Source organism: Actinomadura syzygii (assembly GCF_008085905.1).
GTDB classification, from domain to species: Bacteria; Actinomycetota; Actinomycetes; order Streptosporangiales; family Streptosporangiaceae; genus Spirillospora; species Spirillospora syzygii.
On the sequence record NZ_VSFF01000003.1, the window covers coordinates 280159 to 334744 of the forward strand.

At 75.4% G+C, this 54586-nt stretch carries 63 protein-coding genes (2 of these 63 running past the window's edge); 23 read left to right on the forward strand and 40 right to left on the reverse strand.

Going from position 1 to position 54586, the window contains the following annotated elements:
• The 7 genes in view from FXF65_RS08405 to FXF65_RS08435 are tightly spaced (at most 26 nt apart) and all read right to left on the reverse strand, a layout consistent with a single transcriptional unit that may run on beyond the window.
• On the reverse strand, positions 1–1160 hold the 5' portion of the coding sequence (locus FXF65_RS08405; protein WP_222868437.1) for a complex I subunit 5 family protein. Its footprint begins 658 nt before the window's first position; only the first 1160 of its 1818 coding nucleotides appear in the window; its start codon is at positions 1158–1160; the stop codon falls past the left edge of the window.
• The gene (locus FXF65_RS08410; RefSeq protein WP_246198420.1) at positions 1157–1519 is read right to left on the reverse strand and encodes a sodium:proton antiporter; all 363 of its coding nucleotides are present in this window, start codon (positions 1517–1519) and stop codon (positions 1157–1159) included. Before FXF65_RS08410 ends, FXF65_RS08405 begins: the two co-directional genes overlap by 4 nt.
• A gap of 26 nt (positions 1520–1545) precedes the next feature.
• Positions 1546–2253 carry a Na(+)/H(+) antiporter subunit B gene (locus FXF65_RS08415; protein ID WP_148349151.1) on the reverse strand — a complete coding sequence of 236 codons (708 nt, stop codon included), beginning with the start codon at positions 2251–2253 and terminating at the stop codon, positions 1546–1548.
• Positions 2250–2669, reverse strand: coding sequence for a hydrogenase subunit MbhD domain-containing protein (locus tag FXF65_RS08420; protein ID WP_246198421.1), 420 nt, complete (start codon positions 2667–2669; stop codon positions 2250–2252). The genes FXF65_RS08415 and FXF65_RS08420 overlap by 4 nt, the downstream gene beginning before the upstream one ends.
• Positions 2666–2974: a monovalent cation/H(+) antiporter subunit G gene (locus FXF65_RS08425; RefSeq protein WP_148349152.1), complete on the reverse strand. Its 309-nt coding sequence runs from the start codon at positions 2972–2974 to the stop codon at positions 2666–2668. The genes FXF65_RS08420 and FXF65_RS08425 overlap by 4 nt, the downstream gene beginning before the upstream one ends.
• Positions 2975–2991: 17 nt before the next feature.
• Positions 2992–3252, reverse strand: a complete 261-nt coding sequence (locus FXF65_RS08430) for a monovalent cation/H+ antiporter complex subunit F (RefSeq protein WP_222868438.1) — start codon at positions 3250–3252, stop codon at positions 2992–2994.
• Positions 3249–3875 carry a hypothetical protein gene (locus tag FXF65_RS08435; RefSeq protein WP_148349153.1) on the reverse strand — a complete coding sequence of 209 codons (627 nt, stop codon included), beginning with the start codon at positions 3873–3875 and terminating at the stop codon, positions 3249–3251. The genes FXF65_RS08430 and FXF65_RS08435 overlap by 4 nt, the downstream gene beginning before the upstream one ends.
• Positions 3876–4061: 186 nt before the next feature.
• Between FXF65_RS08435 and gvpJ the strand changes: the two genes are divergently transcribed.
• Genes gvpJ through FXF65_RS08475 form a run of 8 tightly spaced genes read left to right on the forward strand, consistent with a single transcriptional unit; the run spans position 4062 to position 7873 of the window.
• Positions 4062–4517 (forward strand): gas vesicle protein GvpJ, encoded by a 456-nt coding sequence (gene gvpJ / locus FXF65_RS08440; RefSeq protein WP_148349154.1) that lies wholly within the window; start codon positions 4062–4064, stop codon positions 4515–4517.
• Entirely contained in the window at positions 4514–5296 is a 783-nt protein-coding gene (locus FXF65_RS08445; protein WP_148349155.1) for a GvpL/GvpF family gas vesicle protein, read from the forward strand. The genes gvpJ and FXF65_RS08445 overlap by 4 nt, the downstream gene beginning before the upstream one ends.
• A gap of 5 nt (positions 5297–5301) precedes the next feature.
• On the forward strand, positions 5302–5553 hold the full coding sequence (locus tag FXF65_RS08450; RefSeq protein WP_148349468.1) for a gas vesicle protein GvpG: 252 nt from the start codon (positions 5302–5304) through the stop codon (positions 5551–5553).
• A gap of 9 nt (positions 5554–5562) precedes the next feature.
• On the forward strand, positions 5563–5823 hold the full coding sequence (gvpO, locus tag FXF65_RS08455; RefSeq protein ID WP_148349156.1) for a gas vesicle protein GvpO: 261 nt from the start codon (positions 5563–5565) through the stop codon (positions 5821–5823).
• Positions 5824–5830: 7 nt separating this feature from the next.
• Positions 5831–6400, forward strand: coding sequence for a gas vesicle protein (locus FXF65_RS45160; RefSeq protein WP_246198422.1), 570 nt, complete (start codon positions 5831–5833; stop codon positions 6398–6400).
• The gene (locus FXF65_RS08465) at positions 6397–7329 is read left to right on the forward strand and encodes a GvpL/GvpF family gas vesicle protein (RefSeq protein ID WP_148349157.1); all 933 of its coding nucleotides are present in this window, start codon (positions 6397–6399) and stop codon (positions 7327–7329) included. The genes FXF65_RS45160 and FXF65_RS08465 overlap by 4 nt, the downstream gene beginning before the upstream one ends.
• Complete coding sequence (locus FXF65_RS08470; RefSeq protein WP_246198423.1) at positions 7326–7538, forward strand: gas vesicle protein; 213 nt, start codon at positions 7326–7328, stop codon at positions 7536–7538. The genes FXF65_RS08465 and FXF65_RS08470 overlap by 4 nt, the downstream gene beginning before the upstream one ends.
• Positions 7535–7873 carry a gas vesicle protein K gene (locus FXF65_RS08475; RefSeq protein ID WP_246198424.1) on the forward strand — a complete coding sequence of 113 codons (339 nt, stop codon included), beginning with the start codon at positions 7535–7537 and terminating at the stop codon, positions 7871–7873. The genes FXF65_RS08470 and FXF65_RS08475 overlap by 4 nt, the downstream gene beginning before the upstream one ends.
• A gap of 241 nt (positions 7874–8114) precedes the next feature.
• Here the strand turns inward: FXF65_RS08475 and cydC are convergent, their stop codons facing one another.
• From cydC to FXF65_RS08510, 7 genes are all read right to left on the reverse strand, one after another.
• Complete coding sequence (gene cydC, locus FXF65_RS08480) at positions 8115–9818, reverse strand: thiol reductant ABC exporter subunit CydC (protein ID WP_246198425.1); 1704 nt, start codon at positions 9816–9818, stop codon at positions 8115–8117.
• Between the two features lie 127 nt (positions 9819–9945).
• Positions 9946–11607, reverse strand: coding sequence for a thiol reductant ABC exporter subunit CydD (gene cydD, locus FXF65_RS08485; protein WP_222868440.1), 1662 nt, complete (start codon positions 11605–11607; stop codon positions 9946–9948).
• Positions 11608–11615: 8 nt separating this feature from the next.
• Positions 11616–12368, reverse strand: coding sequence for a cytochrome d ubiquinol oxidase subunit II (locus tag FXF65_RS08490; protein ID WP_148349159.1), 753 nt, complete (start codon positions 12366–12368; stop codon positions 11616–11618).
• A gap of 39 nt (positions 12369–12407) precedes the next feature.
• A complete protein-coding gene (locus tag FXF65_RS08495) occupies positions 12408–13670 on the reverse strand; it encodes a cytochrome ubiquinol oxidase subunit I (RefSeq protein ID WP_148349160.1) in 1263 nt (420 codons plus the stop codon).
• 314 nt (positions 13671–13984) lie between these two features.
• Positions 13985–14524, reverse strand: coding sequence for a TIGR03086 family metal-binding protein (locus FXF65_RS08500; protein ID WP_187412177.1), 540 nt, complete (start codon positions 14522–14524; stop codon positions 13985–13987).
• 204 nt (positions 14525–14728) lie between these two features.
• Positions 14729–15235, reverse strand: coding sequence for a GNAT family N-acetyltransferase (locus FXF65_RS08505; RefSeq protein ID WP_148349162.1), 507 nt, complete (start codon positions 15233–15235; stop codon positions 14729–14731).
• A gap of 152 nt (positions 15236–15387) precedes the next feature.
• The gene (locus FXF65_RS08510; protein ID WP_246198426.1) at positions 15388–16104 is read right to left on the reverse strand and encodes a DUF72 domain-containing protein; all 717 of its coding nucleotides are present in this window, start codon (positions 16102–16104) and stop codon (positions 15388–15390) included.
• Between the two features lie 129 nt (positions 16105–16233).
• Here FXF65_RS08510 and FXF65_RS45815 point away from each other — a divergent pair, with 129 nt between their 5' ends.
• On the forward strand, positions 16234–17265 hold the full coding sequence (locus tag FXF65_RS45815; RefSeq protein ID WP_281288891.1) for a tyrosine-type recombinase/integrase: 1032 nt from the start codon (positions 16234–16236) through the stop codon (positions 17263–17265).
• 109 nt (positions 17266–17374) lie between these two features.
• Here FXF65_RS45815 and FXF65_RS08520 read toward each other — a convergent pair whose 3' ends face one another.
• Positions 17375–18013 (reverse strand): HAD family hydrolase, encoded by a 639-nt coding sequence (locus tag FXF65_RS08520; RefSeq protein WP_148349165.1) that lies wholly within the window; start codon positions 18011–18013, stop codon positions 17375–17377.
• 87 nt (positions 18014–18100) lie between these two features.
• Positions 18101–18610: a DUF1707 SHOCT-like domain-containing protein gene (locus FXF65_RS08525; protein WP_148349166.1), complete on the reverse strand. Its 510-nt coding sequence runs from the start codon at positions 18608–18610 to the stop codon at positions 18101–18103.
• A gap of 198 nt (positions 18611–18808) precedes the next feature.
• On the opposite strand from FXF65_RS08525, the gene FXF65_RS08530 reads away from it, so the two are divergent.
• Positions 18809–19465: a DedA family protein gene (locus FXF65_RS08530; RefSeq protein ID WP_246198427.1), complete on the forward strand. Its 657-nt coding sequence runs from the start codon at positions 18809–18811 to the stop codon at positions 19463–19465.
• Between the two features lie 298 nt (positions 19466–19763).
• Positions 19764–20573, forward strand: a complete 810-nt coding sequence (locus FXF65_RS08535) for a phosphatase PAP2 family protein (protein WP_246198428.1) — start codon at positions 19764–19766, stop codon at positions 20571–20573.
• 130 nt (positions 20574–20703) lie between these two features.
• Here the strand turns inward: FXF65_RS08535 and FXF65_RS08540 are convergent, their stop codons facing one another.
• Both FXF65_RS08540 and FXF65_RS08545 read right to left on the reverse strand, forming a co-directional pair.
• Complete coding sequence (locus tag FXF65_RS08540) at positions 20704–21384, reverse strand: response regulator (protein ID WP_148349167.1); 681 nt, start codon at positions 21382–21384, stop codon at positions 20704–20706.
• Positions 21381–23180 carry a sensor histidine kinase gene (locus FXF65_RS08545; protein WP_148349168.1) on the reverse strand — a complete coding sequence of 600 codons (1800 nt, stop codon included), beginning with the start codon at positions 23178–23180 and terminating at the stop codon, positions 21381–21383. The genes FXF65_RS08540 and FXF65_RS08545 overlap by 4 nt, the downstream gene beginning before the upstream one ends.
• A 226-nt stretch (positions 23181–23406) precedes the next feature.
• Between FXF65_RS08545 and FXF65_RS08550 the strand changes: the two genes are divergently transcribed.
• The 5 genes from FXF65_RS08550 (at position 23407) to FXF65_RS08570 (ending at position 27322) form a co-directional block, all read left to right on the forward strand.
• Entirely contained in the window at positions 23407–24072 is a 666-nt protein-coding gene (locus tag FXF65_RS08550; protein ID WP_148349169.1) for a response regulator, read from the forward strand.
• Positions 24073–24157: 85 nt separating this feature from the next.
• Positions 24158–24910: an RNA polymerase sigma factor gene (locus tag FXF65_RS08555; RefSeq protein ID WP_246198429.1), complete on the forward strand. Its 753-nt coding sequence runs from the start codon at positions 24158–24160 to the stop codon at positions 24908–24910.
• Positions 24907–25719, forward strand: a complete 813-nt coding sequence (locus FXF65_RS08560) for a methylated-DNA--[protein]-cysteine S-methyltransferase (protein WP_148349170.1) — start codon at positions 24907–24909, stop codon at positions 25717–25719. The genes FXF65_RS08555 and FXF65_RS08560 overlap by 4 nt, the downstream gene beginning before the upstream one ends.
• A gap of 176 nt (positions 25720–25895) precedes the next feature.
• Positions 25896–26978: an NAD-dependent epimerase/dehydratase family protein gene (locus FXF65_RS08565; protein WP_148349171.1), complete on the forward strand. Its 1083-nt coding sequence runs from the start codon at positions 25896–25898 to the stop codon at positions 26976–26978.
• 92 nt (positions 26979–27070) lie between these two features.
• The gene (locus tag FXF65_RS08570; protein ID WP_148349172.1) at positions 27071–27322 is read left to right on the forward strand and encodes a hypothetical protein; all 252 of its coding nucleotides are present in this window, start codon (positions 27071–27073) and stop codon (positions 27320–27322) included.
• 30 nt (positions 27323–27352) lie between these two features.
• Here the strand turns inward: FXF65_RS08570 and FXF65_RS08575 are convergent, their stop codons facing one another.
• Positions 27353–27931 (reverse strand): TetR/AcrR family transcriptional regulator, encoded by a 579-nt coding sequence (locus FXF65_RS08575; protein ID WP_148349173.1) that lies wholly within the window; start codon positions 27929–27931, stop codon positions 27353–27355.
• 201 nt (positions 27932–28132) lie between these two features.
• On the opposite strand from FXF65_RS08575, the gene FXF65_RS08580 reads away from it, so the two are divergent.
• On the forward strand, positions 28133–28360 hold the full coding sequence (locus FXF65_RS08580; protein WP_148349174.1) for an alpha/beta fold hydrolase: 228 nt from the start codon (positions 28133–28135) through the stop codon (positions 28358–28360).
• 23 nt (positions 28361–28383) lie between these two features.
• Here FXF65_RS08580 and FXF65_RS08585 read toward each other — a convergent pair whose 3' ends face one another.
• From FXF65_RS08585 to FXF65_RS08605, 5 genes are all read right to left on the reverse strand, one after another.
• Positions 28384–29007, reverse strand: a complete 624-nt coding sequence (locus FXF65_RS08585) for an IMPACT family protein (protein ID WP_148349475.1) — start codon at positions 29005–29007, stop codon at positions 28384–28386.
• Between the two features lie 27 nt (positions 29008–29034).
• Entirely contained in the window at positions 29035–29814 is a 780-nt protein-coding gene (locus FXF65_RS08590) for an HAD-IIA family hydrolase (protein WP_148349175.1), read from the reverse strand.
• Between the two features lie 191 nt (positions 29815–30005).
• Positions 30006–30581: a TerD family protein gene (locus FXF65_RS08595; RefSeq protein ID WP_148349176.1), complete on the reverse strand. Its 576-nt coding sequence runs from the start codon at positions 30579–30581 to the stop codon at positions 30006–30008.
• 205 nt (positions 30582–30786) lie between these two features.
• Positions 30787–32604 carry an acyl-CoA dehydrogenase gene (locus FXF65_RS45820; RefSeq protein ID WP_148349177.1) on the reverse strand — a complete coding sequence of 606 codons (1818 nt, stop codon included), beginning with the start codon at positions 32602–32604 and terminating at the stop codon, positions 30787–30789.
• The gene (locus FXF65_RS08605; RefSeq protein WP_148349178.1) at positions 32601–33710 is read right to left on the reverse strand and encodes an acyltransferase domain-containing protein; all 1110 of its coding nucleotides are present in this window, start codon (positions 33708–33710) and stop codon (positions 32601–32603) included. The genes FXF65_RS45820 and FXF65_RS08605 overlap by 4 nt, the downstream gene beginning before the upstream one ends.
• A 153-nt stretch (positions 33711–33863) precedes the next feature.
• Between FXF65_RS08605 and FXF65_RS08610 the strand changes: the two genes are divergently transcribed.
• Complete coding sequence (locus FXF65_RS08610; RefSeq protein ID WP_246198432.1) at positions 33864–34964, forward strand: 3-oxoacyl-ACP synthase III family protein; 1101 nt, start codon at positions 33864–33866, stop codon at positions 34962–34964.
• 58 nt (positions 34965–35022) lie between these two features.
• Positions 35023–36000: an SgcJ/EcaC family oxidoreductase gene (locus FXF65_RS08615; RefSeq protein WP_187412178.1), complete on the forward strand. Its 978-nt coding sequence runs from the start codon at positions 35023–35025 to the stop codon at positions 35998–36000.
• A gap of 78 nt (positions 36001–36078) precedes the next feature.
• On the opposite strand, the gene FXF65_RS08620 is transcribed toward FXF65_RS08615, so the two are convergent.
• From FXF65_RS08620 to FXF65_RS08660, 9 genes are all read right to left on the reverse strand, one after another.
• On the reverse strand, positions 36079–36528 hold the full coding sequence (locus FXF65_RS08620) for a DoxX family protein (protein ID WP_148349180.1): 450 nt from the start codon (positions 36526–36528) through the stop codon (positions 36079–36081).
• A 125-nt stretch (positions 36529–36653) separates the two neighbouring features.
• Positions 36654–38015 carry a hypothetical protein gene (locus FXF65_RS08625; protein ID WP_148349181.1) on the reverse strand — a complete coding sequence of 454 codons (1362 nt, stop codon included), beginning with the start codon at positions 38013–38015 and terminating at the stop codon, positions 36654–36656.
• Positions 38012–38440: a hypothetical protein gene (locus tag FXF65_RS08630; protein ID WP_222868441.1), complete on the reverse strand. Its 429-nt coding sequence runs from the start codon at positions 38438–38440 to the stop codon at positions 38012–38014. Before FXF65_RS08630 ends, FXF65_RS08625 begins: the two co-directional genes overlap by 4 nt.
• The gene (locus tag FXF65_RS08635) at positions 38437–39597 is read right to left on the reverse strand and encodes a molybdopterin-dependent oxidoreductase (protein ID WP_246198433.1); all 1161 of its coding nucleotides are present in this window, start codon (positions 39595–39597) and stop codon (positions 38437–38439) included. Before FXF65_RS08635 ends, FXF65_RS08630 begins: the two co-directional genes overlap by 4 nt.
• Entirely contained in the window at positions 39573–40190 is a 618-nt protein-coding gene (locus tag FXF65_RS08640) for a class I SAM-dependent methyltransferase (RefSeq protein WP_148349184.1), read from the reverse strand. The genes FXF65_RS08635 and FXF65_RS08640 overlap by 25 nt, the downstream gene beginning before the upstream one ends.
• The gene (locus FXF65_RS08645) at positions 40187–40885 is read right to left on the reverse strand and encodes a TIGR04282 family arsenosugar biosynthesis glycosyltransferase (RefSeq protein WP_222868442.1); all 699 of its coding nucleotides are present in this window, start codon (positions 40883–40885) and stop codon (positions 40187–40189) included. Before FXF65_RS08645 ends, FXF65_RS08640 begins: the two co-directional genes overlap by 4 nt.
• Positions 40882–41562 carry a glycosyltransferase family 2 protein gene (locus tag FXF65_RS08650; RefSeq protein WP_222868443.1) on the reverse strand — a complete coding sequence of 227 codons (681 nt, stop codon included), beginning with the start codon at positions 41560–41562 and terminating at the stop codon, positions 40882–40884. The genes FXF65_RS08645 and FXF65_RS08650 overlap by 4 nt, the downstream gene beginning before the upstream one ends.
• Positions 41559–42665 carry an NAD-dependent epimerase/dehydratase family protein gene (locus FXF65_RS08655; RefSeq protein ID WP_148349185.1) on the reverse strand — a complete coding sequence of 369 codons (1107 nt, stop codon included), beginning with the start codon at positions 42663–42665 and terminating at the stop codon, positions 41559–41561. Before FXF65_RS08655 ends, FXF65_RS08650 begins: the two co-directional genes overlap by 4 nt.
• A 101-nt stretch (positions 42666–42766) precedes the next feature.
• Positions 42767–43825, reverse strand: coding sequence for an aminotransferase class V-fold PLP-dependent enzyme (locus FXF65_RS08660; RefSeq protein WP_222868444.1), 1059 nt, complete (start codon positions 43823–43825; stop codon positions 42767–42769).
• Between the two features lie 85 nt (positions 43826–43910).
• Between FXF65_RS08660 and FXF65_RS08665 the strand changes: the two genes are divergently transcribed.
• Positions 43911–44828 carry a LysR family transcriptional regulator gene (locus tag FXF65_RS08665; protein WP_148349187.1) on the forward strand — a complete coding sequence of 306 codons (918 nt, stop codon included), beginning with the start codon at positions 43911–43913 and terminating at the stop codon, positions 44826–44828.
• Between the two features lie 41 nt (positions 44829–44869).
• On the opposite strand, the gene FXF65_RS08670 is transcribed toward FXF65_RS08665, so the two are convergent.
• The gene (locus FXF65_RS08670; RefSeq protein WP_187412179.1) at positions 44870–45712 is read right to left on the reverse strand and encodes an IclR family transcriptional regulator; all 843 of its coding nucleotides are present in this window, start codon (positions 45710–45712) and stop codon (positions 44870–44872) included.
• Positions 45709–46746 (reverse strand): helix-turn-helix transcriptional regulator, encoded by a 1038-nt coding sequence (locus FXF65_RS08675; protein WP_148349189.1) that lies wholly within the window; start codon positions 46744–46746, stop codon positions 45709–45711. Before FXF65_RS08675 ends, FXF65_RS08670 begins: the two co-directional genes overlap by 4 nt.
• 147 nt (positions 46747–46893) lie before the next feature.
• Between FXF65_RS08675 and FXF65_RS08680 the strand changes: the two genes are divergently transcribed.
• From FXF65_RS08680 to FXF65_RS08690, 3 genes are all read left to right on the forward strand, one after another.
• The gene (locus FXF65_RS08680; protein ID WP_148349190.1) at positions 46894–47418 is read left to right on the forward strand and encodes a pyridoxamine 5'-phosphate oxidase family protein; all 525 of its coding nucleotides are present in this window, start codon (positions 46894–46896) and stop codon (positions 47416–47418) included.
• A gap of 94 nt (positions 47419–47512) precedes the next feature.
• Positions 47513–48292: a hypothetical protein gene (locus FXF65_RS08685; RefSeq protein WP_148349191.1), complete on the forward strand. Its 780-nt coding sequence runs from the start codon at positions 47513–47515 to the stop codon at positions 48290–48292.
• 11 nt (positions 48293–48303) lie between these two features.
• On the forward strand, positions 48304–49095 hold the full coding sequence (locus FXF65_RS08690) for an SDR family NAD(P)-dependent oxidoreductase (RefSeq protein ID WP_148349192.1): 792 nt from the start codon (positions 48304–48306) through the stop codon (positions 49093–49095).
• Positions 49096–49116: 21 nt separating this feature from the next.
• Here the strand turns inward: FXF65_RS08690 and FXF65_RS08695 are convergent, their stop codons facing one another.
• The 5 genes from FXF65_RS08695 to FXF65_RS08715 all read right to left on the reverse strand — a co-directional run.
• Entirely contained in the window at positions 49117–49608 is a 492-nt protein-coding gene (locus FXF65_RS08695; protein ID WP_148349193.1) for a TIGR00725 family protein, read from the reverse strand.
• A 7-nt stretch (positions 49609–49615) separates the two neighbouring features.
• Entirely contained in the window at positions 49616–49915 is a 300-nt protein-coding gene (locus FXF65_RS08700) for a 4a-hydroxytetrahydrobiopterin dehydratase (RefSeq protein ID WP_148349194.1), read from the reverse strand.
• Positions 49916–49984: 69 nt separating this feature from the next.
• Positions 49985–52114 (reverse strand): glycosyltransferase family 39 protein, encoded by a 2130-nt coding sequence (locus FXF65_RS08705; RefSeq protein WP_148349195.1) that lies wholly within the window; start codon positions 52112–52114, stop codon positions 49985–49987.
• Positions 52111–53442 (reverse strand): glycosyltransferase, encoded by a 1332-nt coding sequence (locus FXF65_RS08710; RefSeq protein WP_148349196.1) that lies wholly within the window; start codon positions 53440–53442, stop codon positions 52111–52113. Before FXF65_RS08710 ends, FXF65_RS08705 begins: the two co-directional genes overlap by 4 nt.
• Before the next feature lie 78 nt (positions 53443–53520).
• Positions 53521–54586: the 3' portion of a sensor histidine kinase gene (locus FXF65_RS08715; RefSeq protein WP_246198434.1), read on the reverse strand. The gene runs 410 nt beyond the window's last position; only the last 1066 of its 1476 coding nucleotides appear in the window; its start codon lies beyond the right edge, outside the window; its stop codon occupies positions 53521–53523.

The following is a 54586-nucleotide window of genomic DNA, read 5'->3' on the forward strand; positions in this document are numbered from 1 at the left end:
GTCCCCGACGGGGGCAGCCCGGCCAGGAACAGGCCGCCGAGGAGGAAGACGGCGCCGGTGACGGGCATGCCGCGTCCTCGTCCGCGCAGGTCGCGGACGTCGACGGTGCGGTGCCGGTTGAGCAGGGCCCCGGCGCCCAGGAACAGCGCGCCCTTCACCCCGGCGTGCCCGGCGAGGGAGTAGGCGGTCCCGGCGAGCGCGCCGGGGGTGGCGGCGGCGACGCCGACGAGCAGCAGCCCGACGTGGGCGATGGTGGAGTAGGCCAGCAGCCGTTTGACGTGGTGCTGCAGGACGCTCATCACGGCGCCGAGCAGCGCGGCGGCGGCGCCGAGGACGGCGACCGCGCGGAGCGGGACGAGCCCGTCGAACACCGCCCAGTACGTCCGCGCCACCCCGTACACGCCGAGCTCGACCATGATTCCGGAGAACAGGACGCAGACGGGGGTGGGCGCGACGGCGTGCGCGTCGGCAAGCCAGAAGTGGAAGGGGACGGCGGCGGCTTTCACCAGGTAGCCGGTGCAGATGAGCACGAACGCGCCGGTGACCAGCCCGCCCCCGGGCCCGGCGGCGGCGAGGTGGCGCCCGGCGGTGGCGAGGCCGAGTTCGCCGGTGCGGGCGTAGACCAGCGCGATCCCGGCGAGGGTGAGGTAGGCGCCGATGGACTGGACGATCCCGAAGTTCAGCGCGCCGTGGACGGTGCTCGGCTCCTCCGACCGGTATCCGGTCAGCGCGAACGCCACGACGCTCATCAGCTCGAAGAACACGAACGCGTTGAACAGGTCGCCGGTGTAGGCGAACCCGCACATCGACGCCAGGAACAGCAGGACCATGGCGTGGAAGGCGGCCTGGATCTCGGTGAAGTACCGCCAGGAGAACGCGAGCGCGGCGAGGGTGAGGACGGCGGCGGTGCACGCGGTCCCGGCGGCGAACGGGTCGGCGGCCAGGGGGATCCCGACGCCGGTGCCGGGGCCCCACCCGCCGAGCCAGGCGACCTGCGGGCGGTGCGGGGAGCGGGCGAGGGCGACCGCGGTCAGGGCGGTGACGGCGGCGGCGGTGCCGAGCGCGGCGGCGTCCACGGCGAGGCGGGGCAGCCACCGTCCGGCGGCGGCGAGCAGCGCGGCGGCGAGGACGGGCAGCGCGACGGTCAGCTGCAGGATCACGATTCGAGGGACCGCAGGTCGGCCGGGTCCAGGGTGCCGCGCCGCTTGGCGACCTGGACGGCCAGCGCGAGCAGCAGCGCGGTGACGGTGGCGCCGACGACGACGTCGGTGAGGGCCATCGCCTGCACGACCGGGTCGGTGACGGGCCCTCCGGCGGGCGGCGGCGGGCGGTCGGAGAACACCGGCGCGGTCGCGCCCGACCGGTACCCGATCGCCAGGAGCAGCACGTAGGTGCCGGACTGGGTGACCTGAAGGCACACCACGGCGTGGACGAGGTCGCGGCTGGTGACGATGCCGTACAGCCCGACGAGCATGATCCACCCGGCGGCCAGGTAGGGCAGCAGGTGCGGCAGGTTCACATCGCCCCCCTCACTTCGTGTCCCCTTTACTTCGTCGGTCGGGCGGGGTCGCGGACGAGGAGCGCCTGCTCGAAGAACTTGGAGAGCAGCAGGACCAGGGCGCAGCCGACCTCGGCGCCGACGGCGCCGTTGAGGGCTGGCACCCGCCCGGTGGCGGCCCATCCGGCGGCGTACAGCACGATCGCGGTGAACAGGGCGGCGGCGAGGGCCTCGGCGGTCTCGAACGCCGGGAGCGGCCGCAGCCGCTGCAGCGCGGGGTAGTCCCCGGCGAGGTAGAGCAGGTGGACGGCGGTGCCGAGGACGACGCCGCCCTGGAACCCGCCGCCGGGGGACTGCTGCCCGTGCGCGACGATGTACACCCCGGCGACCAGGGTGACGGGCAGCAGGAGCATCCCGGCGATGCGCAGCGCGTCCGACACCTCGGCCGGGCCGTGCCGGTGGGCGGCGCCGTCGTCCTCCTCCTCGCGCCGCACGACGTGCAGGACCACCACGGCGGCGATCGCGGCGGCGAGCAGGATCAGCTCCTCGCCGAGGGTGTCGAAGCCGCGCTGGTCGAAGGTGACCGACGCGACGACGTTGGGGGTGCCCTCCCGGACGGCCTGGTGGACGGCGCGTGCGGCGTAGGGGTGCACGGGCCCGCCGAACTCGGGCAGGCCGCGGACGGCGGCGGCGAACAGCGCCGCGAAGCCCGCCGTACCGACGGCGAACAGCAGGAGGCGGACCCGCGCCGTCACCGCCGCGCCTCCCGCCCGCCGTCCCTTCCATCGTCCTGTCTGTCGCCGTCCTGTCCGCTGGCGTCGTCGTCGTGGGCGGCGTCGTGGGCGTCGTCGCGGTGGCGGCGGGCGGCGTGCAGGGCCAGGACGACGATGAGCGGCACCAGGACCGTCCCGACGGCGAGCTGGGACATGGCCACGTCGGGCGCCTGGAGGATGAGGAACAGCAGCCCGAGGACCAGCCCGTACCCCGACAGGACGATCGCCTGCCGGGCGGGGTCGCGGGTCAGGACCACGGCGGTCGCCATCGCGGCGACCAGGGCGAGCGCGACGCCGATCAGCACCCCTGCCAGGGGCCCGGACAGCGCGTCCAGCGCCCGCGCGGGCGGCGCGGCCGAGGCGACGGCCGAGAGGAGGCCGGTCATGGGGGCGGTCACGGCTGGGCTCGTTCCGGTTCGGACGCGGCGGCGCGTTCGGCGGCCTGCGCGGCGGTGACGACGGTGGGCGGTCCGGTCGCGGCGAGCAGGACCGCGATGAGGGCGAGTTTGGCGACGTCGTGCCAGGACGACCAGGTCCGCAGCGCCAGTCCCGTGAGGACGAGCGGCGCGGCGAGGACGGTGACGGGCGCGGCGGCGTGCAGCCGTCCGGCAGCGTCGCGGGCGGCGGCCAGGCGCACCGATGCGGCGACGGCCACGGCGGTCCCGGCCCAGGTCAGCAGGTCGGCGATCAGGCCGAGGCTCATGGGCGTCTCCGCAGGGGTCAGAGGGTCCGGCTGAGGAACCGGGCGAACACCAGGGACCCGGCGAACGACAGCAGCGCCAGCACCAGCGCGACGTCGAGGTAGGCGGGACGGCCGTAGGCGGCGGCGAGCAGCGTCAGCGCGACGGCGACCAGCGGCCCGGCGACGATGAGCCCGGCGAGCCGTCCGGCGGGACGGCCGCGCAGCATGGCGGTGAGCGCGGGGACCAGCGCCCCGATCATGATGACCAGGGCGGGCAGCGCGGTTCCGGCGGCGCTCATTCCGCGTTCCCGCCCCGCGCCCGTCCCGGGTCGGAGGCTCCCCGGCCGGTGGTTCCGCGGTCTGTGGCCTCGGGGGCGGCGATCAGGCCCGTGCGGCGCAGGCGCCGTTCGAAGGCGGACACGCCGGGGGTGAGGCGGTGCACGCGCAGCAGTCCGCGTCCCGGGTCGACGGCCGCGACGAACGTCGCGGGCGACGCCGACATCAGCAGCGTCGCGGCGCCGCGGGCGGCGGGCCCGGGCGCGACGGACAGGCGCGTCCAGTCCCCGCCGGACGCGCCGCGCGCGACGATGCGCGCGGTGTCGGCGACGATCCGCCACGGCAGCAGCGCTCCCGACACCGCCCCGGCCGCGACCATCCGGGCGCTGTGGACGTCGCCGTCCGGGCGGGCGGAGGAGTCGAACAGGGCGCGGCGCCCGGCGACGGCGGCCGCCGCCCCGGCCGCGGCGGCGCCCGCTCCGACGGAGATCTCCAGCGGGGTCACCGCCGAGACCATCGCGAGGTACCCGGCCAGCAGGACGGTCCACCATCCCGCCGGCTCAGCCACCCGCCGCGCCGTCCGGCGCACCGTCCGCCAGTCGACCGACCGGCGCGGCGGCGGGCGGGTGTGCTCGTTCACAGGCATGACCAACGCCATACCCGGCGGGACGGTTCCAACCGTCCAGGCCCCTGACCTGCGCCTTTCCCCTCCCGTCGGGCTTGACCGTGCCATGACCGGATCGAGGTCTCCCGTTTAGGGAGATCGGTAGGGGTACATCGGGGGGCGTGCCGGACGGCACACCGAACGAAACCAACCTGAGGAGATGATGACATGACTGGGCCGATCGCCCAGCAGACCCAGGGCGGAGCACAAGTCCAGCGCGGCGGCGGCTCGGGCAGCAGCCTCGCCGACGTCGTCGACCTGATCCTTGAAAAGGGACTGGTCATCGACATCTACGCGCGGGTCTCGCTGGTAGGCATCGAGATCTTGACGGTGGACGTGCGGATCGTGGTCGCGGGTGTCGACACCTACCTGCGGTTCGCCGAGGCGGTGAACCGGCTCGACATCGCCCACGACGGCACCTCGCAGGGGCTGCCGGAGTTCGTGGGCGGAATGCAGGAGTCGGGCGCCAAGAAGAAGACCCGCGGCGCGCTGGAAGGGGCGGGAGAGCGCCTCAAGGAGACCTTCTCCGGCGACGACGACTCGGAATCCGAATCCGACTCAGACTCGGGCGGGCGCAGGCCCGCGCGGCGCCGGTCGTCCCGCAAGAAGGAGGACGACGAATGAGCACCCCGACTTCGCCCGCCCCCGCCGACGGGGGCCCGGCTCCGCAGTACGTGTACGGGGTGACGCGGTCGGGCGTGGCGCTGCCGGACGGCGTGCCCGGCGTCGACGACCGGCCGGTGACGGCGGTCGAGGGCGGCGGCTGCGCCGCGCTGGTCAGCGACCTGCCGACCGGCCGCCCGCTCGGCGAGCGCGCCGACCTGGTCGCCCACCAGCGGATCCTGAACGCCCTCGTCGAGGCCGGGACCGCGGTCCTGCCGTTCCGGTTCGGGGCGGCGCTCGCCGACCGCGACGCCGTGGAGAAGGAACTGCTGGGCGCCAACGCCGGCCGCTTCACCGAGATCCTGAACGGCCTGGAAGGACGGGTGGAGCTGCGCATCAAGGCCTCCTACGTCCAGGAGACGGTGCTGCGGGAGATCATGGAGTCCGAGCCGGAGATCGCCGAGCTGTCGCGGCGGCTGCGGGAGGTCCCGCCCGACGCCGCCGACGCCGTCTACTACGACCGGATCCGCCTCGGCGAGCTGATCGCCCAGGCCATGCAGCGGCGCCGCGAGGTCGACGGCCAGGTCCTGCTGGAGAGCGCCGCGCCCGCCGCCGAGGCCGTCGTGCCGAAGACCCCGGTGCGGGAGGAGGACGTCCTGGACGCCTCGTTCCTGGTCCGCGCCGACCGCCGCGCCGAGTTCGACAAGGCCGTCGAGGAACTCGACCGCGCGCACTCCTCCCGGATCCGGATCCGGTCGATCGGGCCGCTGCCGCCCTACGACTTCGTCCCGGAGGCGTGACCGCGATGGGACTGTTCACCGGCCTGGTGACACTGCCGCTCGTGCCCGTCCGCGGCGTGATGTGGCTCGCCGAGACGCTCACCGAGCAGGCCGAGGCGCGGCTGTACGACCCGGGCCGGATCGCCGCGGAGATGGAGCAGGTCGCCGACGACGTCGCCGCCGGGCGGATCGACGACGAGGAGGCCGCCGCCCGCGAGGAGGACCTGATCCGCAGGCTGAACGAGGGCCGTGCCCGCCGCGCCTACCCGGGCGTATAGGGAGGTCCGATGCTTTCCGCGACCGAGGCCGCGTCCCGCGCGGTCGAGCACGTCACCGGGATGACCGGCCGCGCCGCCGAGTGCGTGGTCGGGATCGAGCGGCGCGGGGAGGGTGGCTGGCGGGTCGCGGTGGAGGTCGTGGAGATCCGCCGGATCCCCGACTCGGCCGACATCCTCGCGATCTACGACACAGAGGTGGACGCGGACGGGGAGCTGGTCGGCTACCGCCGCGCCCGCCGCTACCCCCGCGGACGAGTGGAGAGGAGCTGAGCACCGGATGAGCGACATCCCCTGGACCGGCACGCCGTCCACGGCCCGCTCCACGGCACTGGACGCGCGGGCGGGCGGCCAGCCCGCGAACCTGGCCGACCTGCTGGAGCGCATCCTCGACAAGGGCATCGTCATCGTCGGGGACATCAGGATCAACCTGCTGGACATCGAGCTGCTGACGATCAAACTGCGGCTGCTGGTGGCGTCGGTGGACAAGGCCAAGGAGATGGGCATCGACTGGTGGGAGCACGACCCGTCGCTGTCGTCCAAGGCCCGCCGCGACGACGACGGCGCGGGCGGGACGGGGGCGGCGGAGCTGGCGGAGGAGAACCGGCGGCTGCGCGAGCGCCTCGCCGCCCTGGAGTCCGGCGACGCCCGCCCGCCCGACGACCGGCCCCGCCTGGAACCGGCGCACGCCGAGCCGCGGCAGGACCGGCAGTCGGCCAAGCCCCAGGCACGGGACGGGCAGGCCCCGGACGAGCGGGATCCGGACGAGCAGGCGCGAGACGAGTCGCCACGAGAGGAGCGGGCGCCGCGGTCGGAACCGCGGGCGCGGGACAAGGAGCAGCGATCATGAGTGGAGCACCGTCCAGCGGAGCACCCCCGGTAGCGGACGCCGTGAACCAGGCCGACCAGGCCGACCAGGCGGACACCGCCGTCTACCTGTACGGGGTGGCGCGGGGACTGGACCCGTCCGAGCTGCGCGGCGCGTCCGGCGTCGCGGGCGCGCCCGTGCGGGGCGTGGTCGCCGGGGGGCTGACGGCGCTGGTCAGCACCGTCCGCCTGGCCGAGTACGGGGAGGCGGCGCTGCGCGCCAACCTGGAGGACCTGGCGTGGTTGGAGGCGACCGCCCGCGCCCACCACGACATCGTGGACCGCGCCGCGCACGCCGCGCCGACCGCCCCGGTCCGGATCGCGACGATCTACCAGGACGACGCCCGCGTCGCCGAGGTCCTGGGGGCGCAGGCCGAACGGTTCCGCTCGGTGCTGGACCGCCTCACCGGCCGCACGGAATGGGGCGTCAAGGCATGGGCGGACCCGTCCGCCCTGGACGCCCCGGACACGCACTCCGGTGGAGGGCTCGCGCCCAGCGCCGAGCCCCCCACCGGCCCACCCGCCTCCGCCCGCTCCGGCTCCGGCTCCGGCTCTGAAGCGTCCCGGCTGGGCGCGGAGCCGTCGGCAGGGGCCGGGACGGCGTACCTGCTGCGGCGGCAGCGGGAGCGGCGGCGCCGCGAGGACGCCGGACGCCGCGCCGCCGAACACGCCGGAACCGTCCACGAAGACCTCGCGGGCCTCGCGGTCGCGGCACGGCGGCACGCGCCGCAGGACCCGCGCCTGTCCGGACGGTCCGGCACCCAGGTCCTCAACGCCGCCTACCTGCTCGACGACGAGCGGGTCGACGACTTCCTCGCGGCGGCGCGGTCGGCGGGGGAGCGGCTGGCGGGCGTCGAGGTGGAGGTGACCGGCCCCTGGCCGCCGTACTCCTTCATCGGGGAGGACACGTGACCACCGTCCTGGACCACGCCACCGACGCGCCGATGGAGCGGATCGCGCTGGTCGACCTGCTCGACCGGCTGCTCGCCGGCGGCGTGGTCATCGCCGGTGACCTGGTCATCTCCATCGCGGGCGTGGACCTGGTGCAGGTGTCGCTGCGCGCGCTGATCACCACCGTCCGCGACGAACTCCTGCCCGACATGGGGGAGGAGCGCCCGTGACGGCACCCCCCGGCCGGAGACCCTCCCTGGAGGCGGAACTGAGGGAACGCTCGGCGCGGACGATGCAGCGGCTGCGGTCCGACCCCGAGAACGTCGAACGCGACCTGGTGAAACTCGTCCTCACCCTGGTCGAACTGATCCGGCAGCTGATGGAACGGCAGGCGCTGCGCCGCGCCGAGGGCGGCGACCTGACCGACGACCAGATCGAGGCGCTGGGCCTGGCGCTGATGCGGCTGGAAGAGGCCATGACCCGCCTCAAGGACCACTTCGACCTGGACGACCACGACCTCAACCTCGACCTCGGCCCCCTGGGCACCCTCCTCCCCGACGCCTAACCCACCCCCACGACACCGCCCCGCCCGGCACCCGCCGGGGCGGGGCTCCCGTGCCTCAGGCAGGGGAGAAGCACCGCTCGACGCCCTTCACTGCCTCGTCCAGGATCCGCCGAGCGGCGTGCACGCGATCTACAGGCCCGCTGTGGTCGTCCGCCCGGTCGGCGGACCGTCGACCGGCAGTCTGTCTGGTCGAGCGTCCGGCTGACCGTGGTCTGCGCTGATCAGCGGGTCGGCGGGACGTCTAAACGGTGGTGGTGAGTTGTTCGGCGTCCCACAGGTCCCGGTAGGCGCCCGGGACGGTGAGGAGATCCTCGTGCCGCCCGCGCTGGACGACGCGGCCGCGGTCCAGCAGCACGACCTCGTCGGCGGCGTCCAGCGCGGCGAGCCGGTGCGTGACCAGCAGAACCGTCCCACCGCGCGGCTCGGACAGCAGGTCGCGGGTCAGCGCGTCCGCCACCGCCGGATCCAGCGCCTCCGTCGGCTCGTCCAGCACGAGGACCGGCGGGTCGGCCAGCAGCGCCCGCGCCAGCAGCAACCTCTGCCGCTGCCCGCCCGACAGGCCCCGCCCGCCCGCGCCGACGACCGTGTCCCACCCGTCCGGCAACGCCTCCACCACCTCCAGGAACCGGGCCCGCTGCGCCGCCGCCCGCAGCCGCGCCATGTCAGCGCCGGGACGGGCCAGCAGCAGGTTCGCCCGCACCGTCCCCGCGAACACGTGCGCGTCCTGCGCCAAGCCCCGCACCGCCGCCCGCACATCGTCCGGCGCGCACCGCGACAGCGGACGCCCGCCCAGCTCCACCGTCCCCGCCACCACCGGCACGTCCCCGGACACCGCCGCCAGAAGCGTGCTCTTCCCCGCGCCGCTCGCCCCGACCACCGCGACGCGGCGGCCCGCCTCCACCCGCAGGTCCAGGCCGTCCAACGCGACCGCACCGCCGAAGGCGACCCGCACCCCGCGCAGCTCCACGCCCAGCGGACCCGCCGGAACCCGCACCGGCCCCGCCGGGACGACCTCCGGGGGAGCGGCCAGCACCGCCCCCACCCGCCGCACCGCAGGAACCACCTCCCGCAACCGCCGCGCCGCCTCCGCCATCGGCAACACCGACTCCACCGCCACCAGCGACGTCAACGCCAACACCGCCGCGCCCACCTCGTCCACCCCGGCACGCAGCCCCGCCCACGTCACCGCCGCCACCGTCACACCCTGCACCGCGAACCCGGACGCGGCCGCCCACGCCGACACCCGCGCCGCCGACCGCTCCGCGGCCTCCAGCCGCGCCGCCGCGTCCCCGGCCCGCGCCGCGAACCGGTCCGCCGCACCGAACACCGCCAGATCAGCGGCCCCCTCCAGGACGTCCAACGACCGCACCGCCAGCGCCTCCCGCCCCGCCGCGGCCCGCACAGCCGCCCGCCCCCCGGCCACCGCCGCCGCCCACGGCACGACAACGCCCGCGACCACGAGCCCCACCGCCAGCACCCCCGCGCCCGACGCCGCGACCAGACCGCACACCACCACGCCCGCGGCCCCGCACACCACCGCCGCCACCCCCGGCAGCACACACCGCAGCAGCAGATCCTGAACGGCGTCGACATCCGACACCATCCGCGTCAGCGCATCACCGTCCCGCACCCTCCGCCGCCCCGCAGGACCCGCCGCCAGCGCATCGAACACCCGCCCCCGCAACTCCGCCATCACCCGCAACGCCGCGTCATGCCCCGCCAGCCGCTCCGCATACCGCAGCGTCCCCTTCGCCAGCGCGAACCCCCGCACCGCCACGATCGCCAACGACAACGCCGCCAACTCCGGCCGCTGCGCCGCCCGCGCGATCAGCCACGCCGCAGCCGCGACCAGCCCCAGCCCGCACAACTCCGCCGCCGCCCCCGCGACCCCCGCCGCAACCAGCCGCACCGCCTGCGGCCGCACCACACCCCACACCCCCGTCACGCCACCCCACCCCACAGACGCCCGCCTCCCAGACCCCCAAGAGCACGACACCGCGATCCCCGCCCCACCACGATCGGCCTGCTCCGCACCTGAGAGAGGTGGTGGGGTGATCTGCGCTTCACCGCGGTCACGCCGCTACCTCCGCGCCCGTCGCGTCCTTCGGAGCCGCCTGGTCTGCCGCGACCACTCGGCCGCCGTCCAGGCGCACCACCCGGTCGGCCACCGCCACCAGCGCCGGACGATGCGCCACCAGCACCGCCGTCCGACCTGCCAGCAACCTCTCCGCCGCGTCCACCAGCACCCGCTCGCTCCGCAGATCCAGCCGCGCCGTCGGCTCGTCCCACAACACCACCGGACCACCCGACAGCCACGCCCGCGCCACCGCCAGCCGCTGCCGCTGACCCGCCGACAACCCGGCGCCACCCTCACCGAGCACCGTCGAATACCCGTCCGGCAACGCCTCCACGAACTCCGCCGCGGCCGCCGCCCGCGCGGCCTCCACCACCCGCCCGTCGTCAGCGTCCGGATCGCCCAGCCGGATGTTGTCGGCCACCGACCCCGCGAACAAATGCGGACGCTGCGGCACCCACCCCAGCCGCGCCCGCCACGCCGCTAGGTCCAGATCCGCCAAGTCGACGCCGTCCACCAGCACTTGCCCCGACTCCGGAACCACCAGGCCCGCCAACACCAGAAGCAGCGTCGACTTGCCCGCCCCCGACGGACCCGTCACCGCCACCCGCTCACCCGCGTCCACCCGCAACGACACCCCGTCCAGCGCCACCTCCCGCGACCCCGGATACCGGACGGTCACCCCCCGCAGCTCCAACGACGGCGCCCCCACCTCAGCAATGACCCGCCCGTCCCGCGCCACCGGCAGCGGGGCATCCAGCGCCGCGAACGCCTCACCCGCCGCCACCACACCCTCCGCACTCGCATGGAACCGCTGACCCAACGCCCGCAACGGCAGAAACACCTCCGGCGTCAACACCAGCACCAGCAAACCCACCGACAGCGCCAACGACCCGTCCAGCAGCCGCAACCCCACCGGCACCGCCACCAGAGCCACCGACAACGCACACACCAGCTCCACCACCAGCGACGACAGGAACGCCACCCGCAACGCCCGCACACTCGCCCGCCGATGACCGTCCGCCAGCTCCCGCACCACCCCCGACTGATGCGCCACCCGCCCGAACGCCCGCAACGTCGACAGACCCGCCAGCACGTCCCGGAAATGCCCACCCAACCGCTCCAGCAGCCCCCACTGCCGACCCGTCAACACCGCCGTCCGCAACCCCACCAGCGCACCGAACACCGGAACCAGCGGCACAGTCACCGCCACGACCAGACCCGAAGCCCAGTCCGCCCACGCCAGCCGCGCCAACACCACCACCGGCACCACACACGCCGCCAGCAACTGCGGCACATAACCGGTGAAGAACGGGTCCACGCCGTCCAGACCGCGCGTCAGCAACGTCACCCGCGACCCCGCGACCCCACCCGCGCCCGTCTCCCCGGCCGGACACCGGAGCAGCGCCTCCCGCAGACCACGCTTCACCCGCGCCGCCGCATGCCCGGCCACCAGCGCCACCGCCCACGCCAGCACCGCACGGCCCGCCACCACACCCGCCAACCACGGCAACGGACCCGCGTCCAACCCCGCCACCGCACGCACCAGCAACTCCGCCTGCACCACCAGCAGGACACCCTGCCCCACCGCCAGCACACCCAGCCCCACCACGACCCGCCGAGGGACCAGCCGCAGCAGACGCCGCTCCACCGCCTTCACCACGCCGCCTACAGGTAGGAGGGCGACTCCACCCGCCCCCGGAACGTCCACCACACCAACGCCTGCGCCGCCACCAGCAACGGCAGCACCACCACCGTCACCACCGCCGTCATCGTCAACCCCGCACCGTCCGCCGCCGACTCCGACCACGGCAACCGCACACCCGCCACCACGGGAGCCACCGCCAGCACCACCGCCGACACCCCGTACCGCGACGGCACCCCACCGACCCGCGCCGCACGCCCCGCCAGACCCACCGGCAGCCGCCACCGCGCGAACCCCGCCCCATGCCACGCGAACACCAACGCCAACGGCAGACCCAGCACGCTCCCCGCGTTCAACCCACCGCCACCCAACACCGAACCCAGCACCGACCCCCACGCCAACGCCAGCGCCCAACTCCCCGCCACCACCGCGCCGTCCCACACGACCCGCCACGCCGCCGCGTCCACCCGGCCCCGCAGCCACAGCCCCATGTCCCGCACGACCCAACCGACCAGCAACACCACGAACAGCGGATACAACTCCGTCAGCAGCTCGTGCTCCAACCCCGGGAACGCACCGGCCGCCAACCCCGCCGCCGCCACCAGCCACACCTCGTTACCCAGGAAGAACGGCGCGAACGACGCGATCACCAACCGCCGCTCCCGCTCGTCGCGGCCCAGCCACGGCAGCAGCATCCCCACCCCGACATCCGCCCCCGCCAGCACCAGGTACCCGGCCGAGAACACCGCCAGCAGCACCACAGCAAGAGACTCCATCACCCAAGCTCCCGTCATCCGCCTCGGAACGCCAGACCGTCAGAACGTCGGAGACAACACCGGCGGCTCCACCGGGTCCGCCGGATCCGCCGGGGGAGACCCGCCCAACCCCGCACCACCCGGGCCCCGCCGCGCGAACCGCGCCAGCAGCCACCCGTTCACCACGAACAACCCCGCGAACAACACCGTGAACACCACGAACGACGCCGCCAACGCACCCGACCCCACTCCCGGCGACAACGCGTCCCGCGTCTTCAGCACCCCGTACACCGTCCACGGCTGCCGCCCCACCTCCCGGAACACCCACCCCGACAGCATCGCCACATACGGCAGCGGCACGGAAGCGATCATCAAAATGTGGAAAACCCGGCCGCGCACCAGCCACCGGCCGAACCACACCTTCACCAACGCGACCGCCGCAACCAAGATCATCAGCGACCACATGCCCATCATCAGGCCCGCACCCACATCCGTCAGACCCGGCGGCGTGTAATCGTCCGGCCCGAACCGCGCGGTGAAATCCGCCACCGCCGCGGCCGCATCATGCCCACCGCTCTTCGTCGGCTGGACGTACTCGAACTGCATCCCCCCGAAAATCACCACCGGCATCACCGACACGATCACCGTCACCAAACCGACCCGCATCGACCGCCGGAAGAACTCCACCTCCGCCGTCCGCCGCAACAGGTGATAACCACTCACGCCCGCCACAAAGAACCCCGCCGTCAGCAAACCCCCGAACAGCACATGGAAGAACGCCACCACGGCCGTCGGATTCGTCAACAACGCCCCCGCGTCCGTCAACCGCGCCACACCGCCCACCATCTCGAAACCCACCGGACGCTGCAGCCACCCATTCGCAACCAACACGAAATACGCCGACAGGTAAGCCGTCAGCGTCACCACCCAGATCAACCCCAGATGCACCCACCGGTTCAGCCGGTCCCACCCGAAAATCCACAAACCCAAAAACGTCGACTCCACGAAGAACGCCACGATCGTCTCCAGCGCCAACGGCGCCCCGAAAACGCTCCCCGTCACCCGCGACATCCCCGACCAGTTCAAACCGAACTGGAATTCCATCACCAGACCGGTGACAATACCCACCGCATAATTCACCACATACAACTGGCCCCAGAAACGCACCATCCGCTCATGCACCGCGCCGCCCGACACCACCGCGCGCGTCTGCATCAACGCCACCAGCGTCGCCAATCCCAGCGTCAACGCCACGAACAGGAAATGCGTCCCCGCCGTCAGCGCGAACTGCACCTGCGCCAACCCCAGCCCGTCCCCGCCCACCAGCACACACTCCAAAGGATCGCCCGAAACGCCCCCACGATCCTCGACCCTCACACCACCCGCGCGAATCGGGCCCGAGCAGTCAACCGCCCTACACCTTCCGCGTTACGTCCACCCGGCCGCTACATCTCCCGCAGTACACGACGACGCCACGCCCACCACCCAAAGAACGACCACCAGAAGGGCGGCCTGAAAAACCCCGGCACGGGCGGGCCGGGGGAGGGGAGTGGCTGCGGGGAGGCCGCCTTCGCTGACGCGCCGACGCTCCGCGCCTTTCGCACGACCGCCGGACAGGGCCCGACCCGAGACGCTGTTCAGGTGGACAGGGGAGTGCGGCCGTACAACGCGAGCAGACGCGCCTGATCGTCCGCGCCGTCCGGCACGTCCAACTCCGGACCCACGAACCCCGCCTCACGCCCACGCGACGCCAACGACTCGGCCCTCTCCAGCGCGTGCCGCGCCAGGTCCGGATCGAACACCACCTGCTGCCCGGTCGCCTCCGCCAGATCCCACGAGTGGACGAGCAACTCCTGCGGATAACCGTCCAACCACTCGCTCAACGCCACCCGCTGCCCGAAACCCAGCAGAATCGGCTGCGCCAGCGCCTCCGGAGTCAACACCGCCGTCATCCGCGCACGCGTCGCCCGCCAGCTCGCCACCGGATCGGCGCCCGCCACCTCGCGCCAGTCGGGATCGTCCTGGGGGAGCGGGCGACCGGCGGCGCGCAACTCCACCACGATCAAACCGGCGGTGACATGCCCGGCCACATCGATCGCGGACCAGCCCTCACACGGCGACGGCGAGAACCACCGGTCCGCGGGCACGGCGTCCAGGACCGCCTCGAAACAGTCCAACGCCCGGACGAAACGCTCAGGGATCGCGGGGATCAACGACGCCCACCGCCTTGGTCGGGTTCGTGGGACGTCCCGCACTGTAGCGACGCGGCGTGAGCATCGACAAGATCACCCGGGCGGAGCCCCTTCTCGCCCTCGCGTACGCCACTACTTAACATAATGTTCATTATCGACCAACGGTCAAGCTCACAGAAGCAGGGCGAATCAGGCAGAATCCAATGCGATCCAGAACCGATCCTCACCGCGCACACGGCCCGCCGGGACGCCGCCGTTCGCCACGATCACGCGGCGGGACGGCTCGTTGTCGGCGGCGCATGTGAGCAGCACGCGATCCAGGCCGAGCCGCCGGCATTCGGCCAGGCCACCGGCTAGCATCCGGGTCGCGTGCCCGCGGCGCCGCCACGCCGGAACGACGTGATAACCGATGTGCCCGCCGGCCTCGGCCAGTTCGGGCGTCAGCGCATGCCGGACGATCAACGTCCCGATGTACTGCTCACCGGACACGTACCAGAACGTCGTACACGGCACGCCCCACCGTTCCCGGACGCCGCGGCGCTCGGCGACGAAAGCGGCGAAGTCGTCCTGGGCCGGTTCGAGCCAGCCGGTCGGGGTGTCGTCCTCGATACAGCTCGCCCACTCCCCGGCCAGGAACGATTCACGCACGTCCGTGGTCGGGCTGATCAGGTGCGGCGGCTGGGCAAGATCATTCACTTTCCCGAGTATCCCCTACGGAAACGCCCTGGTCACAGGGGTTTTCACTCGTCCGATCTAACCAGACAGAAGCCGAATTCTGTCTGGTTTGCGTAGTTTGTCGGTTTTATCCCCGCGAATCCCACATGTACGCGCCGCGTCGCCGGGCGCCGTCAGAGGGCGTCGCTGGTCAGGGCCGTGAAGGCAAGGGCGTCGTGGACGGCGGCGCCGCCGGGGTCGTTGTTGAAGTACACGTACGCGTCGCTGTCCGCCGGTCCGAGCTCGCTTGCCCAGGAGCGGAGTGTGGCGTCGTCGTAGCGGGGCCATGGTTCGGCGGGTCCTTCGTGGAAGCGGAGGTAGAGCCAGTCGGTCGTGCGCCAGAGCGGGTTGAGGGGGCGGCCGAGGCGGTCGGCCCAGCAGAGGGCGGCGCCGTGGTGTTCGAGGACGGCGCGGGTCTCGTCCGTCCACCAGGAGGGGTGGCGGGGTTCGACGGCGACGCGGACGTCGTCCGGGAAGAGGTCCAGGCAGGCGGCGAGGCGGTCGGGTTCGGCGCGGAGGGTGGGCGGGAGTTGGAGCAGGACGGGTCCGAGCCGGTCGCCGAGTCCGCGGGCGGCGTCCATGAGGCGGGCGACGGGTTCGGCGGGGTCGTGGAGGCGTTTCATGTGGGTGAGGTAGCGGCTGGCCTTGACCGCCATGACGAAGCCTTCGGGGGTGGCGTCGCGCCAGTTCTCGAAGGTGCCGCGCGTGGGGAGGCGGTAGAAGGCGTTGTTGTTCTCGACGGTGGTGAAGGTGTCGGCGTAGTGGTGGAGCCAGCGCCGTTGTGGGACGCCGTGCGGGTAGAGGACGTCGCGCCAGTCGGTGTACTGCCATCCGGAGGTGCCGATGCGCACTGGGTTGGTACTCCCCTCTCCCCTGGTCGGCGGGGCCGGTGTGGTGGTGATACCCGGGTGGGCGGGGTTCTGTCGGTGGCGGGCGGTAGCGTCCGGCGGGTGCGTCCCTCTGAGATTCAGCGTCTGACCGTGGCCGAGACGGCCGACCGTTACGCGGAGATGGTGCGCGCGAAGACGTCGACTGGTGCGCTGACGCCGCGGACGGCGGAGGTGTACGTGCGTGACGTGCTGACGTTCGCGGAGCTGGCGGGCGGGGCGCGGGTGCTGGACGATCTGGGCGGTCAGGACGTCGATGAGGTGCTGTTGGCGTTCGCGCGCAAGCCGGACGGGCGGCGAAGGGCGGGGGTGGCGCCGGACCGGCGGGTGGCGGGGCCGGTGCAGAGTGCGGCGTCGCAGGCGCGGTTCCGGCGGTCGTTGTCGGCGTTTTTCAAGTACGCGGTGGTGGCGGGGTGGGTGCAGCTCGATCCGATGGGTGCGGTGACGGTGCGGCCGGTGCAGCGCGGGGGGTTGCGGGCGGAGCGGCGGGCGTTGACGGCGGAGCAGGCGGAGGGGTTGCTGGGGGCGGCGCGGGGGTTGGCGGAGACGGGGCCGGGCGGGGTGGGGGGTCGTGCGGATCAGCGGACGGAGTTACGGGACGGGTTGATCGTGTTGTTGCTGGCGGCGGTGGGTCCGCGGGTGTCGGAGCTGACGGCGGCGAACGCGGAGGACTTCTTCGTCAACGGGGGGACGCGGTATTGGCGGATCTTCGGTAAGGGCGGGCGGACGCGGGACGTGCCGTTGCCGCACCCGGTGGCGGAGGTGCTGGACGCGTATCTGGCGGAGGGGCGGGCGCTGCTGGATCGGGGGCGGGAGCCGAAGGCTCTGTTGTTGTCATGGCGGGGTCGGCGGTTGGCGCGGGGTGATGTGCAGGGGGTGATCGATCGGGTGCTGGCGCGGGTGGAGCCGGGTCGTCGGCGTGGTGTGACGCCGCATGGGCTGCGTCATACGACGGCGACGCATCTGCTGGCGGCGGCGACGGACATGGACGCGGTGCGGCGCGTGCTGGGGCATTCGGATCTGTCGACGCTGGGCCGGTACCGGGATGAGCTTCCGGGTGAGTTGGAGGCGGCGATGCGGGTGCATCCGCTGCTGGGTCCGGTGGAGGGGCGCCGCCGCGGCTGACTGTTCCGCCGCTCCCCTGGTACGCGGTGCTCCCCTGGGGGAGGCCGACGCCGCGCGGTGGTTCCGGTGGCGCTGGCTGGACCTGGGCTTGGGCTTGGGGGTTGTGAGCTCAGGTGGCTTGGAAGGTGCGGGCGAGGGCGTAGGCGGCGGTGAGGTCGGTGCCGTTGTAGTGGAGGGCGGCGATGTCGACGAGGTGGTGGTCGGCGTTGACGGCGAGGGTGTTGGTGAGGTGGCGGAACAAGGGCGCGTCCGACATGGAGTCGCCGTAGGCGGTGCATTGCGCGGGGGTGAGTGCGTGGCGGGTGCGGAGTCGTTCGGCGATGTGGACCTTGTCGGCGGGGGTGAGGATGCCTGTCGGGTCGAGGGTGCCGGTGAAGGGCATCGGGGGGAAGCGTGAGGCGATGACGTGGTCGAAGCCGAGGTCGAGGAGGTGGTGGGCGAAGAAGTCCGGCGACATGGTGATGACGGCGGAGTGTTCGCCGCGGGCGTGGATGTCGGCGCAGACGTCGGCGATGCCGGTGAGCCAGGTGGCGTCGGTGTAGGCGGTGGCGACGATGGCGGGGGTGAGGTCGCGCCAGAGTCGGTGGATCTCGGTGGAGAAGGCGCGGGTGTCGAGGGCGCCGGTGGCGAAGCGGGCTTCGAGGTCGTGGAGTTCGGGGAGGGTGCCGAGGTGACGGGCGATTTCGAGGTTGGCGGTGGTGCCGGTGAGCAGTGTGCCGTCCATGTCGAAGATGTGCAGGTGTCCCACGGTTTTTGGAGTGTGGTGGACGTCCGGGTGTGAGCGCGACTGGTTTTCGGTGCCGGGGGCTTTCGGACGGTGCCTTAGTTGGTGGGGTCAGTGGTCGTCGTGTGAGGGCCAGATGGCGTAGGAAACGAGGATGGCGGCCCAGATGCCGAGGGGTACGACGGGCCAGAAGAACGTCCACTCCCCCTTGTGGACGGCGGACGCGGCCCAGATGACGGTCATGATGGCGGCGCCGCCGGCCCAGTAGCCCCATTCGTCGAGCCAGGCGCGTTTGTCGGCCTCGGTTTCGGCGGTGCGGCGGGCGGTTTCGGCGCGGTCGTGGGCGGCCCGGGATTCGGGTAGGTCGGCGGTGAGGCGGTGGAGGTCGCCGCGGGTGGCGGCGGTGAGGGCGCGGTGCAGGCGGCGGCGGTGTTCGACGGTGTCGAGGGCGCCTTCGGAGAGGGCGTCGCCGAGGCGTTGGACGGTGCTGTCGCGGTCTTGGTCGGACGCGCGGACGAGGTCGGAGGTGCGCTGGTACGTGTGGTCCTGCCCCCGCCCTTGATCCTGGTCCTGGGCGTGACTGTGGGCGTGGGCGGTCGGCGGTTCTGGTTCGGATTCCATGGTCCGCGCTCCCCCGGTCGGTGTGGTGGGCTGCGTCGTTTCCAGGGTCGCGCGTGGGTGGGCGGTGGTTCTTCGTCCGGGGTGAGGATCCGGGTGTACATCGTTCGCAGGACCGGGGGTCGCCCTGTCGAAGGTCGGGGGTGGTGGAGGTCTTTCGCCTGATTCGCGGGTGGTGGCTCGTTTCCTAGCGTCGTTTCCATGGACGGGGTGATGGGTTTCGTGGACACGGCGGTGACGTCGCCGTGGTTCTATCTGGCGCTGTTCGCCGTGGCGGCGTTGGACGGGTTCTTCCCGGTGGTGCCGAGCGAGAGCATGGTGATCACGGCGGGGGTGTACGCGGCGTCGGGTGGTCCGGAGTTGGTGCCGGTGGTGGTCCTGGCGGCGCTGGGCGCGTTCGCGGGTGATCACGTGTCGTATGTGCTGGGGCGCGGGTCGGGTGGTCGGCTGGTGCGGCGGGCGCGGCCGGGGACGCGGCGTCATCGGGCGTTCGGGTGGGCGGGGCGGACCGTGGCGGAGCGGGGCGGGCTGATCCTGGTGGTGGCGCGGTATGTGCCGGGCGGGCGCACGGCGGTGACGTTGACGATGGGCGCGGTCGGGTTCAGGTTGCGGTCGTTCTCGCTGTTCGCGGGGGTGGCGGCGGTGTCGTGGGCGTTGTACGGGGCGTTGCTGGGTTACGTGGGCGGGGCGGCGTTCGAGGACGACCCGCTGAAGGGCGTGGCGGTGGGCCTGGGGTTGGCGTTGTCGGTGACGGTGTTGGTGGAGGCCGTCCGGTTTATACGCCGCCGCCGCACGTCCGACCACACGACCGGAGGCACGACCGGGGATGTGGCCGCAGATGTGGCGGAAGCCCGATAGGAGAAGTGTCCGGAGCTACGTCCGGAGGCGCGACCGGTTCTGTGGCCGGTGGCGGAGTCGGGCGGGGGCCGGATGGCGCGGCGGGGGCTGTGGCCGGGAGTGTGGCGGAGCGGGCGCGGGGTGGGGCTGCGAACCGGCGGTCGTCCTCAGCGGTGAGCGGTTGGGGTAGCGGCGGCTCGAGCGTGGGGCGGGTGCGGCGGGGGTTTTCCGTGTCGGGCGTGTGATCGGCGGTTTCTGCCGAGTGTGACGTCGGCATGGCTCTAGGGTGAACATTGGCGGTCTGCAAGGTGTCTCACAGGTGTCGGGCACGAGGCCGTCGATGAGCGTGAGGGAGAGTATGGGACCGCCGGAGTTCAGTGCCGACCTATACCGGGAGATCACCGAGTTCGCCGTGGGGACGCCGTCGTGGGTGCATTCGGTGGCCGAGGTCGGGACGGACGCGGGTCTGCTGCTGTTCGGGGTGTTGTTCGTGGCGGGCTGGTGGCGGGCGCGGGGCCGGGACGCGCGGTCGATGGGGCTGGCGTTGGCGGCGCCGTTCGCGATGGTGGCGGCGTATCTGGTGAGCGAGGTGTCCAAGGACGCGATCCAGGAGGAGCGTCCGTGCCGGGCGGTGGCGGGGGCGGTGCACATCGCGGCGTGTCCGTCGCCGGGTGACTGGTCGTTCCCGAGTAATCACGCGACGATCGCGGCGGGGTCGGCGGCGGCGATCGTGGTGGCGTGGCGGGCGTTGGCGCCGCTGGTGCTGCCGCTGGCGGCGGTGATGGCGTTCTCGCGGGTGTTCGTGGGTGTGCATTATCCGCATGACGTGGCGGCGGGGTTCCTGGTCGGGGTCGTGGTGGCTTCGGTGGTGGCGGTGCTGTTGGCGGCGGTGCTGCGGCCGGTGGTGGAGTGGTCGCGAGGGTTGGCGCTGGGCGCGGTGCTGTTGGGTGCGCGTCCGGTGGTGGCTGCTGGTGGGGATTGGAACGTGCCGGGTCGGGTGCCGGTGGGTGCGTCCGTTCCCGGTGGTGCGTCCGTTGCGGCAGGCGGTCCTGGCCGGGGGTTGGTGGACGAGGCGGCGGTGACGTCGCCGGACGTGATGGGCGGTCTGCCGCCCGTGCCCCGTGGCTGACGCGACCCGCGCGTACGGCCCTAACGGCTCTTAGCCGCCGCGCTCCGCTCCCTTGGGATTTCCCTCGGGGTGACGGGTGCGGGCACCGCCCCGCCCAGCCGGTCGCTTCGTCGGCGCGAGGCGGGCCGGGTCAGGTGCGGGGTTCTGGGGTGAAGGCGCCGGAGGTGTCGGTGGTCGCGGTGTCGACGAGGCCGGCTTCGTAGGCGAGGACGGCGGCTTGGACGCGGTTGCGGACGTCCAGGCGGGTGAGGATCGCGCTGACGTAGGCCTTGACGGTGCCTTCGACGACGTGGAGGCGCGCGGCGATCTCGGCGTTGGGGAGTCCTGCGCCGAGGAGGGCGAGGACGTCGCGTTCGCGTGGGGTGAGGTCGGCGGTGCGGCGGCGGGCGCGGGCGCCGCCGGTGAGGCGGTCGCCGCCGAGTTCGGTGATGACGCGATGGGCGACCTTCGGGGAGAGGTAGGCGGCGCCGTCGGCGACGGCGCGGACGCCGGTGATGAGTTCGCGGGGGTCGCCGGATTTGAGGAGGAACCCGCTGGCGCCGCCGGCGAGGGCCTGGGCGATGTAGTCGTCCTCGCCGAAGGTGGTGAGCATGATGACGCCGGTGGCGGGGGCGGTGCGGCGGAGTTCGGCGGCGGCGGCGAGGCCGTCGAGGCGGGGCATGCGGATGTCGAGGAGGGTGACGTCGGGGCGGTGGCGGAGGGTGAGGTCGACGGCCTCGGCGACGACGTCGATGGCGGGGTCGGCGGTGAGGATGGCGCGGACGCCGGCGCGGATCATGGCTTCGTCGTCGGCGAGCAGGACGCGGATCACGGGCCGTCCTTTCGGTGTGCGGGTTCGTCGGGGCGTCCGGCGCTGAGCTGGGCGGTGTCGTAGGAGTTCTTGGCGGTGAGGCGGCCGTCGGCGAAGCAGAGGCGGTAGACGCGTCCGGTGCCGAGGAGTCCGGAGTCGGGGCGGTAGTAGCGGCAGTGGGTGTGGGCGGGTTCGGGGACGGTCTGGCGGACGACGTCGGCGTCGGGTGTCTCCAGCGGCGGGAGGGTGTCGGCGACGCGGTCCTCGGGGTCGCCGACGTGGAGGGCGGCGTAGTCGGCGGGTTCGAGGACGGAGTTGAGGGTGGTGTAGGCGTAGTAGCCGGCCATGATGCCGCCGAGGACGGTCATGAGGGCGGTGGGGACGGCGATGGCGGTGATCAGGCCGCGGCGGACCTGGCGGCGTCTGGTGGCGAGGTGCCGGGCCGATTCCGACGTCCACTCCCCCGCGTTCGCGCCGGTGCCGGGGGCCGGGGTGGTGGGGGTGGCGGGGATGTCGGCGGTGACCTGGAAGCCGCCGTCCGGGGTGGGGGCGGCGTGCAGGGTGCCGCCGAGGACGCGGACGCGTTCGGTGAGGCCGGTCAGTCCGTGGCCGCCGGACGGGAGGAGCGGCGGCCCGCCGGGGGGCGCCTGGTTGGCGACGGTGACGGTGATCGGTTCGTCGGGTCCGCGGTGGGTGAGGCGGACGGTGACGGCGGCGCCGGGGGCGTGTTTGGCGGCGTTGGTGATCGCCTCTTGGACGACGCGGTGGGCGGCGAGCGCGACCATCGGCGGCAGCTCGCGCGGTGGCTGGGGGTCGTCCCCCGCCGGGGCGTCCGCTCCCGGATCGCTCGGGGCGGTGCTGGCCGACGACCGATCGTCCCGGTCGGGGGTATCGATGGTGAGGTCGATGGGGACGCCGGATGCGCGGGCGCGTTCCACGAGGTCGGGGATGCTCTCCCGGGCGGGCCGCACCGGTGCCGCGCCAGACTCGGCACCGGGCGCGGGTGCGGCGTCGTCGCGGAGGACGCCGATGATCTCGCGAAGGTGGTCGGTGGCCTCGGCCGCCCCGGCGCGCAGTTCGGCGGCGGCGGCGCGGTGCCGGTCGGCGAGGCCGGGTGCGACCTGCAGGGCCCCGGCGCGGACGGCGATGAGGGCGAGTTCGTGGCCGAGGGAGTCGTGCATGTCCTGGGCGATGCGGGCGCGTTCGCGGAGCCGTTCGCGTTCGGCGATGATGCGCTGCTGGTGTTCCAGGCGTTCGGCGCGTTCCCATCCGGCGCGCAGGAGTTCCTGGTATTGGCGCCAGTAGCGGCCGACGAGCCAAGGCAGGACGCCGAGGAGGACGAGCCAGACGGTGGCGGGGAACCAGGAGGTGACGTTCAGGCCGCGGGCGACCGACAGGGCGGCGCCGCCTGCGAGGACGGCGGCGAACCCGAGCAGCGGCGGTTGCGCGCGGGTGGTGCGCAGGCCGGTGAGGTAGGCGAGGACGGGCATGGCGAATGCGAAGTTGCCGTGCAGGCCGGTGAGGCACATGGCGGCGAGGAGCGCGGTGGTCGGCCAGGCGCGGCAGACCGCGACGGCGGCGGCCAGGACGGCGAGCCCGGCGAGTTCGGCCCATTGCACCGACCCTCGTCCGGGTGGCGGGGACAGGACGCCGATCACCGGGGGCAACGCGAACAGCGCGAACAGCAGGACGTCGGTGATGAGCGCGGTCCGGGACGGTCGCCGGACCGCGGCGCGGACCGTTCCGCGCAGCTCCGCGAGCCGCGCCGCCGCGCCGGGGCGGGCTGGGGTCGGGGCGAGGGACGCGGGGGTGTTCACGCGCTCCACGCTACAAGCCGGTGATCTGGGCCGTTACTGACGAAAGTCAGGGGGCGCCGGGCGCCACGACCGGTGGTGAGGCCGGACGCGGCGCGGGGCGGGGCCCGTCTGAACTACGGTTGGCGGGCTGGACGGCGCACGAGCGGCGGCGGCGGGCAGCGGCGTGCGCGGGCAGGGAGCGCGAGGGGCCGGGGGGCGTCCTCCGCCGGAGGGAGAGGGGGGTCGTGTGATCCGGGTGATGCTGGCCGACGACCAGAGGCTGGTGCGGGCGGGGTTCCGGTCGATCCTGGCGGGCGAGGACGACATCGAGGTCGTCGCGGAGGTCGGGGACGGGCGGGAGGCGGTGCGGGTCGCGTCGGAGCTGCGTCCCGACGTGGTGCTGATGGACATCCGGATGCCCGTCCTGGACGGGTTGGAGGCCACGAGCCGGATCACCTCCGACCCGCGCCTGGACGCGGTCCGCGTCGTGATCCTCACCACGTTCGACCTGGACGACTACGTGTACAGCGCGATCAAGTCGGGCGCGAGCGGGTTCCTGGTGAAGGACACCGAGCCGCCGGAGCTGATCCACGGGGTGCGGGTGGTGGCGCGCGGGGACGCGCTGCTGGCGCCGACGGTGACGCGGCGGCTGATCGCCGAGTTCGCGTCCCGGATCGCCAAGCCGCCCCCGGCCGAGCGGCTTGACCCGTTGACCGACCGGGAGCGGGAGGTGCTGGAGCTGGTCGCGGCGGGCCTGTCGAACGAGGAGATCGCGGGGCGGCTGGTGCTGTCGCCCGCCACCGCCAAGACGCACGTCAGCCGGATCCTGGCGAAGGTCGGGGCGCGGGACCGGGCGCAGCTGGTGGTGCTGGCCTACGAGACGGGCATGATCCGTCCCGGCTGGCTCGGCTGACCCGCCGCGCGCCGCGCCGGCCCGCTGACCTGCCGCCGGATGCCGGGTGGCGCAACGGGACGGGGCGCGGCGGTGTTGAACGGATGTGACGGTAACGGACGAGGAACTCCCCCGCACCCGGCCCGGCCCCGCCGACGACGGCCCCGCCGACGATCGCGACGGCGGCGGGCCGCAGGACGCGGCGGCCATGGACGCGGTGCCCGCGGACCAGGCGGCCGCTGACGAGGCGGCCGAGGCGGCCGCGCGGGTCGTGGCGGCGCTGTCCCGCGACCTGGACGCCGGGTTCGAGGCCATGTACGAGGCGTACCGGGGCGCGGTGTTCTCGACGGCGCTGCGGCTGTGCGGGCGGTGGGCCGAGGCCGAGGACCTGTCGGCGGAGGCGTTCCTGCGCGCCTACCGGGCGCTGTGCGGGTACGGTCCGGCGCGGATCGAGGAGCTGCGGCCGCGGGCGTGGCTGCTGACGATCCTGACGAACGTGTGGCGCAACGCCGTCCGGTCGGCGGTGCGGCGTCCGCCGCCGGGGCCGCTGGAGGACGCGCCCGACCCGCCCGACCCCGGTGAGGGCGTGGAGGACGCCGCCGCCCGCCACGAGACCGGCCGGGAGCTCGCCGCGCTGCTGAGCGAGCTGCCGCAGGCGCAGCGCGCGGCCGTGGTGCTCCGGCATGTCGCCGGGCTGCCGGTCGCGGAGATCGCCGTCGTCCTCGGCGTGCCGGAGGGCACCGCCAAGTCGCACGTCTCCCGGGGGCTGTCCCGGCTGCGCGCGCTGCGCGCCCGCCCGCGACCCGGCCCGGGAGACACCGAACCGCAGCACCTTGACCAGCGAGGGGGCACCCCATGAACCACCACCACGACAACACCGCCCTCAACCCGACCACCGGCGGCCCGGAAAGCGAACTGACGGGCGAGCTGGCCGGTGAGCTGGCGGGGCTCGCCGTCGAGCCGCCGCCGTCGCTGCTGGACCGGGTCGCCGCGCGGCGCGTCCACGTCCCCGGGCCCCTGGAGAGCGTGCAGGTCGCGTTCACCGACCAGGGCGTGGCGTTCCTGCGCGCCGGGATGGACGACGCCGAGTTCGCCGCCGAGTTCCGCGCCCGGTTCGCGCGTCCGCTGCTGCCCGCCGCGCGTCCGCCCGCCGGGCTGGTGCCCGCGCTGCGCACCGGGCGGCTCGGCGGGCTGCGGCTGGACCTGCGGGGCCTCAGCGGCTTCGAGGCCGACGTGCTGCGCGCCGCCGCGGCGATCCCGCGCGGGCAGACCCGCCCGTACGCGTGGGTGGCGCGGCAGGCCGGGCGGCCGAAGGCGGTGCGGGCGGTGGGGTCGGCGCTGGGCCGTAACCCGGTGCCGCTGCTGATCCCCTGCCACCGCGTGACCCGCTCGGACGGGACGCTCGGCGAGTACGTGTTCGGCGCCGCCGCCAAGGAGCGGCTGCTGCGCGCCGAGGACGTCGACGTCGACGCGGCCGCCGACCTGGCCCGCCGCGGCGTCCGTCTCGTCGGGAGCGACACCACCGGGATCGTGTGCTACCCGACCTGCGGCGACGCGCGCCGGATCACGGCCGCGCACCGGCGCGGGTTCGGTGACCTGGCCGCCGCCCGCGCCGCCGGGTACCGGCCGTGCGAGCGGTGCCGTCCCGGCGACCCGCACCCAGCCTGACCCGCGGCCTGACCCGCCCGCCGCCCCGCCTGTCTCCTGCACCGTCTCCGCCCGTCCACTCCCCGTTCTCGGCCGGGCGCGGGGGCGGGGCATAGATCGGCGCGGGGCGGGAATGGGCCCGGTCCCGTCCACCTGCGGGGACGGTCCGCGGGGGCGGCATAGGAGGGAGGCCGCCAATGCGCGTCGTCGTGACCGGCGCGACCGGCAACATCGGGACCCGCACGGTCCGGGCGCTCGCCGCGGACCCGGCCGTCACCGCGATCACCGGCCTCGCCCGCCGCCGCCCCGACCCCGACGCGGGGCCGGACGTGGGCTTGGGCGCGGACGAGGCGCGCAAGGTCGAGTGGGCCGAGGCCGACGTCACCGACAGCGACCTGGTCCCGCTGATGCGCGGCGCGGACGCCGTGGTTCACCTGGCGTGGCTGTTCCAGCCGACGCACCGTCCCGCCGTGACGTGGGACGCCAACGTCCTCGGCAGCTCCCGGGTGTTCGACGCGGCCGCCGAGGCGCGTGTCCCGGCGGTGGTGTACTCGTCGTCGGTCGGGGCGTACTCCCCCGGCCCCAAGGACCGGGCGGTCGACGAGTCGTGGCCGACGCACGGCTGGCCGGGCGCCGCCTACAGCCGGGAGAAGGCCTACGTCGAGCGTCTCCTGGACGTGTTCGAGGCCGCGAACCCCGACTGCCGCGTCGTGCGGATCCGGCCGGGGTTCGTGTTCGAGCGGCAGACCGCGGCCGAGCAGCGGCGGCTGTTCGCCGGTCCGCTGCTGCCGGGTCGTCTGGTCCGGCCGGGGCGGGTGCCGGTCGTCCCGGACATGCCGGGGCTGACGCTGCAGGCGCTGCACTCGGCGGACGCCGGGGAGGCGTTCCGGCTCGCCGCCACCGGCGACGCGCGCGGCGCGTTCAACGTCGCCGCCGACCCCGTCCTGGACGCGGCGGCCCTCGCCGACATCCTCGGCGCGCGGACGGTGCGGGTGCCGGTGCGGGGCGTGCGGGCCGCGGTCGCCGCCGCGTGGGCGCTGCACCTGGTGCCCGCCTCGCCGGGCCTGCTCGACCTGGCCCTGCGGGTCCCGGTCATGGACACCCCGCGGGCCCGGGGCGAGCTCGGCTGGACGCCCCGCCACTCCGCCCGCGCGGCGATCGAGGAGTTCCTGGAGGGCCTGCGCACCGGCGCCGGGCGCGGCACCCCGCCCCTGTCCCCCGGCGCGGGCGGTCCGATGCGGGCCCGCGAGTTCGCCACCGGCATCGGCCGCAAACCCTGACCTCGCCCCCTGTCCCAGCAGCCGCCAATCGTCCCGAGTGGGACCCGTTCCCAGCCGTACCGCCGAAACCCGCGAAATCCGGAGGGCAGTCCATGCCGACGATCACTTCCGAGCACCTGCACGCCCTGCTGGCCTCCACCGACCGCGACGCCGCGCTCGTCGTCGTCGGCGGGCGCGCCCGGGTGGTGCCCCGCGACCCGTCCCGCGGCGACGGGCCCGAGGACGCGCTCGTCCTCACCACCCGCGACGCCGTGATCGCCGAGCTGGACACCGGGGCCAACGACGAGCAGATCGAAAGCCTCGCCCAGCGCCTCGACGTCGCCCTGGACAGCCTCGGCGGCTGACCCCACGGGCAGGTCGGCTCGCAGGGCGTGTCAGCGGGGGCCTGGCGGCTTAGGGGCGAGCGCGCCCGACAGGAACAGCGACGTCACCGACGCGCTCGCCTCCTCCACTTCGAGGCGCCGTCCGACCACCCGTGACACCACGCCCTCCAGCAGACTGAAGTACAGCTCGGCGAGGGTGTGGAGGGGGATGTCGGCGCGGAACGCGCCCGACCGGGCGCCGCGCTCGAACACCGCGTGCAGCGGCGCCGCGAGCCGCCGCTCGACCCGCCGCGCCTCCGCCGGTGTCCGGCCGAACAGCCCGGCCGTCCGGTAGCGGGCGGCCACGGCGATGGTCGCGCCGGTCATCCGGGCGACGGCGTCCGCGATCGGGACGGTGTCCAGCCGCGCGTCGGCGAGCCGTCCGGACAGGTCGGCCAGCGCCGCCTCGGACAGGGCGCACAGCAGCGCGTCCCGGGTCGGGAAGTAGCGGTCCAGGGTGTCGCGGGGCACTCCGGCGGCGTGGGCGACGTCGGTCATGCTCGCCGGGCCGTCCCGCTCGGCCAGCACCGCCGCCGCGGCGTCGAGGATCCCCGCCCGGACCTGGTCGCGGAGGATGAAACTGCTGGTCATCGCCGGGTGATGCTACACGACCCCCACCCCGTCCGACGTGCCGTTCGAGGGAAGGCGCGGCGTGTCGGACGCGACGGGTCGCGCGGGTGTTCCGCGGGCGCCGCGCGCCGGAACCTGGGAAGGACACCCTCATGGACATCGTGAAATCCGCGGACGGCACCCGCATCGCCTACGACCGGCGCGGGCGCGGCGACACCCCGGATGGGCGACTCGGGCGGCGGCGGCGCCGTCCCCGAAGAGATGCTGCGCGAGGTCGCCGTCCCGGTGCTGGTCCTGGACGGCGGTGACAGCCCGGCGTGGATGCGCGACATCGCCGCCCGCACCGCCGAGCTCCTGCCCGCCGGGACGCACCGTACCCTGCCCGGCCAGACCCACGACGTCGCACCGGACGCGCTCGCGCCCGTCCTGTCCGAATTCCTCACCACCTGACCCCCGACCCGGGCCGGGATCGGTCAGGTGACGGGGACCTCGATGTGGCCGGGCGCGCCGCGCCGCACCCGCGCGCGTCCGGCCGTGACCCGCGCCGCCCACGCCTCGAACTCGTCGAGGTCGGCCGCCGGGACCGCCACGTCCGCCTCCACGCCCGCGCCGTAGCGGACGTCGCCGGGCTGCGGGCCGCGGGCGTGCAGGTCGGTGAGGAACCGTCCCGCCAGGGCGTGGTCGACGGACACCGTGACCGTCACCACCGGGCGCAGTTCCACCACGCCGACAGCGTCTACCGCGTCGCCGACCGCCTGGGCGTAGGCGCGGGCCAGGCCGCCCGCGCCGAGCTTCACCCCGCCGAAGTACCGGGTGACGACCGCGGCCGTCCCGGTCAGGCCGCGGCGGACCAGCACCTCCAGCATCGGGACGCCCGCCGTCCCCGCGGGCTCCCCGTCGTCGCTGCTGCGAGTGATCTCGCCGTGCTCCCCGACGACGTAGGCGGTGCAGTTGTGGGTCGCGTCGCGGTGCGCGCGGCGGTGCCCGGCGATGAACGCCGCCGCGTCCGCCTCCTCCGCGACGCGGGCGAGCGTGCACACGAACCGGGACCTGCGGACCTCCAGTTCCCGCGTCCCGCCGTCCCGGATCATCCGCATCGCCGCCGCCACGGGCCCCGTCCCCGGTCAGACCAGGTCGTGCAGGTCCGCGATCGACGGGACGACCCGGTGCGGCCGGAACGGGAACCGGGGGATCTCCTCCTCGCGGGTCACGCCCGTCAGGACCAGGATCGTCTCCAGCCCGGCCTCGACGCCGGCGACGATGTCGGTGTCCATCCGGTCGCCGACCATCGCGGTCCGCTCGCTGTGCCCGCCGATCATGTTGAGCGCCGTCCGCATCATCAGCGGGTTCGGCTTCCCGACGAAGTACGGCTCCACCCCGGTCGCCCGGGTGATCATCGCGGCGACCGCGCCGCACGCCGGGAGGGATCCCTCGGGGGACGGGCCGATCGGGTCGGGGTTGGTCGCGACGAACCGGGCGCCGCCCTCGATCAGCCGGATCGCCCGCGTGATCTGGGAGAAGCTGTAGGTGCGGGTCTCGCCGAGCACCACGTAGTCGGGGTCGATGTCGGTCAGCACGAAGTCCGACTCGTGCAGCGCCGTCGTCAGCCCCGCCTCCCCGATCACGTAGGCGGATCCGGCGGGGCGCTGGTCGGCGAGGAACTTCGCGGTCGCCAGCGCCGACGTCCAGATCGACTCGGCCGGCACCCGCAAGCCCGCGGCCGCGAGCCGCGCCGACAGGTCCCGCCGCGTGTAGATCGAGTTGTTGGTCAAGACCAGGAACGGTTTGCCCGACGTCGACAGCCGCCGGACGAACTCCTGCGCCCCGGGGACGGGACGGCCCTCGTGGACCAGGACCCCGTCCATGTCCGACAGCCAGTAGTCGATCGGCCCGCGCTCGCTCATGCCCCCATTGTCGCAGGCGAAGATCGTCCCCCGGCCATCCCGGGCCGCCCCTTGGGCGAACGAGGGGCGTCCCGGAACCGGCCCTCGCGGGCCCGCTCCGAGACGCCCCTTCCGCGCCGTGCAGCCGGCGCTCAACGCAGCGCGCTCCCCCCGCACGCTCGAGCCCCCCGGCTCAGACGTCGGGAGCTGGGTCAGACGTTCACCCCGAAGTCGGACGCGATGCCCGACAGGCCCGAGGCGTACCCCTGGCCGACCGCGCGGAACTTCCACTCCGCGCCGCTGCGGTACAGCTCGCCGAACACCATCGCGGTCTCGGTCGAGGCGTCCTCCGACAGGTCGTAGCGCGCGATCTCGCTGTTGTCGGCCTGGTTCACCACCCGGATGAACGCGTTGCGGACCTGGCCGAAGTTCTGCTGCCGGCCGTCGGCGTCGTAGATCGACACCGGGAACACGATCTTGGTGATCTCGGCGGGGACGCCGGCGAGGTTCACCTTGATCTGCTCGTCGTCGCCCTCGCCCTCGCCGGTGAGGTTGTCGCCGGTGTGCTCGACCGACCCGTCGGGGCTCTTGAGGTTGTTGAAGAACACGAAGTGCTGGTCCGACAGGACCTTGTTCTCGGCCGAGCACAGCAGCGCGCTGGCGTCGAGGTCGAAGTCGGTCCCGGTCGTGGTCCGGACGTCCCAGCCGAGGCCGACCACGACGGCGGTCAGTCCCGGAGCCTCCTTGGTCAGCGAGACGTTGCCGCCCTTGCTCAGACTGACTCCCACTGTGTCTACCTCCGTATCGGCCCGTGCGGGTCCCGTGTGCCCGCAACGTGTTCGTCTGTCTTACGAGAACGGTAGCCATCTCCCGCCGGTTCCCCCGCGTCCTTGGCAAAGTCGCGGCGTGGCGTGCGGATACGCCCGTCGGCGGGCCCTGCGACGGACCCGCCGACGGGCCCCGGGAACGGAGAGGAGGGACGGGCGGGCCGGGTCAGGGGGCGGTGAGGAACGCGGATGGGGCGGTGACCGCCGCGGGCAGCTCGAACGCGGCGGCCAGTTCCCCGGCGTGCGGGGCCAGTTCGTCGCAGACCCGCCGCCGCGCCGCCCACAGCCGGTCCAGGACGCCGGGCGGCGCGGCGCCCTCGTTGAGGAGGTCGGCGGCGCGGCGCTCCAGCAGGTTCAGCGCGTGCAGGCCCAGCACCCGCCGCAGCAGCGGCCGCGCGTCCGGGGCCGCCGCCGCGGGCGCGGCGGCGAGGATCTCCAGGACCAGCCGGTCCGCGCACGCCCCGGCCGTCCGCGCCGCGAGGACGAGGTTGCCGTTCCACGCGGTGAACGCGTCGGCGCCGGAGCGGCGGGCCGCCGCGACCCGGTCGGCGAGCCGGTCGCGCATCCGCCGCTCGGCCTCCCCCGCCAGCGCAAGCCACGTCTCCGGCGCGTCCAGGTCGGCGTCGGGGGCGACGTCGCGGGCCTCGGGCGGGACGTAGCGGTCCAGGTCGGCCATCGCCCGCGCCGTGTCGTAGAGGATCAGTTCGTTGTCGCCGCCCGCGTTGGTGTAGGCGTGGGTCAGGCCCCGGTAGGAGTTGAGGCGCTCCACGGCCGCGAAGCCCGGCGCGCCGCTGTGCACCCGGCACGCCGACACCGTCTCCTGCGCCTGCGTGGTCGCCGCCGCCTTCAGCAGCGCCAGGTCCCGGTCGACCGCCGACCACGGCGCCCACGCCGTCTCCGGCCCGCCCGCGCCGCTTGCGGGGGTGGGGCGGGGCGCGGTGGCGTGCGCGGCGACGGCGGTCAGCGCGTACCCGGCGGCCAGCGCGCCGAGCACCGCCTCGCGCTGGTTGTTGTAGTCGGTCAGCGGGCGGCGCGGGGCGAGCCGCCCGAGGGTGGTCCGGCCCGCCGAGTGCGCCAGCAGCGTCCCGGCCGCCGCGCGCGTGACCGCCGCCGACGCCGACACCACGGCCCGCCACACCCGCGGCGCGATGCCCATCGAGCGGGTCAGCCGCGCCGCCGCCGTGCCCTCGGGGTCGTGGAACTCCCCGGCGGCGTCGATGGCGGCGCCGTCGCGCAGCCACGCCCCGTAGGGGACGCGGACGTCCTCCAGCAGGACGGCGGCGTAGTCGACGGGCAGGCCGGTGGTGTCGGGCGCGGGCACCACCCGGACGCCGGGCGGGACCGCGCCGTCGCCTCCGCGCAGCGGCACCGCGAACACGAACACCCCCCGCTCGGCCCCGCCGTGGACGAGCGTGGCGTACACGGCGGCGGTCTTCGGGACATCCGGGTGCGCGGTGTTGGTGGGGAACTTCGCGGCCCGCGCGTCCGGGGTGGTGAGGACGAACCCGCCGCCGTCCGGGTCGTGCCGGGCCAGGGTGCGCGGCGACAGGTGGCTGTTGCTGCGCCCCACCTCGGTCATCAGCAGCGTCCCGAACGCGGCCATCGACTCCAGTTCGCCGCGGATCCGCCGCGTCTCGGGCTCGTCGGCGCCGAACCGCAGCACCGGGCCGAGCGCGAGGGTGTAGTGCAGCAGCATCACGTGGAACAGCGCGGGGTCGGCGACCGCGGCGCGGTCCAGCAGCGCGCACAGCGCGGGCGGGTCGGCCAGCAGGTCGGCGGCGGGCGGCGCGGCGAGCCCGGCGCGGCGCAGCCGCTCGTAGGTGAGGGCCTGCCGGGCGCGCGGCGTCAGCCCGTCGGGGACGGTGAAGAACTCCTCGGGGACCGCGTCCGCGAGCCGCGCGCGGGTCTTGGCGTCCACGGACGCGCCGCGCACGAACCCGGCCAGACCACCACCACCGCCGCCACCGCCACTGCCGCCGCTCATCGTCGTCCACCGCCCTCGCCCGCGAGTCCGGACACCGCGTCCCGCGCGGCGCCGGGGCCCGGGTCGGGGGGTGGTTTCGGTGTCACGGGCGGGACGCCGCCCGCCGTGACGGCGGGGGCGGCCTTGCCGGTGACGCCGGGCCGGGGACGGTCCCGCAGCGGCGTCAGCGTCCGCGCGCCGGGGACGCACAGCCGGGCGCACTGGCACAGCGCGGCGCCCGCGCCCGCCTCGGCGAACACCGTCGCGCCCGCCGCGTGGACGGCGCGCAGCGCGTCCGGCAGCCGCACCGGCTCGACGATGCAGTCGGCCAGCGCGCGGTGCAGGTCGTCGTCGTCGCGGTAGGCGCGGCCGCGGACCGGGGAGTGCACCGCGACCTCCAGGGGGCGCTGCGGGAACGGGCGGATCATGGCGTACCACTCGTCGTCGGCGCCCGCCAGCGCGGGATGGTGCGACAGGTAGGGCACGGCGAGCCGCACCGCGCCGACGCCGCGGCCGCGGGCCGCGGCGAGGACGGCGTCCAGGGGCCCGTCCGGGCCGGACACCACCGTCGCCGACGGGGCGTTCAGGCACGCGACGACCACGCCCGGTTCCCCGGCGGCGGTGATGCAGGCGCGGGCGTCGTCCTCGTCCGCCTCCAGCAGTCCCATGCCGCCGCCCCGGCCGCGCCGGGCCAGGACGTCGACGGCCGACACCGCCATCCGGGCGCCGTCGGCGACGGTGAACGCGCCCGCGCACACCAGCGCGGCGATCTCGCCGAAGCTCTGCCCGACGGCGAAGGCGGGGTGGACGCCGTGCGCGCGCAGCGCCCGGTCGACGGCGACGGCGACGGCGTAGGAGGCGAGCTGCGCGACGCCGGGGGCGCGGGCGGCGGGACGGTAGGCGGCGGGGTCGTCCAGCAGGATCGTGCGCAGGGACGGCCACCCGGCGGGCGGCAGTCCCTCCTGGACGGCGTCCAGGACGTCGGCGACGGCGCGGGCGGCGCCGGGCCCGGTCCGGGCGAGCGCCGGCAGGTCGGGCGCGCCCGCCGAGCCGGTGCCGGCGAACAGGAAGGCGCAGGTGTCGTCGGGCTTGAGCTCCTCGGCCGGGCGGAATTCGGAGGACGGCACGCGGGGGTCTCCTTACCTGAAAGGAAGGCACTCTTTTCTATTCGGATAAAGGCCGCTTAACACATAGTTATGGAACGAAAACCCTGAAATGGGATTATTCACTCATGGGATCGGGCTGACAACCGTCAGTGCGGCACGAAGGGTGGCGGGCAGATGAACGCACACATGACCGGACACGGCGGCGGACGCGCGGAACGGCGGTCGGGCCGGCCGGGCCCGCTCCCCCGGCCCCGTCCGGACCAGCACCTCCCCTTCGGCGGGCCGTCGTGGGCGATCCGCGCGACCGGGTCCTACCTACCCGGCGACGGCGTCCCGAGCGCAGAAGTGTCCCGCTCCCTCGGACTGGACCCCGGATGGATCGAGTCCCGCACCGGGATCCGCCGCCGGCACGTCGCCGCGCCCGCCGAGGCCGCCTCCGACCTCGCGGCCGCCGCCGCGGACCGCGCCCTGCGCGCCGCCGGGCTGCGCGCCGCCGACGTCGGGCTGATCGTCCTCGGCACGTCCACGCCCGACGTGATCGCGCCGTCCACCGCCTGCCGCGTGCAGGCCATGCTCGGCGCGCGCCGGGCCGCCGCGTTCGACATCTCCGCCGCCTGCACCGGGTTCGTGTTCGGGCTGCAGACCGCCGTCGGGTGGCTGGCCACCCAGCGCGGCTCGGCCCCGTACGCGCTGGTCGTCGGCGTCGAGGTGTACTCGCGGTTCCTCAACCGCGCCGACCGCGCCACCGCCGCGCTGTTCGGGGACGGCGCCGCCGCCGCGGTCGTCGGGCCCGTCCCCCCGCCCTACGGGTTCGGGCCGATCACGCTCGGGTCGGACGGCTCGGGCGCCGACGACGTCCTCATCCCGGCGGGCGGCAGCCGCGCCCCCGCCAGCGCCGACACCCTCGCCGGGCTCGGCCACACCATCCACATGGACGGGCGCGCCGTCCGCGACTTCATCACCGGGATCTTCCCCCGGCTGGTCGGCGACGCCGCCGACGCGGCCGGGCTCAAGCCCGCCGACCTTGACCTGGTCGTCCCGCACCAGCCCAACCCGCGGCTGGTCGCCTCCCTCGCCGGCGCCGCCGGCCTGGACCCGGGCCGGCTCGCCATCGTCGGGCAGGACGTCGGCAACATCGGCGCGGCGAGCATCCCCTACGCCCTGGACCGCGCCGTCCGCGACGACCGGATCGGGCCCGGCGACCTGGTCCTGCTCGCCGGGTTCGGCGCGGGCCTGACCTGGGGACACACCCTCATCACCTGGCCCCCGAACTGACCCCTCCGGGCTGTACATGCCTTGAAAGGCATATGCGTGGCGGGTTATGTTCGTGGCCATGACCACCCACGACCCGGACACCGGCGCCCCCTACGGCGCCGCCGCCCGCCGGGACGGCCGCGCCCTGCTGCGCCTGGAGCGCCGCCTGCGGCACCCGCCCGAGCGGGTCTGGCGCGCCCTCACCGACCCCGCCGAACTGTCGGCCTGGCTCGCCGACGCCGCCCTGGAACCCGCCGCGGGCGGCGGGTTCGAGCTGCGCTGGCTCAACGCGGGCGACGCCGAGCCCGCCGTCGCCCGCGGCACCGTCACCGCCTTCGACCCGCCGCGCCTGCTCGAACTGGACTCCGACCTGCACGGCGTCCTGCGCTGGGAGCTCACCCCCGTCCCCGAGGGGACGCACCTGGTGTTCACCAGCGAGGTCGAGGTCCCCGAGGAGTTCGTCACCCGGACCCTGGCCGGATGGCACCTCCACCTGGACTACCTCGACGACGCGCTCGGCGGCGCCCGCGTCGACTGGGCGAACTGGACCACCGCCCGCTGGCGCGTCCACCACGACCGGTACGCGGCGCTGCTCGGCGACCTGGACGCCGTCCGCGACCTGTACCGGCGGATCCTGGACGGCTGGAACGCCCGCGACGGCCGCGCCTTCGCCGAGCCGTTCCACGACGACGGCGAGACCGTCGGGTTCGACGGCACCGTGCACTCGGGCCGCGAGCGGATCGCCGAACAGCTCGACCGGATCTTCGCCGACCACGCCACCGCCCGGTACGTCGCCGAGGTCCGCGACGTCCGGGTCGTCGGCCCGGGCGCCGCCGTGCTGCGCGCCGTCGCGGGCATGGTGCCGCCCGGCGCCGCCGACATCGACCCCGCCGTCAACTGCGTGCAGACCCTCACCGCGTCCAAGCTCATGGGACGGTGGCGCGTCGCGCTGTTTCAGAACACGCCTGCCGCGTATCACGGGCGTCCCGAGGAGTCGGCCGCGCTCACCGCCGAACTCCGCGCCGTCCTGCGCGGGGACGGCACACCCGGCGCTTGACCGGAATGCCTGAACGGCGGACGGCCCGGCTGCCCCACCGGGGCCCCGGGCCGTCCGCCGTTCGGGTTCGGACGCTCGTCAGCGCTTGAGGGAGCGCAGGACCGCGCGGGACTCGGCGCGGCGGTCCCAGGCGATCGCCGCGAACACCGCCGCGTACGCGGCGGGCAGCAGCGCCCACGCCGGCTCCAGCACCAGCACCTGGGTGAGGACGGCGCCGCCCATCAGCCCGATCAGCCCGGCCGCGGCCAGCCCCGCCAGCCGCGGGACCACCAGTCCGATGGCGCCCGCCGCCTCGACCGCGCCGGTCACGTACCGGAACCACTGGCCCCAGCCGATCTCGTCGAACGTCTTCACCGCGTCGACCTGACCGGCGAACTTCGGCAGCGCCGAGGCGAAGAACAGGAACGCGGCCAGCAGGATCTGCGCGCCCCACAGCACCTTGCGCAGCACGCGCCGCTCCCCGGCGGCGGTCTCGGGGACGGTGGGGAGGGCGGACGCGGTGTGAGTGGTGGCGGTGTGGGCGGTCATGGCGGTGGTCCTTCCGTGCGGGGTGTCTCATCTGCCTTTCACCGATGCGTCGCACGGCCCGCGCCCGGATCGACATCCCCCCGGATTTTTTCTTCAAAGTTTTTCGCGGGCCGTCGAGGGCGCGGTCACCAGGGCGACAGGACCAGCGCCTGGACGGTCAGCGCCGTCGCCGCCTGCGCCGCCAGCCACCCCCGCCGGCGGTGCCCCGGTGGGGCGGCGACGAGCAGCCACGCGGCGAACGGCACCCAGATCCGCTCGACCTCGCCCTTGGTGACGCCGGACGCGTCCAGGACGAGCACCCCCAGCAGCGCCGCCCCCGCCAGGGCGCAGGCGCCCGGGAGCGCCGTCCGGGAGCGGGCGGCGCGCCAGAGCGCCGCCGCCGTCCGGGGCAGGGCGTGCGCGACCGCCGGGCCCGTGAGCAGCCCCAGCACCGCCAGGTTCCCGAACGCGAAGTAGGCGTAGGAGCGCTGCGCCGACCCGCGGCTGACCAGGTAGGTGTCCAGGGTCGCGCGGACGCCGTCCGGCCACCAGAACCCCAGCGCCGTGAACGCCGCCGGGACCACCGCCGACCCGACCGCCGCCGCGACCAGCGCACGCACCGGGGGACGCCGCAGCAGGACCACCGCCGCCGGGACCGCGAACAGCGGCAGCAGCCCGTAACTCAGATACGGCACGCACCCCAGCAGCAACCCGCCCGCGGCGGCGGCAATGACCGGGCGCGCCGACCGCACCGACATCGCCAGCAGGGCGGTGCCCCAGGCGGCCACGGCCAGGAAGAACGCGTCCATCGCCGTCGCCACCCACACCGCCAGCGGGGCCAGGGCCAGGAACGGGACCGCCGACCGTGCCGCCGCCTCCCCCGCCACGCACCGCACCGTCACCGCGATCGCCGCGACCGCCGACGTGCCCGCCGCGACGATCAGCGCCGCCGCCCAGGCCGTCCCGCCGAGCCCGGCGCGCTCAAGCGCCCACAGCGCCAGCGTCGGCAGCGGCGGATGCCCCCGCACGTGCGTGGTGTAGCCGCCGAGCCGGTCGGTGAACGTCGCGATCCAGTCCAGGGGGTCCGGGCGGACCTGCGCCAGGCCCGCCGGGTACTCGGTCGGCGCGTCCAGGGGGCGGGCGAGGGCTGCCGGGCCGTCGGCGGCGGCGAGCGCGACCGTCCACGCCGCGCACGACGCCCACGCCGCGAGCAGCAGGACCCGCCACGGCAGCCGCGCCGCCAGCGCCGGGAGCGCCGCGACCAGCGCGGCGGCGACCGCGACGGCGGGCAGCACCGGCCAGGTCAGGGGGTGCCCGCGCAGGCGGGCGTGCAGCGGGGGCAAGGCGTCCTCGGTGGCCAGCCCGGCGCGGCGCAGCTGCCAGCCGACGGCGAACGCGGCCGCGATCCCCGCCGCCCACACCGCCGCTGCGACCCACCCGGCCCGGCCCGCCCGCCGCGCCTCCCCTTCTCCTCCGGTGGCCTCGCGCCGGACGCGGGTGACCGTCATCGCGTCCGCCTCCTCCGCCGTGCGACCCCGCGGACCGCGACCGACGTCACGGCCACCGCCGCCACGAAGGCGAGGACGATCGCGAAGTTGCGGTCGTAGGGCAGCGGCAGCCGGGACGGCTCGTCCGCCCGCCGCCCCTCGCCGAGGACCATCGGCAGCGCCACCACCGTCACGCAGCCCGCGATCACCAGCGCCGCCCGCACGGCCCCCCGGTAGGCGGCCGGGACGAACCCGGTCAGCACCCCCGCGACGAGCACCAGCGGGACCAGGACCCCGTCGTGCAACACCGCCGCCCCCGCGAACCACGGCGCCCATCCCCCGACCCCGACGTTCGCGACGATCCCGTACACGCCCCACCCGATCAGCGCCGCCCCCGCCAGGCTCACCGCACCCCTCACCACCGTGCCCGCCGCCGGACGGTTCACGTGACCACCACCCGGTACAGCCATTTGGTCTGCATCACGCCGGGCCGGTTCGGTGCGATCAGGCGGCAGGGGTAGCCGTGGTCCAGGGCGAGCGGTTCGCCGTTGACCTCCAGGGCGAGGAGGGTGAGCGGGTCGCGCCAGTGGTCGGGCGCGACGTCGGAGGTGCGGTAGATCCCCCAGGTCTCCAGCGACTCCACCCGCACCCGCGCGTCGGCGGGGGCGCCCGCCAGGGCCAGCACGTCCCGGAGCCGGACGCCGCGCCAGTCGGCCTCCGCGCTCCACCCCTCCACGCACGCGATCGGGAGCCGCGCGGAGCGCTGCGGGAGGGCGCGCAGGTCGTCCATGGACAGCGCGACCTCGCGGCGGACGCGGCCGGTCACCGTCAGCCGCCATCCCGGGTCGCGGGCCGCCGCGACCACGCCCGCGTACGCCGCGGACTTGTTCACCGGCAGCCGCTGCGGCCCGACGCCGGGACGGCGCGGCGCGAGCACCGCAAGCCGCGCCAGCGGCGTGAACGTCTGCCCCACGGTCGTCGCCGCGATCAGCCCGGACGCCCCGGCGGCGGTGAGCAGGAACCTGCGGCGGCCGACCGCGTCGCGGGGGCGGGTCATGACGGTGCGGCGCGTCCGGTCCCACTCGTCGGCGATGTGGATCAGCAGCGCGCCGAACACGATGTAGGCGGTCCAGTAGTGCGCGGTGGTGAAGAAGAACGGGAACGCGTACCAGTACGCGATGTTCAGCACGCCGGTGACGAGCTGGAACACCGAGCCCGCGACCAGCGCGAACACCGCCGCGCGCCGCGCCGCGTGCGCCGCCGACCGGATCGGCGGCCACTGCCACAGCCGCGGGTAGACCGTCCACAGCTTGGCCAGCAGCAGCGGTACCGTCGCCAGCCCGCCGATCACGTGCACGCCCTGCGTGACCCGGTACAGGTTCACCGGACGCGACGGCCACGCCATCCAGCCCTGCGGGTGCTGCATGAAGTGCGACACCAGCCCGGTCGCGAACGCCGAGGTGAAGCTGATCCCGAGCGCGATCCCCAGCCACGCCGCGATCCGCTCGTCGTGCAGGGGGCTGGTGAACCGTCCCGCGACCGTCCGCGGGTCGGCGGGTCCGAGCCTGCTCGGCCCGTTCAGCGGCGCAGCGCGACGAACCACCGGTCCGCCTCCTCCCATACCTCCGTGACCGACGCCGCGCACCCGGCGGCGAGCCCGGTGACGGCGTCGGCCGACACCCGCGCCCACGCGAACCACTCCCCGACCGCGCGTTCCGACCGCAGCCGCAGCGGCTCCACCCGCGACCCCGCGCCGGGCGGCTCCACCTCCGCCAGGACCAGTCCGCCGGGCGCGAGCAGCGCCAGGACGCGGCGCAGCAGCGCGGCCGGGTCGCCGCCGATGCCGATGTTGCCGTCGGCGAGCAGCGCCGTCCGCCACCGCCCGGCGCCGGGGACGCGGCCGAACACGTCCCGGCACAGCGCCGGGGCGCCCGCCGCGACCGTCAACGCGACCGCGGCCGGGGCCAGGTCGATGCCCAGCACCGGGACGCCGCGCCTGGCCAGCGCCACCGTCAGCCGTCCGGGGCCGGAGCCGACGTCCAGGGTGGGGCCCGCGCAGCGGGCCAGGAGCCCGCCGTCGCCGGGGCGCGGGCCCAGCCAGTCCCGCACCGGCAGCGGGCGGCGCCGCCCGTCGGCGTGCTCGATCTCCACCGGGACGCGGTCGCGCAGCGCGTCCTCGTACAGTTCGCCGATCACGCCGACACGACCCCCTCACGCTCGGCCCGCGCCGCGCGCAGGGCGCGGACGGCGGCGGCGAACCGGGTCGCGGGCGCCAGTTCGGCGACCGCGTCGGCGTCGGCCGGGACGTCGACGTCGGTCAGCTCCGGCAGCAGACCCACCGCGAGCCCGGCGCCGTGCAGCCGCGCGAGCTGCGCCGCGCCGGTGCGAGGGGTCGACATCGGGACGCCGCGCAGCAGCCGCGCGTCCGGGCGGCGCAGCCCGAGCAGCCAGAACCCGCCGTCGGACGCCGGGCCGAGCACCGCGTCCCGCCGGGCCAGCCCGCGGCCCGCCTCGGCGAGGAGCGCGGGGGTGACCTGCGGGGTGTCCATCCCGATCAGTACGAGCGGACGTCCGGCGTAGGCGTCGTCGAACGCGGCGGCGAGCCGCTCGTCCAGCCCGCCGCCGCGCTGCGCGACGACCGCGACTCCGTCCGGCAGCCACGGTCCCGGCGTCCCGGACAGGGCCAGAGTGCGGCGCCCGGCCGGGGCTGCGGTGACCGCGGCGAGCGTGTCGCGCAGCGCCGCCTCCGCCAGTCCCGCCGCCTCGCCCGGGGTGTAGCGGGACGACAGTCGGGTCTTCACCCGGCCCGGCGCCGGCTCCTTGGCGATCACCACCAGATCCACCACCGGATCCACCGCCGGGACGGCGGGTGCGGCGGGTTCGGGCGTCATGGCGCGGCCTCCGCCAGGACGCGGCGCATGTCGCGAACGGCGCGGACCGTCCCGCCGAGCGTCCCGGTGACCTTCGACGTCCCGGTCCGCGGGCGGTAGGGGACGTCGACCTCGCCGATCCGCCAGCCCGCGGCGGCGGCGCGCAGCACCGCCTCCAGCGGATAGCCGAACCGGCGGTCGGAAAGTCCGAGCGACAGCAGCGCGGCGCGGCGGGCGGCGCGCATCGGCCCGAGGTCGCGCAGCCGCGTCCCGGCGCGCCGGTTCAGCGACCGGGCCAGCACGGCGTTGCCGAGCCGGGCGTGCGGCGGCCACGCGCCCCGCCCCACCGGCCGCCGCCGCCCCAGCACCAGGCCGGGGACGCCGCCCGACTGGAGCGCCGTCAGCGCGGCGGTCAGGCGGGGCAGGTCGGCGGGGTCGAGCGAGGCGTCGGCGTCCATCACGCACACCACGTCGCTGGACGCGGCGAGCAGGCCCGCGTGGCACGCCGCGCCGAACCCGCGGACCGGCGCCGCGACCACCCGCGCGCCGTGCGCCTCGGCGACGTCCGCCGACCCGTCGGTGGAGCCGTTGTCGACCACCAGCGGGCGGAACCCGTCCGGCATCCGGGCCAGCACCCACGGCAGCGCCTCGGCCTCGTCCAGGCACGGGAGGATCACGTCGATCGCGTCGCCGGTCACCGCGTCGCCGCCTTCGGCGCCCCGGCCTCAACCGCAGCGGTGGTGGGGGCGGGTGGGCGCGCGAACTCGGCCATCCCGTCGGCGAACGACACCGACGCCGCGAACCCCAGCTCGCGGCGGGCCCGGTCGGGGCGCGCGACGATGTGCCGGACGTCGCCGAGCCGGTAGTCGCCGGTGACGCGCGGCGCCGGGCCCCCGGACGCGGCGGCCAGCGCCGCCGCCAGGTCCCCGACCGTGCGGGGCTCGCCGCTGGCGACGTTGTAGGCGCGCAGCCCGCCCGGCTCCGGCGGCCGCTCCCCCGCGACCCGCTCGCCCGCGACCCGCTCCAGAGCCAGCACGTTCGCGCGGGCGACGTCGCGGACGTGCACGAAGTCGCGGCGCTGCCCCCCGTCCTCGAACACCAGCGGCGCGCGGCCGTCCGCCAGCCGCGACCGGAAGATCGCCGCGACCCCTGCGTAGGGGGTGCCGCGCGGCATCCGCGGCCCGTACACGTTGTGGTAGCGCAGCGCGGCGACGGTCCCGCCGGTCGTCCGCGCCCACGACGCCGCGAGGTTCTCCTGCGCGAGCTTGGTGTCGGCGTAGGCGTTGCGCGGCGCGGGCGCCGCGTCCTCCCCGACCGCGCCCGGGTCGAGGGGGCGGCCGCACTCGGGGCAGGCGGGCTCGAACCGCCCGGCCCGCAGCGCCTCCTCCGGCCGCGGCCCGGGGTGCACGCTCCCGTGCCGCCCGCACGTGTAGGCACCCTCCCCGTACACCACCATCGACGACGCCAGGACCAGCGCGCCGACCCCGGCGCGGGCCATCTCCGCGAGCAGCACCGCGGTGCCCTGCACGTTCACGGACGTGTAGGCGGGCATGTCGGACACGTCCACGCCGAGGCCGACCTTGGCGGCCTGGTGGCAGACGGCGTCCACGCCGCGCAGCAGCCGCGCGACGGCGTCGGCGTCCCGCACGTCCGCGACCTCCCCGTCGACCATCCCGCCGTCGCCTGTGCCGGGGGCGGTGGGGTGCAGGTCCAGGCCGCGGACGCGGTGCCCGGCGGCGGTCAGCGCCTCGGCCGCGTGCGAGCCGACGAACCCCGCCGACCCGGTGAGCAGTACGTTCATGCCGACGAACGTAGGCCGCGCGGACCGCCCGCACCGCCGGGAACCGCCCCGTCACGGCGCCTTGTACGAACCTTGTAAGAACTTCGGCCGACGCCCGAACCTCACCCCGCCCCGCCCGCGCCGGCCGCGAGGAGGAGGGCGGCGGCCTTGTCGACGTCGGCCTCGGTGGTGGTGAGGTGGAACGCGCAGCGCAGCCGTCCCGCCCGGACCGAGGCGACCACGCCGCCCGCGCGCAGCGTCTCGGCCGTCCCGTCCGGGACGGTCACCGCAACGATCGCCGAGTCGCCCGGCGGGAGCCCGAGCGCGGCGCTGAACCGGCGCGCCAGTCCCACGTCGTGGGCGTGGATCGCCTCGACCCCGACGCGTTCCAGCAGTTCCAGGGCGGGGGCGTGCCCGGCCCAGCACTGCCACGCCGGGGACAGGTCCAGGCGCCGCGCGTCCGGGGCCAGGCGCACCGGCAGCCCGTACACCGAGTCCCAGACGTCGGCGCCCGCGTACCAGCCGGCGCCGATGGCGGGCAGCGCGTCCAGCGCGTCGGGGACGCCGGTGAGGAAGCAGGTGCCGCGCGGTCCGAGCAGCCACTTGTACCCGCCGCACACCAGCCAGTCGACGTCGGCGGCGGGCAGCGGCAGCCACCCGGCGGCCTGGGTGGCGTCCAGCAGGATCCGCGCGCCGTGCACGCGCGCGGCGGCGACCAGGTCGGCCATCGGGGCGACGCGCCCGTCGGCGGACTGCACCGCCGACACCGCGACGACGTCGACGCCGTCCACGTGCTCGGCGATCCGCTCCAAGGGCACCGACCGGACGGTCAGGCCGGGGCGGGCGGCGAACGGCCACAGCAGCGAGGTGAAGTCCCCGTCGGCGACCAGGACGCTCGACCCGGCGGGCAGCGACGCCGCGACCAGCCCGACGAAGTAGGACACCTGCGGCCCGCACGCCACCCGCGCGGCGGGCACGCCGAGCAGCCGCGCGAACGCCTCCCTGGACCGGGTGACGGCCTCGTCCAGCGCGCCGGGCGCGAGGAGCCCGGCGGCGCGGTCCCGCTCGGCGGCGAGCATCGCCTCGTGCGCCGCGCGCGGCGGCAGCCCGTAGGCGGCAGTGTTCAGGTAGGCGACCCCGGCGCGGAACTCGCGGCGCGCGTCCTCGATCGAAAGGCTCATGCCGTCGATCGTCGGCCACACCCCACCCATAGGACAAAGTAAGATCTTCTGGGCGATCCATCAGTGTGGTTGATACCTTGCGGGGATGCTGGACCTGCACCGGGGCCGGATCCTGCGGGAGGTGGCCCGGCTCGGCTCGATGACCGCCGCCGCGAAATCCCTCGCCTACACCCAGCCCGCCGTGTCGCACCACGTCGCGCGGCTGGAGGCCGAGGTCGGCACGCCGCTGGTGGTGCGGCACGGCCGCGGCGTCCGCCTCACCGAGGCCGGGCGGATCCTGGTCGAGCACGTCGAGGACGTCCTCGCCCGCATGGACGACGCCGAGGAGCGCATCGCCGCGATCGCCGGGCTCCGCGCCGGCCGCGTCCGCGTCGCGGTGTTCCCCACCGCCGCCGGGGCGCTGCTGCCCGACGCGATCGCCGGGCTGCGCGCCCGCGCGCCCGGCGTGTCGGTCACACTGGTGGACGCCGAGCCCGCCGAGGCGATGTCGCTGCTGCGCGCCGGGGACACCGACGTCGCCGTCGTGTTCCGCTACGCCCACATGCCGCCCGACACCGACGCCCGGTTCCGCGAGGTCGCGCTGTGCGACGACCCGCTGCGCCTCCTCGTCCCCACCGGGCACCCCGCCGCCGGGGCCGGGTTCGCCGGGTTGGACGGCCTGGCCGGGGAGACGTGGGCGTCGGGGTGCGCGCGGTGCCGCGACCATCTGCGGTGGGCGTGCGCGCGGGCCGGGTTCGTGCCCGACATCGCCTACGCCACCGAGGACCACGTCGCGATCCAGCGGCTCGTCGCGCGGGGCCTGGCCGTCACGACGCTGCCGGCGCTGGCGCTCGCGCTGCACGCCGAGCCGGGCGTCACCGCCGCCGACGTCCCCGGCGTCGGCCGCCGGAGCATCGCCGCGGTCGTCCCGGCGGGCCCGCGGCCGCCCGCGGTCGCCGCCCTCCTGGACGAACTGACCGCGGCCGCACGCCGCCTGGACCAGCCCGCTGAGGCAGGCGGCTGAGACGGGCCGCTGAGACGGACCGCTGAAACGGGCCGCCGGGGCTAGGAGAGGTGGCGGTGCAGGTCGGTGAGCCGACCCGCGGCGGCGCGGACCGCTTCGGCGAGGCCGGGGAGCCGGTCGTCGCCGAACCGGACCGAGGGCCCCTGGAGCGCGACGGCCGCGAACACCCGTCCGCCGCCGTCGCGGACCGGCGCCGCCACCGCCCGCACGCCCGGCAGCCGCTCCTCGTCGTTGACCGCGAACCCCCGGTCGCGGACGCGCCGCAGGTCGGCGTCCAGCTCCGCGCGGGTGGTGAGGGTGGCGGGGGTGAAGCTGCGGTACGGCTCGTCCATCGCGACGGGGTCGCCGCCGAACGCCAGCAGGGTCTTGCCCATCGCGCACGTGTGGATCGGGTTGCGGTCCCCCGGCGGCTGCTCGTACCGCAGCGGGTGGGTGGACGGCAGGTGCAGCAGCACCGCGACCTCGTCCCCGGCCCGCACGCCGAGGCTGACGGCCTCGCCGGTCCCGTCGCGCAGCGCGGTCAGCTCCGGCTGCAGCAGGGTCGCGCCCATCCGCTCCAGCGCCAGCCGTCCGAGGATCGCGGTGGTGGGGCCGAGGAAGTACCGCTCGGTCGCCGCGTCCTGCGCGAGCATCCCGGTGGCGTGCAGGGCGTGGACGATCCGGTGCGCGGTGCTGACCGACAGGCCCGTCCGGTGCGCGATCTCGGTGGGGGTCTGCCGGGCGGCGTCCTCGAACGAGCGGAGCACCGCGACCGACCGGTCCACGGTCTGCGTGCCCGGCTTCGGCTGCCGCGCCGCCTCGGAGTTGCCGGGACGGCCGTCGGCGTCGTCGTTCGCGGCGCCGCCGGCGCTCCCGTCCCCTGGCGCGTCCCCCGGCGCGTTCACCGGCCCGCCGCCGGGGCAGGCGTCGGCTCCTCCTGCGTCACGGGCCCATCCTCGCACCGCGCCCCGCTCCCCTCCCGCACGGGGGTGGTGGCGCGGGTGAGGCGGGCGGCCATCGCGGCGAGCCGCGCGGCGAGTTCGGGTGGGCCGTCGACCTCGAAGTCCAGGTCGAGGTAGGCGATGCGCAGCGCCGTCCACTCCAGGGAGTCGGGCGCCGTGCGGAGCCTGCAGGTGCGGTCGTCGACGGGCTCGACCTCCGCGCCGGTCACCCGGAACCGGTCGGCGAGCTGCGCCGCGGAGGCGTGCACGGTCAGCACCGCCCGCCCGGCGGGACGCGCACCCGCCAGCGACCGGGCCACGAACGCGGCGGCGCCGGCGGCGGGCGGCTCGCGCGGCGGGCACCGCACCCCGGTGGGACGCGGGTCCGACAGCCGGTCGACGCGGAACGTCCGCCAGTCGGCGCGGCCGGTGTCGAAGGCGACCAGGTACCAGCGGCGCCCGGCCGACACCAGCCCGTGCGGTTCGACCAGGCGGCGGGTCTCGCCGTCGCCGCGGTCGCGGTAGGCGAAGCGGACCCGTTCGCCGTCGCGGGACGCGGCGGCCAGCACGGTCAGCGCCTCGGGGTCGGCGGCGGGACCGGCGGGCGGGCCGGTCAGCGGCGTCGTCGCGGCGTGCAGTGCGGTGACGCGGCGGCGCAGCCGGGCGGGCAGCACCTGCTCAAGCTTGGCCAGGGCCCGCACCGACGCCTCCCCGATGCCCTCGACCGCTCCCCCGGCCGCCGCGCGCAGGCCGACGGCGATCGCGACGGCCTCCTCGTCGTCCAGCAGCAGCGGCGGCATCGCCGTGCCCGCCTCCAGCCCGTATCCGCCCGCCGCGCCGGGCGTGGCGTGCACGGGGTAGCCGAGGTCGCGCAGCCGCTCCACGTCGCGGCGGACGGTGCGGACGCTCACGCCGAGCCGCGCGGCCAGCTCCGGGCCGGGCCACTCGCGGCGGGTCTGCAGCAGCGACAGCAGCCGCAGCAGTCGTGCCGATGACATCCCCCCAGTATGCGCGGCGACGCGGACAGCCCCTGACCGCTTTCCTCCGGCGGGCGGGGTAGGACGGCGGGGACGCGGCGATGAGTTTCCGCCGCCCGTCCCGTCTACATGTGCACGGTACGACCGAGCGTGAAGGAGGACGAGAACATGACCGTTCGCGAACCCGTCGAGGTCCGCAACCTCGACATCTACGGCGGCGGCGAGCTGGCCTGGGACACCGTGCGGGACGCCCTGACCGCGGCGCTGCCGAAGATGGAGACGCCGGTGTTCCTCGGCACCGTCAGCCCGGACGGGCGCCCGCACTCGGCGGGCGTCGGCGCCCTCTGGCACGACGGCGACCCGTACTTCACCAGCGGGCCCGGCACCCGCAAGTCCCGCGACCTGGCGGCCAACCCGGCGTGCACGCTGTCGATCCGCACGGCGGTCGCGGACGTGGTGCTGGAAGGCGAGGCGCTGCGCGTCACCGACCCGGCCGTGCTGGAGCCGGTCGCCGCCGGATACCGGGCGGGCGGCTGGCCCGCGCAGGTCGACGGCGACGCCTTCACCGCCCCGTTCAGCGCACAGAGCGCGGGCCCGCCGCCCTGGCACCTGTACCGCCTCACCGTGCGGACGGCGGTCGCGGTCGGCATCACCGAGCCGTTCGGCGCGACCCGGTGGACCTTCGCGTCCTGACCGCCGTCGGTCCGGGGCGGCGTCGACTTTGGTCTACCGGGCATGGCCGTCCGGGCGCTGCGCCCAGCCCCGCCCGCCGCCGACACTCGGGGGCATGACAGGGGGATTCTCGCTGCGCGGCGCGCCCGCGCGCCGCTGGACGCTCGTCCGCGACGGGCGCCGGCTGGAGGTCGAGACCGCGCGGGTCGGCTGGGACCGGGCCGTCCGCCTGTTCGTGGACGGCGAACCCGCCGGGGACACCACCACGGACGAGATGAAGGCCGAGCTGCCGTACGGGGAGATGCGCGTCGCGGTGGCGTTCGACCTGCACGGCCTGGTCGACGGGCAGGCGGCGCGCTGCGACCTCGTCCCCGCCACCGGCGAGGACGGGGACGGGGACGGCGACTCGGGCGGGGGCCGGGTCGCGTTCGCGCCGGGCGCGGGGACGCGGGCGGCCCGGCGGGAGGCGCTGGCGCGGGCGCATCCGTTCCTGTACGCCTCCCGGCACGTGGCGGCGGCGACCGCGAAGGTGCTGCTCCCGCTGCTCGGGATCAGCGTGCTGATCAGGGTGCTGCTCGGCGCGGTGCCGTGGCCGGACGTCCCGTGGCCGGACGTGCGGCTCCCCGACGTCGACGCGCCGTCGATCCCCTGGCCGGACGTCCCCTGGCCGAACCTGCCCGATCTGCCCGATCTGCCGGAGGTGTCCGCGCCGCCGTGGCTGGCGGCGGTCCTGGCGGCGGCGAAGTTCGCGGTGCCGATCCTGATCGCGGTGGTCGTGGCGGCGCGCGAGGCCCACCGCCGCAAGCGCACACCCGCCCCGCCCGCCGAAGAGCCGCAGAAGGCAGGGCCGGAGACGCCGGAGGCCAGCGCCGAACTGGAAGGGCGCGGATCGTAGACTCCTCGGTCATGAGCGACCGGCCGTCACCCGTCCCGTACCTGTCGGAGCTGTTCTCGCTGGAGGGCAGGGTCGCGGTGGTGACGGGCGGCAGCTCGGGGATCGGCCGGGCGATCGCGGTCGCGCTGGCGCGGGCGGGCGCGTCCGTGGTGGTCGTGGCGCGGCGGGAGGCGGAGCTGGCCGCGACCGTCGGCGAGCTGGAGGGGCACGGCCGCCGGGCTGCGTGGGTCGGCGCCGACCTCGGTTCGCGGGACGGCGTGGCGCGCGCCGCCGAGTCCGCGGCGGCGGCGTTCGGGGAGCCGGACATCCTGGTGAACGCGGCGGGGGTGAACCTGCGCCCGCCGATGGACGAGCTCGGCGCGGACGTCTGGGACACCACGATGGCGGTGAACCTGGACGCGCCGTTCCTGCTCGGCCAGCGGTTCGGGCCCGCGATGGCGCGGCGCGGCTTCGGGCGGCTGATCCACATCGCGTCGCAGCAGGCGTTCCGCGCGTCGGTGACCAGCGGCGCGTACGGGGTGTCGAAGGCGGGGCTGGTCGCGCTGGCCCGGTCGCAGGCCGAGGCGTGGTCGGGTCGCGGCGTGACCGCCAACACGCTGGTGCCGGGGTTCGTGATGACGCCGCTGAACGCGCGGCTGTCCGGCGACCCGGCGATGGTGAAGGCCCTCGCCGAGCGGACGATGACCGGCCGCAACGGCGTCGCGGACGACTTCGCGGGCGCGGCGGTGTTCCTGGCGTCGGCGGCGTCCGGCTACGTCACCGGCCAGTCGATCTTCGTGGACGGCGGCTTCTCCGCCCACTGAACCGCCTGCCCCGCGCCCGGGCTAGGGCCACAGGCCGGTGGCGCGGACGGCTTCGCCCGGGTCGGCGGCATGGACGATCCCGCCGACCGGGCGGCCCTCCTCGTCGTGGACGCGCCATCCGCCGACCTGCACGACGGGGACGGTGCCGCGCCGCAGGGCGAGGGCCAGTTCCGACAGCGTCCCCCACGACCCGCCGACGACGATCACGGCGTCGGCGGCGTTGACGACGAGGTTGTTGCGGGCCTGGCCGAGGCCGGTCGGCAGCACGACCGACAGGTCGGACGCGGCGGCGGCGCGGTCGGCGGCGGGCAGCACCCCGACGACCGTCCCGCCGGCGGAGCGGGCGCCGGCCGCGGCGGCGGCCATGACCCCGCCGAGCCCGCCGCAGAGCACCACCGCGCCGCGGGCGGCCAGGAGCCGCCCGGTCTCGTGGGCGCGGTCCCATTCGCGTTCGGTGCACTCCCCCGGCCCGCACACCGCCACCTGGACCGGCGGCCGCTCCGCCCGAGGCACGGCCGGGCTACGCCGCCCCGTGCCGGGCCGCGATCGCGTCGATCTTCGCGGCGAGGTCGAAGTCCTTGCCGGTCAGGCCCCCCGCGCTGTGCGTGGACAGCGCGAACGCCACGGTCCGCCAGCGGATGTCGATGTCGGGGTGGTGGTCGGCGTCCTCGGCGGCGCGGGCGACGTCGGTGACCACGTCGATCCCGGCCAGGAACGAGGGCGCCTCGACCCGGCGGCGGATCTGGTCGCCGTCCCGCGTCCAGGCGGGCAGGTCGCGGAGGCGTTCGGCGACGGCGGCGTCGTCGAGCGTGTCGGCCATCGGGCTCACTCCCTGTTCGTCGGCGCTGATGCCCCTCTCCTTCCGAGTACATCACGGACCCGCCGCCGGTCACCCGGAGGGCGAGGTCAGGTCGTACAGGACGACCCCGCCGACCGTGGTGGCGGTGTAGTGCGCGGCGACCCATTCGCTGATCGTCTGCGCGGCGTCGCTGCCGCCGCCGCGTCCGCCGGGGCCCCCTCGGCCTCCGGGGCCGTTTCGGCCGCCGCCGATGAAGTAGTGGATCCGTCCCTGGCGGGTGAGGCGCTGGAACTCGGCGAGGGTGGGCGCGGGGTCGGTGCCGTTGAACCCGCCGACCGCCATCACCGGGCGGCGGACGGCGAGCTGGTACCCGGCGGCGGTGTTGGACCCGACGGCCGCCGCGACCCAGCTGTAGGAGTCCGCGTCGGCGGTGAGGGCGGCTTTCACGGCTGCGGTGGGCGTCCCGGCGCCGAGCAGCCCGCCCGGCGCCCCACCGGGCGGCCCGCCGGGGAATCCGGTGCGGGGGCCGGTCGCGCCTCCGCCGCCTGGCGCGCCGCCGGGCGCGGTCCGGCCGGGCGGATTGCCGGTCAGCGGCGGCGCGCCGGGGTTCCAGCCGCCGGGTCCGCCGCGTCCGGGCGCACCTCCTGGGCGTCCCGGGCCGCGGCGGCCGGGGCCGAAGCCGCGGGACGTCGCGGGCCCGGCGGTGACGATCGCGCCGGTGTGCGGGGTCGCGGTGGTCTGCACGGCGTAGGCGGCGGGCCCGGCGAGGCAGGACAGGACGGTCAGGACGACGACGCCCGCCGCGACGCCCCGCCCGCGCGGCACCCGCCCCGCGAGCGCCCCGGCGAACCGTCCCGCCAGTCGTCGCGCGAAGGGCACGGCCGCCAAAGCCGCCGCCGAGACGAGTCCGGTGGACAGGACGAGAGGGGCGAGCCAGGGATGCCAGTCCGGGGACCGTCCGAGCAGCACGTACGCCCACACCGCCGTGACCGCGACCGTCGCCGCCGTCACGGCGGCTCCGGCGGGATGGCGGCGGCGCTCCCACAGCAGTGCCGCTCCGGCGCCGATGAGCGCGGCGATCGCGGGGGTGAGCGCGACGGTGTAGTACTCGTGGAAGATCCCGCGCATGAAGCTGAACACGGCGGCGGTGAGCAGCAGCCATCCGCCCCACAGCGCGAGGGCGGCCCGGTCGGGGTCGGCGCGGGGCGCGCGGCGCGTCGTCCACAGCCCGGCGGCGAGGAGGATCAGCGCGGCGGGCAGCAGCCAGGACACCTGGCCGCCGATGACGGGGCCGAACATGCGTCCCCATCCGGCGTCCTGGTCGAGGTTGCCGAGACCGCCGGTCTCCTCGCCGTTGAGCCGTCCGAGGCCGTTGTAGCCGAGCGCGAGTTCCAGCACCGAGTCGTGCTGCGACCCGCCGATGTAGGGCCGTGACGAGGCGGGCGTCAGCGCCACGGCGGCGACCCACCATCCGGCCGCGGCGAGCAGCACGCCCCCGGCGGCGGTGAGCTGCCACAGCCGCCGCCGGACGCCGGTGGGCGCGGCGGCGAGGTAGACCAGCGCGAACACCGGGACGACCAGGAACGCCTGCAGCATCTTGGCCAGGAAACCCGTCCCGGCGCAGGCCGCGGCGAACAGCAGCCAGCGGGTGCCGGCGGTCTCCTGCGCGCGGAGCGTCCCGTAGGCGGCGAGGGTCATCAGCAGGACCATCAGCGCGTCGGGGTTGTTGAACCGGAACATCAGCGCGGCGACGGGGGTGAGGGCGAGGACCGCCCCGGCGAGCAGCGCCGCCCAGGCGGGGAACCGGCGCCGCACCGCCGCGTGCACGACCCCCACCGTCGCGACGCCCATCAGCGCCTGCGGGACCAGGATGCTCCAGGAATTCACGCCGAACACGCGGGCGGTGAGGGCCATCGGCCACAGCGCGGCGGGCGGTTTGTCGACGGTGATGGCGTTCGCGGCGTCGGACGAGCCGAAGAAGAACGCCTTCCAGCTCGACGCCCCGGCCTGGACGGCGGCGGAGTAGTAGGCGTTCGCCCACCCGGACGCGCCGAGCCCCCGCACGTACAGGACGCCGGTCGCGGCCAGCAGGGCCAGCAGCGCGGGCCGTTCCCAGGCCGCGCGTCCGGCGGGCCCGCGCAGCAGGCGCCGCGGGAGCCCGCGCAGGGCCGGGCGCGGCTGGGGCGGCGTGGTCGGGACGGCGCCGATCGTGGAGGTCATCTGATGTCTTCCCGCTTTCCTGTGTGGCTTGGGTGCAGGTCGGGCGAGGTCGCGGAGTCGGAGTCGGAGTCGGGTTCGGGGAGGCGGCGGGGGTGGAAGATCCAGGCGCGCATCAGCAGGAACCGGACGAGGGTGGCGGCGGCGTTGGCGGTGACGACGGCGGCGATCTCGACGGTGCGGGACGCGCCGGGCGCGGCGGCGTGCGCGAGCGCGAGGCCGCCGGTGCTGAGGGCGAGGCCGAGCAGGAACGCCAGGCCGCCTTCGAGCTGGTGGCGCAGGGCGCGGCGGGTCCCGGTGACGCCGAAGGTGAAGCGCCGGTTGGCGGCGGTGTTGGCGGCGGTCGCCACGGCCAGCGACAGCGCGTTCGCCCACAGCGGTCCGGTGACGAGCCGCAGCAGCACGAACAGGGCGAGCTGCGCCAGCGTGCTGACCGCGCCGATGACGGCGAAGGCGGGCAGCTGCCGCGCCATGCCCGCGGGGAGTGCGGCGGGCGGGCCGGGGCGGCGGCGGACGGGGGCGCGGAACGCGCCGGTGAGGATGCGGCGGGCGACGCGGGCCATGCCGAGCAGGTCGTCGCGGGCGGTGCGCAGGACGTCGACGCGGCTGTCGGGGTCGTCGACCCAGTCGACCGGGACCTCGTGGATGCGCAGCCCGCCGCGCTGGGCGAGGAGCAGCAGTTCGGTGTCGAAGAACCACTCCTCGTCCTCGACGGCGGGCAGCAGCGCCTGGACGATCTCGGTGCGGGCGGCCTTGAACCCGCACTGGGCGTCGGTGAACCGGGCGGCGAGCGCGGCGCGCAGCAGCAGGTTGTAGCAGCGGGACACGACCTCGCGGCGGGGCCCGCGGACGACGGCGGAGCCGCGGGTGAGGCGGGACCCGATGGCGAGGTCGCTGTGCCCGGAGATCAGCGGCGCGACCAGCGGGAGGAACGCGTCGAGGTCGGTGGACAGGTCGACGTCCATGTAGGCGACGACGTCGGCGTCGCTGGCGCCCCACACGTGCCGCAGCGCCCGGCCGCGTCCCTTGCCCTCCAGCCGGACGGCGCGGACGGCGGGCAGCCGCGCCGCGAGCCGTTCGGCGATCGGCCAGGTGCCGTCGGTGCTGGCGTTGTCGGCGACGGTGATCCGGAACCGGTAGGGGAACGTGCCGTCGAGGTAGGCGTGGAGGCGTTCGACGCTGGCGGCGAGGGCGCGTTCCTCGTTGTGGACGGGGACGACCACCTCGACGAGCCGTCCCTGCCCGCGCGTGCCGCCGGGCCGTGGGACCGGCGCGTCCGCGACGGGATCGGTGACGGAGCCGGTGGCAGTGCCGGTGACGGGGTGACTCATGGGTTCGAGGCTGGTCGGCGGGCGTGGGAGCCCCCTGAGCCGGACATGAAGCCCGCATGAGAAACCCCGGGGGCCGGGTCAGTCGCCCGGGGTGGGGGTGCCGGGGAGGTGGACGCGGGCGAGGGTGCCGCCGCCGGGCGCGGGCTCCAGGGCGACGCGTCCGCCGGACTCGGCGACGACCCGCGCGACGATCGACAGGCCGAGTCCGGAGCCGGGCAGGCTCCGCGCGGACGGCGACCGCCAGAACCGGTCGAAGACGTGGGGGAGGTCTTCGGTGGGGATGCCGGGTCCGTGGTCGCGGACGGTGAGTTCCCCGCCGGTGAGGCGGACGTCGACGGTCCCGCCGGGTGGGGAGAATTTGACGGCGTTGTCGAGGAGGTTCACGGCGGCGCGTTCGAGGGAGGCGGGGTCGCCGTGGACGTACCAGGGTTGGGTGTGGGCGTTGATGGTGAGGTCGGGGCCGCGGAGCCGGGCGCGGTCGACGGCGCGGGCGAGGACGTCGTGGAGGGGGACGGTCTCGGGGATGGTGCGGGTCTCGTCGGGGCGGGCGAGTTCCAGGAGGTCGCCGACGAGGCTGGTGAGTTCTTGCATTTGTGCTTTGACGCTGGTGAGGAGGTCGTGGCGGGCGGGGGCTGGGAGGTCGCGGCCGGTGGCTTCGGCGCGTAGGAGGAGGTCGATGTTGGTGCGGAGGCTGGTGAGGGGGGTGCGCAGTTCGTGTCCGGCGTCGGCGATGAGTTGGGATTGGTGTTCGCGGGAGGCGGCGAGCGCGGCGGTCATGCTGTTGAAGGACCGGCCGAGCCGGGCGATCTCGTCGGTGCCCTCCTCGGGGATGCGGACGGCGAGGTCTTCGGTGCGGGCGATGTGCTCGACGGCGTCGGTCAGCTCGTCCACGGGCCGCAGCGAGGCGCGGGCGATCATCAGCCCGGCGCCCGCCGAGGCCAATACGCCGAGGGCGGTGACGGCGGCCAGGAGCAGGGCGAGGTTGTCCAGGGGGCCTTGGACCTCGTCCAGCGACAGCGCGAACGACACCGCCGCGCGCTCGCCCCGGTCGGTGCGGAACGGGCGGGTGAGGACCCGGACGCGGTCTTTCGTCCCGTCGGCGGTGACGCCGTCGCCGTCGCGGTAGAGGGGGCCGCTTTCGCCG

What these genes read in the sequence shown, in the direction of transcription:
- FXF65_RS08560 (WP_148349170.1), top strand. Translation starts at nt 24,907, where the DNA reads ATGAACCACCACCACGACAACACCGCCCTCAACCCGACCACCGGCGGC.
- FXF65_RS08490 (WP_148349159.1), bottom strand. Translation starts at nt 12,368, where the DNA reads ATGGAGTCTCTTGCTGTGGTGCTGCTGGCGGTGTTCTCGGCCGGGTAC.
- FXF65_RS08465 (WP_148349157.1), top strand. Translation starts at nt 6,397, where the DNA reads ATGAGTGGAGCACCGTCCAGCGGAGCACCCCCGGTAGCGGACGCCGTG.
- FXF65_RS08620 (WP_148349180.1), bottom strand. Translation starts at nt 36,528, where the DNA reads ATGACCGCCCACACCGCCACCACTCACACCGCGTCCGCCCTCCCCACC.
- FXF65_RS08675 (WP_148349189.1), bottom strand. Translation starts at nt 46,746, where the DNA reads ATGTCATCGGCACGACTGCTGCGGCTGCTGTCGCTGCTGCAGACCCGC.
- FXF65_RS08570 (WP_148349172.1), top strand. Translation starts at nt 27,071, where the DNA reads ATGCCGACGATCACTTCCGAGCACCTGCACGCCCTGCTGGCCTCCACC.
- FXF65_RS08530 (WP_246198427.1), top strand. Translation starts at nt 18,809, where the DNA reads ATGGACGGGGTGATGGGTTTCGTGGACACGGCGGTGACGTCGCCGTGG.
- FXF65_RS08645 (WP_222868442.1), bottom strand. Translation starts at nt 40,885, where the DNA reads ATGACGCCCGAACCCGCCGCACCCGCCGTCCCGGCGGTGGATCCGGTG.
- FXF65_RS08525 (WP_148349166.1), bottom strand. Translation starts at nt 18,610, where the DNA reads ATGGAATCCGAACCAGAACCGCCGACCGCCCACGCCCACAGTCACGCC.
- FXF65_RS45160 (WP_246198422.1), top strand. Translation starts at nt 5,831, where the DNA reads ATGAGCGACATCCCCTGGACCGGCACGCCGTCCACGGCCCGCTCCACG.
- FXF65_RS08610 (WP_246198432.1), top strand. Translation starts at nt 33,864, where the DNA reads ATGAACGCACACATGACCGGACACGGCGGCGGACGCGCGGAACGGCGG.
- FXF65_RS08690 (WP_148349192.1), top strand. Translation starts at nt 48,304, where the DNA reads ATGAGCGACCGGCCGTCACCCGTCCCGTACCTGTCGGAGCTGTTCTCG.
- FXF65_RS08435 (WP_148349153.1), bottom strand. Translation starts at nt 3,875, where the DNA reads ATGCCTGTGAACGAGCACACCCGCCCGCCGCCGCGCCGGTCGGTCGAC.
- FXF65_RS08665 (WP_148349187.1), top strand. Translation starts at nt 43,911, where the DNA reads ATGCTGGACCTGCACCGGGGCCGGATCCTGCGGGAGGTGGCCCGGCTC.
- FXF65_RS08655 (WP_148349185.1), bottom strand. Translation starts at nt 42,665, where the DNA reads ATGAACGTACTGCTCACCGGGTCGGCGGGGTTCGTCGGCTCGCACGCG.
- FXF65_RS08680 (WP_148349190.1), top strand. Translation starts at nt 46,894, where the DNA reads ATGACCGTTCGCGAACCCGTCGAGGTCCGCAACCTCGACATCTACGGC.
- FXF65_RS08585 (WP_148349475.1), bottom strand. Translation starts at nt 29,007, where the DNA reads ATGCGGATGATCCGGGACGGCGGGACGCGGGAACTGGAGGTCCGCAGG.
- FXF65_RS08590 (WP_148349175.1), bottom strand. Translation starts at nt 29,814, where the DNA reads ATGAGCGAGCGCGGGCCGATCGACTACTGGCTGTCGGACATGGACGGG.
- FXF65_RS45820 (WP_148349177.1), bottom strand. Translation starts at nt 32,604, where the DNA reads ATGAGCGGCGGCAGTGGCGGTGGCGGCGGTGGTGGTGGTCTGGCCGGG.
- FXF65_RS08445 (WP_148349155.1), top strand. Translation starts at nt 4,514, where the DNA reads ATGAGCACCCCGACTTCGCCCGCCCCCGCCGACGGGGGCCCGGCTCCG.
- FXF65_RS08705 (WP_148349195.1), bottom strand. Translation starts at nt 52,114, where the DNA reads ATGACCTCCACGATCGGCGCCGTCCCGACCACGCCGCCCCAGCCGCGC.
- FXF65_RS08450 (WP_148349468.1), top strand. Translation starts at nt 5,302, where the DNA reads ATGGGACTGTTCACCGGCCTGGTGACACTGCCGCTCGTGCCCGTCCGC.
- FXF65_RS08575 (WP_148349173.1), bottom strand. Translation starts at nt 27,931, where the DNA reads ATGACCAGCAGTTTCATCCTCCGCGACCAGGTCCGGGCGGGGATCCTC.
- FXF65_RS08710 (WP_148349196.1), bottom strand. Translation starts at nt 53,442, where the DNA reads ATGAGTCACCCCGTCACCGGCACTGCCACCGGCTCCGTCACCGATCCC.
- FXF65_RS08580 (WP_148349174.1), top strand. Translation starts at nt 28,133, where the DNA reads ATGGGCGACTCGGGCGGCGGCGGCGCCGTCCCCGAAGAGATGCTGCGC.
- FXF65_RS08565 (WP_148349171.1), top strand. Translation starts at nt 25,896, where the DNA reads ATGCGCGTCGTCGTGACCGGCGCGACCGGCAACATCGGGACCCGCACG.
- FXF65_RS08700 (WP_148349194.1), bottom strand. Translation starts at nt 49,915, where the DNA reads ATGGCCGACACGCTCGACGACGCCGCCGTCGCCGAACGCCTCCGCGAC.
- FXF65_RS08430 (WP_222868438.1), bottom strand. Translation starts at nt 3,252, where the DNA reads ATGAGCGCCGCCGGAACCGCGCTGCCCGCCCTGGTCATCATGATCGGG.
- gvpJ (WP_148349154.1), top strand. Translation starts at nt 4,062, where the DNA reads ATGACTGGGCCGATCGCCCAGCAGACCCAGGGCGGAGCACAAGTCCAG.
- gvpO (WP_148349156.1), top strand. Translation starts at nt 5,563, where the DNA reads ATGCTTTCCGCGACCGAGGCCGCGTCCCGCGCGGTCGAGCACGTCACC.
- FXF65_RS08685 (WP_148349191.1), top strand. Translation starts at nt 47,513, where the DNA reads ATGACAGGGGGATTCTCGCTGCGCGGCGCGCCCGCGCGCCGCTGGACG.
- FXF65_RS08425 (WP_148349152.1), bottom strand. Translation starts at nt 2,974, where the DNA reads ATGAGCCTCGGCCTGATCGCCGACCTGCTGACCTGGGCCGGGACCGCC.
- FXF65_RS08615 (WP_187412178.1), top strand. Translation starts at nt 35,023, where the DNA reads ATGACCACCCACGACCCGGACACCGGCGCCCCCTACGGCGCCGCCGCC.
- FXF65_RS08625 (WP_148349181.1), bottom strand. Translation starts at nt 38,015, where the DNA reads ATGACGGTCACCCGCGTCCGGCGCGAGGCCACCGGAGGAGAAGGGGAG.
- FXF65_RS08660 (WP_222868444.1), bottom strand. Translation starts at nt 43,825, where the DNA reads ATGAGCCTTTCGATCGAGGACGCGCGCCGCGAGTTCCGCGCCGGGGTC.